Below are 56770 nucleotides of genomic sequence, written 5' to 3'. Positions count from 1 at the left end.
CGCTAGCCAGGGCTTCCACCCAAGCAGTAGCGCGACCAACGCACCCATGCACAGCGTCGCCAGCTCAAGGCTGTTGTCGTCGAAGTTGCCCAACAGTCGCCTGAGCGACCAGTCCGACTGCAGGGTGGCGATTGCCACCGCTGCCAGGACCGAGTTCACAACGAAGTACACCGCGATAGCCGCAGCGAGCCACAGCAGCTCTATCGCGGTGCCTGGCGGCCCCAACGGTGTGACAGCTTCGACGAACCATGCAGTGATCTGGCAGCACACGACAACGTTTGCCACGTTGAACAGCCATCGATAAGTCTGAACCTGGGAGAGATGACGCCAGATCCGTATCCACAGATGGCTGTACAGGATCAGGACCACAACCGCAGCGACACCGGGATGCAGAACGAGTGCGGCCGCCATAGTCCACACCGACGTCAGGTTGACGTGCGGGGTTCGCGGCGCGTCCGACAACCATCGACGCATTTGCTCGACCCGGATCGACACCTCGGCCGCGCCCAGACCGAGAACACACAGGCCTGCTGCGATCAACACATCTGTCCTGGTCGGCGGAGCGACGACGAAGGCGACGGCCGCAAGGCTTATTGCCACCGCGTCAACAAGTGTCAGAAATAGCGCTCCACCTGGAGGATTCGCCCAGAGTTCCCAGCCGCGCACGTTCAGTACTCCACCCCTATGTGGGGGCTGCTTCTCGGTCTTACCGGCGCTCATACTGGTCACGCTTCCGTTTTCAGGTGTTGGCGCTCCTGCGTTGTCGTCTCCGTCGGCGTCGGGACCGTCACGGCGAACCCCGGAGGGTGCGATGCGCAACAAGGAGATCTGATCCGCAGGTTTGTCGTCGTCGTTCGGCTGCTGCTCGTCCGCTGGGTGGTGCGGCGGACGAGCACGCCGCCAAACAAGCATCAGGAGGGCGACGATCGCGGTGGCGAGCGCGCCGGCGACGCTCACCGCGACGAAGGGGCCAGCGGTGTCTGCCAGAGCTCCGCCACCGAGTATCGCGACGCCCTGGGAGGTGTAAAGGCAGGCGCTGATTCGTCCCATGACCGTGCCACGGCGACTGTCCGCGACCATCTGGGTGACGTACTCCTGCATGCGCACGAGGAAGATGGTCGAAAACGCCCCAGAAATGGCCCATAGCGCTGCGGACACGAGCAGGCCGGGCCGGGCCGCGCACGCGATCAGCGGAATCCCAGCCGCAAACGCTGGCAGCATCACCGATCGCAGGCTAGGAGTGGGGTTCGGCCGAGCCGCCGCCAGCCAAGCACCCAGGACGCTTCCGAGCGGATCAGCGGCCATCAACACACCTACCGCGAAGGCCGCCGCTCCGAGCACACCTGCGTACGGTGCAGCCAGACCTTCGGGGACGACCCAAAGCCCTGTAAGGGCCACCGCGATAAAGATCGGAATCAGTCGTCCACTGCCAGGCAGTGTCGCACTCGGACTGTCCACGCTGGAGTGGGTGTCCTGCCGAGGCGCCGGACGTATGCGAACTCCTGCCGTCACCAGCACCGCGCTGGCGACGAATGTCGCCGCGTTCACCAGAAGTGCGCCATGCGGAGTGAGCGCCGTGACAAGTACCCCACCCAGCGCGAAGCCGGCGACCTGAGCGGTCTGGGACGAAATTTGGCGCAACGCAAGCGCCGCTGAGTAGCGCGAGTCCTGAAGGATCTGCGGAAGGATGGCCAACTGAGCAGCCTTGAACGGCGCATTCGCCAGCGTAAGCAATCCGATCAGTCCCCAAAGGACACCGAGCGGCAGGCCGGGTATCGCCATCGAAGCGGCAAGAGCCGCTCGGACCAGGTCAGCAGCGATGATCACCCGACGGCGTGGATAGCGATCTGCCAGACCAGACAGCAGAAGCCCACCGAGCACCGCAGGGACGAACGTCAACGCATAGGTCAAGCCAGTCAGCAGAGCTGAGGATGTTTGCGCGAACACGAGCAGCGAGAGCGCGACCCGGGCCAATTGGTCTCCAAAGACCGAACCCGTCTCCGCGATCCACAACGACCTGAACTCGCCGACGCGCCAAAGCTCGCCGAACTTCACCCGCTTCGCCCGCACCACAACACACTCCCCCGCCTTGTGGATTACGTCGCTTGAATCACCTCCGTTTGGATCTCCACAGTAGGTCGCAACACGGGTTTCAACGTCACGCGAGCCCGGATTCACCAGATCGTATTAATCTGGTTACGCAGCGTAGTACCCAGTGGTGAGTCGTCGCCAACACGTATGGCCAGCAGCCTGGTACGCCGTACCTGGACAACCCGCCGTCTGGCGATGTCGCCAACCCGATTGCTTTGTCCGAGCTGTTGTCACGCACGAGGCGATTAGTTACATCTCGCTCTGGATGCGTTCGAAGATGTCGGCGTCAGTTTCCCGTTGCCATTGAGGCATGTCAGCCCAGTCTGCAACGTAGGCCGGTTTCGGGTCGGGGATGTGCTTGTAGATCTGAGCGATCCAGCAGATGGCGACGAAACGGCCCTTCTGCTCCCGGGTGAGTTTGGCGGTGTTGCCATCGCTGACGTCGATGAAAGCGCGAACCTGGTCGTACACGGCGGCGGCGCTGGCGCGTTCCCAGTCCGGCGTTTCGTCCCACGGGGTGATGTAGCTGGCCTTGGGCTCACCGGGGTAGTACTTCTTGACGCCCGCGATCCATGCCTCTCGAAACACGCGTCCTTGTTCGACCTGCAACGGTTCTCCCTCGTGATCAGACAGCGGCAAGCTCGGTGATCTCGGCGTGCAGCCTATGCACTTGTTTGTCGGCGAGCAGCGGCGCCAGCTTCGGCTGCAAGGCCTGAAGTTTGCGAGTGATCACACCGGAGCCTGTCTTGCGAGCCAAGTTCAGCGCAGTGGTGGCATACGTGAGCACCTTGTCGGGATCCCGGCGGTGCACGCCGATCATCGCGAGATCGGTCAGGACGTTGGCGCGGCGGCGGGTGGTCAGCCTGTGTGCCAGGGCGTCGTTCAGGACGGTTTCCGCGAGGTCATGGCGGCCGAGGGTGACGTAGCAGGCGCCTCGCTCCTCGGCGAGGCGCGCGCCGTCGAAGCGCAGCCAGCCACCGTTGTGCACCGTTCCTTCGAGCTGCTGGACCTGCTCGGCGCTGTCGAGGGCCCGTTCGCACGCGGCCTGGTCACCTAGACCTGCGAAGGCTTGGGCCTGCACGACTGATACCCAATGCCGCGTCGAGAGGGTGCTGTCGCCGCGGTGTGCGACTGCGGCAGCGAGGTTGAGCATCGGGGCGGCGTCGCTGAACTGGCGCTCGTAGAGGGCGACGAAGGAGTGCCGGACCATGGCGCAGGCCCAGAGGTCGTAGGCGTTGGCGGCCTTGCTGGCGTCGGCGGCGAGGGTGTAGCTGTGGGCGGCTGCGGTGTAGTCGTTCGCGTCGAAGAAGATTTCGCCGGCGAGTTGGAGCAAGTCTCCGGTCAGGACGAACAGCCGCTCCCGGACGACGTCATCTTGCTGGTTCTTCAGCCCTGCGCATAGGACGTCAAGTTGATGCCGGACCAGTGGCATCACGTCAGTCTTTGAGGATGCGAGCTGGAAAGTTCGCCAGAGATGGCGGTTCAACTCGGTGTACTCGTCGAGGATTGCCAGGTCGAGTTGGCCAGGGTGGTCCGCGGCGTAGGCCACTCGGTCCGAGTCGATGGCGGGCATGGCCACGAGTGTGCCGACCATGCTGAACAGGCGAAGCAGCTCGCGGCGTCTCATCTCGTCGCTCTCCGGCTGGTCGTGGCCGCCCCAAGGGGCGGGTTCAAGGTCAACGTCGTCAGTCTCTCCGCCGGAGAGCAAGTAGTCGAGCCGCTGTGAGGAGATGTCCAGCACCTGCTGTAGCCGCGGGCGTATCCACGGCTGCGGCTCGGTTTGTCCAGCTTCCCACCGTTGTACCGTAGTACGTTCGACGTTCAACTTCTCGGCCAACGCCTCTTGTGTCAGTCCGCAGGCCCGTCGGCATTGAGCCAGGCCCGTGCGTCTGAGGGCCATCTCATGCCTCCCCAAGATTCGGCTGCCCGCGAATCCGCTGGCCGTACCCACCGATGCGGCATCGATGCGGCGAAACCGCGGCGTTCCTGCGGTGTTTCCGTGCCACTGCCTCCGGTTGTGTACGAGTATCAACACCGCAAGAACACAGTATCGGAGCTGTTGGGGAAAACCAGCGCTCGATCGGGGGTAACCGATGGACACGGTGCTGATCGCGGCCCTGCGGGACGCGATGTTCGACCGCTTGGACTTCCTGGACCGACTGGCGGTCCAACATGACGTGTCCTGCGCGCTGCTCGCCGAACCGACATTCGGGAATCTCACATCGGTAATCCGGAAGGAAGCAAGCACGTGGTGACCGACCGAGATACCTGCTTGCCCGTTCAGCAAGTTTCATTCGCAGACGCGCTGGTCGCGACGTTGACGGCGAAGTTCGTCCGCGCTGTCCACATGGACGGAATCGACCACCAGCATGTAGACGCGATTCTGCGTGCTGGCTTCCCCACGGTGACGCATCGCCGCCAGTCCCTGGTGTGGGACATCGATGAGCACGTGTTCGTGGACCATAGTGCCGGAGTCGGCGTTCGCGTGTTGGCCCGCTGGGACGATCGAACAGGCCGCACACAGGCTCACATCGCCGAGATCGGCGGGATAGGCTTGTGGGACAACATCGTCGCCTACTTCGCGGAGTGGGAGTTGGCTGGTCGCCCCCTACCCGCGGACAGTTCCGCCGTGACGTGGTCACCGCGCGCCCGTTCGAGGTGAGGCGAGCTCCATGGCCGGATACGCCGCGCTGCAGACCGTGCTCGCCATCTTCTCGGCTGCATGCCTTGTCGTCACAATCATCGCAGGGCAACGATCCATCAGCCGTGCTGAGGAAGCTGCAGCCAGGGCACGTTCCTTGCTGCGTAAGCAGCCAGAGTCCGCTGCGGGCACACCAAGACCTGAGACTCGCCCACGCGGCCGTCATCGTCTGAGCGAGCAGCAAAATTCGTGGCCGTAACGTGGTTGTCCAGTGTGACTGACGCTGACGAGTCAGTCGAGTTGCTTGATCATCACGTCGAAGATCGGGCTTCCTGGCAGCGGATTCCGTTTTTGGGCAACCTTGTGCCAGCCCCAGACACGATAGGCGTGCTGCGCTGGAGCGGCTGCGGGCAGAACGGTCAAGGTGGCTCGTTCCTCAGTCCGGCCAGCCAGCAACAGATCATGCAGGTGCCTCGCGATGCCCCGCCGACGCCAAGACGACAGGACGACGAGCTCGACAACGGCGAAGGTACGTCCCGGTCGTTCGTCGACCAGGTCGGGAGGTACCTCGGTGATCAGGTTATGCCACCATGGAGTGGTGGGCCGCAAGGTAACCCCGAAGATGAAACCGACGATCTGGTCCGATTCCGTCACACGGGCTGCGACGAGGTCGAAGCCCGGATCCTTCACCTGGCCGGCGAAGCGTTGCCTAAACAGTTCGACTTGCTCGTCGCCCCAGTTGTAAGGGGTCTCGCTGTAGACACTCAGGTACACGTCACTGAGTGCGTCAAGGTGCGCAAGCGCTTCGTCGGGACCGAGATGTACGTACTCGATGTCATCGGGCGCTGTCGGCAAGGAGTTCATCCTGTTTCTCCGGCGCCACCCGCGCCAGGTAGTCGGCGAGTTCATTGTGGAATTGCTGGACCTGTGACGCGCTCGCACACCGGGACATGAGTACCTGATGCAGGTCGACCAGCCACTTGGTGACCACTGCGGAGGTCATCGGCCCCATGCTCGCCAACGCGTTCGATGCTATCCGTACAGCTTCATCAGGCTCGTCCTGAGCAATCCGCACCTTGCTCAACCGAATGCTGTCCAACATCGCACTACGGCTGTAGCCTGACTCGCGAGTTTCAATGCTGGCAAGGGTGTACTGCTCGGCTTCGGACGCGTACCGGCTGGCGTGACCTCGGCTGGTCTCTTGCAGTGCAAGTTGAATGTACGTATTGGCGGCAAGACAGCGGACCTCTGCCGCAGTCATGTAGTGCAGCCAGTCCGGCCTGTGGTCCGGCGTTGCGGTGTGGAACACTTCGACGCACGCTTCAGCAGCTCGGCGAGCATGTGACGATTCGCCGCTGCCGAGATGCGCTAAGGCACGAGCCTCCAAACCGTACAGTTCCGACCGGACAAGAGGATTGGCCTGCCTCGGCAGTGCGGACAACGCGGTGCGCACAATGCAGAGACTGTCGTCGTAGTTGCCCAAGGCTGTCGACAGCTGCGTCATGTCACCGACGATCTTCGCGCCGAGTTCGGGCGCATCAGCGTGGTGAGCGGCGTGCAAGCCGAGCATCTGATACTTCTGGGCCTGCTGGTGAAGGCCGTCATCGTAAGACATCCACGCCGTCAACTGCAGCAACTCCGCGGCAACGTGGAACTGACGGCGACGCATGTCCTGGTCGACCACAGAGGCTCGGTCCATGAGGCTCTCCGCGGTCGCATTCAGCTGACCAATGACTGCTTTGCGATGTAGGCCACCGCTACCCGCGCTGTCCCAACGGCGGAAGTAGGACACAGCCTTCTCGATTTCGTCCAAGTTCTCCCGGCCCGTGCCCAGCTGCGATCGCGGGGTCATCGGCATGGCCGCAGCCCACCGTCGAACCGGGGACACCAGCGCGGCGCCTGACAAGGCGGCCAAGCCTACGAGGACCTCGCGTCGGGCGGCCATGTCGTCAGCGGTCGACTTGTGGATGATCTCGGCCGTATCCAGTGCCGACATGGGGAAATTCGATGGGTCAGTTTGCTCCGTCTTCGTCAACCTCGTGGCGAACTCGTCCCGCTGCTCTGACGATGCGGCTTCGAGCAAACGGTTGAGGACATCCTGGGTCACCGTCTGCAAGGTGATCCCAGGGCCGCGACGGGCCCACTCCGCGACAGTGCTGGCGCCGACCTTCAACGTGGCGGCGTACTTTCGTTGACTCATCCCAAGTACGTCCCTGAGGATCGAGGCCTCCCGGCCTGTCCAAGGGCGAACTGTTGTCATCGCTGTCCCGACCCCGCCATTCGAGCCTTGCTGCGTAAGCGACACCCACATCGAGCGACTGGTGCCACGAGTGCGCAGAACCGTATCTCAATTGTCGAGAATACCAGCTGATGGCTGGGTTCCGTCACCTGTCACAGAGGTTCAAAAAGTCGTTCTACAGCTGAGCATGGCTGGAGCAAAACCGGAGCGCTCAATCCCTTCCGCGAACGTGCCCGACCAGACAAAGTGATCACGAGCAACGAGATCCACGTATCCGAGCCTGGATCATCCGAGCGGAGAAGGTTCTTCACCGGTAGCGACATGAGTTCGAGGTAACGATGGCTATGTCCGAGTGCAACGAACGCCGGAAGGTCGACGCCGCCATCACCGAGGTGACGAAGGAGCACCCCGTCCTGCGGCTTGACGGAGAGTCCAACCTGTACGGTCAGGTGAACTCGGAGATCTTGAAGTTCGACGAATGGGTGAACACGACTCGCCGTGGACTGCTCGCGTTCGCGATCCGCGACCAGCCTCCCAACTTTGACGGTCTCAGCGCGTTCGACGCGCAGGCGCACGGACGCGTCTCAACCAGGTCGACATTCGACGCGCTTGCGGCAGTGTGGCGTCCGTCCGGATGCGACACTGACGAGTATCTGTCGCATGTGGTCAACCATGAACGTCCAGGTGATGTATCAGGACAAGATCACGAGGCGCGTGGGTTCGCAGCGCTTCGCTTCCGGGGATACTCGCTTCCTGCTTCGCCGATCGACGTACAGGTGTCCAGGGCCGGAGTTCGTGGACAGTTCCATGCGTTCGCGTCGGCAATAGGAACCCAGAACGATGACCACACCTCGCTACTCGCGCCGGTTGGGATCGAGAGCTCGTGGTGCACGATGGCCGATGCGCAAGCTGGATGCGTATGTCTCGTTGACGACCTCACCGCCACTACCCTCGCCCAGTGGCTCTCGCGTGACGGTGGTGATGGGCCACGTGCCGTCTACGTACCGCTGGTGAACTCTCTCACCGGGCAGGTCCTCACCCGGCGACGGGCGTACGGCCTTGCCCGGGTGGTACTGCGCCACAATCACAAGTACCCGCACCAACCGGTGTTCGTGTTCGCAGACGACTCAGCGATCGACACTTGTCACTCCGAAGTCGTCGAATCCGATATCCAACCGATCGGCGCGGTCACTGGCGCCGACATCGGCGAGCCGACCTGGGGCCGAATGTCGGACTGGACCCTCAGCGTCATCTCCCCACACCTCGCCCTTCCGACTTCCCCCATCGCGTTCGCCATCACCCACAACAAGTGGCTGCGTCAATCCATGGAATGTTGGAACAACAGCTTGGGTTACGCCAGCACATGCGCTCTCGACGAACTAATCGCCGCCGCAGCGTTCTGCCTCGTCCCCAAGCACTGGTTCGACGAGATCAACGACCACACCGCGGACAACCTCCACAAGCTCCGCGCCGCCGTCCTCGACTTCAACACAGCGGAGTTCGGGTTCGACGGCTTGGCCGTATCCGATCAGGCAGCCGGCGGGTGGCACACCGCGCTCTACTTCTCCCCGCGGCTGTTCCCGCATCCTGTCGAGCAGAGCTTCGACGCGTTCCGAACTCTCTTGAACTACCACTGCCCGGTATCCGGCTCCAAGCGAGTCGCTCTGTTGCCAGGCGAGGTACTGAGCTGGTCCCACGACCCACAGGCGATCGAGCCCTGGCTGACTATCCGGGTCAACTTGTCGGCTCCCACTGAGGACTTCGAGGACTTTGTATGGCAGCTCGGTGTAGCCACGGCATCGCTCTGGAGGAAATCCTGGACAGCAGCTCAGTCGCTCAAAGGTTCCGGCCAGGATCGTGACGCCACGTCCTGCCACACACCCGGGTAGACGCCTGCCCCGACGGGACAGGGCTCCGGATCTCGGCACCGCACCGATCCGTTGAGACCACCCCGAAGTGCGTCACCCACCGGTCCGCATGGCCGAGGCCGCTCCGCGACCGTGCGGACCGGACCACAGTTGCCGTCATTGCACATGACGGAATAGCAATACTCAATCATCGAAGGAGTTCGACATGACCAACCCGACGATCCAGTCCGCTGTGGACACGAAGACTGATGACTTGACGGAACTGCAGCCTCCAACCAGCGAGGCGGGCTTTGCCGACTTGGTGGCCGAGATGGTCGCAGACCAAGCACCTCGGTTGTTCGCAGTGGTGCTCGAGCTCGGCACCCAGGTCGATGCCCAGATCGTCGCATGGGGCATCGCATTCGAAGAGAGTGCCTACATGGTCACGGTCGACGGCCGGAACCAGTACGCCTTGGCCAACGCCGAAGCCGCACTGAAGTACGTACGCAGCGACGCGAACATCACTTCAAGCCTGGTATGGGCAACTCCGGCAGTGCACACGCAGGAATAGAGCCATCCATCACGAAGCGATGACGGGCCTCAGCAAGTCCCGTCATCGCCCAATCCGTCCACAGTAGCCATTCCGCCAAACAGGCCACTGCACAGAACTCGCGACACGCCATGAGCCCAACACCCTGTCGTCCGTCATTCAAACGCCGCAAGCTCGGCGCCAAGCTCCGTGAGATGAGAAAACGGTCAGGACTCAACCTCGACGATGCAGCACTCCGCCTCGACAAGACCAGGAGTGCTTTGCACCGCATCGAAACGGGCGAAGGGAAACCCGACGTTCACGTGGTCCGTTCGATGATGGATCTCTACGAGCACTACAGTCCTGCATTGCTCGACGAAGTCCGCGATGCGCTGAAACCGCCGTGGTATGAGAAATACGGCGTGAAAAACCGGTATCATGTCGACGTCGAGACCGAGGCCGCGACGGTATGGGACTTCTCAACACTGATCGTTCCGGAGCTCCTGCGAACCACACAATACACGCTGGCATTGCTCAATTGCCGGAACCATCCCGCACCTCAGAACGAAGCGACAGTCCAACAAGTTCGCCAAAACCGGCTCACCGATAGCAACCGTCCGTTGAAACTGATCGCCGTCATCGACGAGCTGGTATTGCACCGCACAGTCGGCGGACCCGAGACAATGCACAACCAGCTAAGGCATCTTGTGGAAGCCGCTGCGCTGCCAACCGTCGCTCTACACGTACTTCCGAGGAGCAAGCAGGTTCATTGGGCAGCCGCGGGAGCGTTGACTCTTCTGACGTTGCCAGACTCGGACGGCCCTGAGCTGCTTCACGTTGACCATCTGACCGGGCCGCTAGACATAGACGATCAAGGGAAGGTGCGGGAGGCTCACAACGTCCTTGAGCATCTGCGCAATAGGGCACTTAGCCAACGCGAATCGATCACACTGATCGAACGCATGGTCGTCGAACAGCGGTACACGGACGAGGGCGAGGAGTGCGAATCGCAGACTGCGATCAGCTTGTGCTGATCGCGTCGTCAACAGTGGAAGCAGTCGACAACACCTGTTCGAGACCGGTGAGTTGGATGATCCGGCGCACGCGGTCGCCGATGACGATCGTCAACGTCCCGGCTTGCGCCTGAACGCGGTTGTGAGCCGCGATCAACGCCGAGATGCCGAGGGACGACATAAACGTCACCCCTCGCAGGTCCAGCACGAACTGAGCCGCAGGCTCACGGAGCACGTTGTCGATCTCCTCGGTCAGATCTCGTGCCGTGGCCAAGTCGATTTCGCCGTGCACGCTGAGGACTCGGGCACCGCCGCGCTGGTCAAGCTCAAATCGCACGTCTTGAGGACCTTCTGCTTGCACGTCGACTCCGTCCAAATGCGAGCTGTGGTCAGCCACGACAAGGTAACAGCTACCAGTACGCACGCCCGCCGCTCACCCCGAACTCCCGCGGACGTCACCGATCGTGACCAGGCATGCCGCGAAGGCTTCCGCTGCATCCTGTCGTTCACCAGATCGTGCGGGATACCGAGGAGTAACACTGCGTCTTCTCTGCTCGATCTTCCGCGTACACATTCTGGGGACGTGTTTGGAGGCAGTAGCGTGAGGGGTACGCGGTTCAGGTACAGCATGGGGCGACTGATCAGTACGAGAGCCGAAAGTCCGCGCACACAGGAGACTCGCTGCTCGGCACGTTGCTGTGGCTCAAGCTCGTGATGTACCGGCCGCATCTCCTTCCGGTGTTCGCACCCCAGGACGTCACACGGCAAGTCGAAGCACTGGCCGGACAGGTAGCTGACCTGTTGTCGAGGCCAGAGCACCAGAACGCACCGAGTGAAGTCGTCGGAGCCGCCAATGAGGTACTCGACGCTTGCTGCCAGTTCGTCGAGCGATGGACCGAGCAGATTCGGGGAGCCGAAGCGTTCGAGGCCGACGTCACCCAACTACGGGCCTGCTTGAGTGAGATTGATCGTCGGTTTTCGCTGGATGTCGTTGCAGTCCGACGCGACGCGACCTTGCTGGTGGCTCTGGAGTGCAGTATCGATCTGTGACAGTCCACCGGCTCCGCGACCATCATGTTGATGTCCGGATCCTTGGGATAGGTGTCCTTGCGGGCGTTCGGCGTGCGTCGACAGACTACGCCTGTGACGACGAACGGGACCGGTGACGTGATCGTCGCCGTGTCCGACGGAGTATTGCTGCTCGATGTGGCCGGTCCGGTCCAGGTCCTTAACGACGCCGGTGGATACCGGGTGCGGCTGGCTTCGTTGGACGGGCGACCTGTCCGCGCTGATGTCGGTATCTCGCTGAGCGTCGACCTCTCATTGTCCAGTTTAGACGTCGCAGTGGATACGCTGATCGTGCCGGGATACCCACGGCATGAGCTCGGCACCGTGGCGCCCGCGTTGGCCGACAGCGTGCGGCGGATGGCCTCTCGTGCCCGGCGGGTGGTCTCTGTCTGCACTGGTGCGTTCGTGCTCGCCGAAGCAGGGCTGCTCGACGGTCGGCGGGTCACGACGCATTGGGAGGCCTGCGCCGAGTTCGCGGCACGGTTCCCACAGGTCACGGTGGATCCCGACGCCATCTACGTGCGGGACGGCCCGATCGTCACCTCGGCAGGCGGCAGTGCTGGGATCGACCTCGCACTGGCACTTGTCGGCGAAGACCTCGGTGAGGACAGGGCCCGCGCGGTCGCGAAGTACCTGGTCGTGTTCCTGCAGCGGCCCGGCGGTCAATCCCAGTTCAGCGCCTTCGGCGCCGTTGCCACGCCCAGTAACGCCACTTTGCGTCGGGCGATCGACCTGGTGGTGGCCAACCCGTCCGGTGATCATCGTCTGACCACGATGGCCGCCGAACTCGCGATCAGCGAGCGCCACCTGACCCGCCTGTTTCGCCGCGAGTTCGGAATGACGCCCGGCCGGTTCGTCGAACGGCTCCGAGTCGAAGCGGCACAGGCCCTCCTGGAATCCGGCGACGCTGCCATACCGACTGTCGCCAGCCTGTCCGGCTTCAGCTCGCCGGAGACGATGCGCCAAGCGTTTCTGCGAGTGCTCGGCGTCGCGCCATCGACCTACAGACATCGCTTTCGCCTGGCCAACGACAGGGCCGCGCCAGACCTTCAGATTCGAGGAATGTGACCATGACGTCCCCTACATCCCGCCGCACCGTGCTCGCTGCCGGTCTCGCCGGCACCGCCACCGCGCTGACCGGCTCGCCGGCCGCCGCTCAACCCGACGCACCCGCGCCCGCCCAGGCTAACCTGTCCTTCCCGTCGACTCGGCTCACCCGCGAGGCCCGGCACCTGGTCAGCCGCACGCAGGAGACCTACCTGCGCAACCACAGCCTGCGCAGCTTCCTGTTCGCCCGAGCGGCGGCCGAACAGGCGGGCCAACAGCCAGGCCAGGACTACGACGTCGAGCTGACCTTCCTGATCTGCGCGCTGCACGACATGGGACTCACCGCGTCGGCCAGCAGCAACCAGCGGTTCGAAGTCGCCGGCGCCGACTTCGCCGCGCAGTTCCTCGAACAGCGAGGTGTCACCGACAGCCGTGTCGACACCGTCTGGGACGCGATCGCTCTGCACACCTCCCCCACCTACCAAGCTTCCCCGGTGTTCCGGCGTCGCCGCGCGCCGGAGATCGGCATCGCCATCGACGGAATCGGTATCGACGTGGTCGGCATCAACGCGATCGGCGGCCCCGACACCCTTCCACCCGGCTACGTTGACCGCGTGCACGCCGTGTATCCCCGTCTCGGTGGCGCCCGCACGCTGACTGATGCGATCGTTCGGCACGCGATGTCCGACCCGCGTAAGGCCCCGCCGATGACCTTTCCCGGCGAAGTGCTCCACCAGCGGCGCCCAGACCTACCGTACCAGACCTGGGACATGATTTTGGACGCCGCCGGATGGGGTGACTGAGACGCGGCCTGGCGCGTTCCTCGTCTGCTACTTTCGCGGCACATCGTCGGCCGTGAGAAACGGAGTCAGCAGCGCCAAGGTCTGCTCGGGCAAGTCGTCGTGCAGCGAATGCCCGCCATGTGGCAGAACATGAGCGTCCACAGTGGGCAGTCGGGTGGTGAACCGCTCGATCAGGCGCACCGGGAAGTACCGGTCGTCGGTGCCCCACATCAAAAGAACAGGCGCTTCAACGAGGTCCAGGTGCTGTTCCGTTGTCCGCCACTGCACCGACCGCTCTACGCGCAGCATGTCGCTGAGCCGAGCGGCTCTGCGGTGCGGTGACCGTATCGTCCGGAGGAATTCGTCCACACGATCGATCGGCACGTGTTCCTGATGGGTGAAGGATTTGCGCAGCATGTGCCGCACCGCGGTCGCGGTCATGAATAGAACGGCGAGGTCGCCGACGAGCGGAAGCCGTGCGAAGCGAAACTCCCACGGGTCCTTGACGTCGATGCCGGCTGGCGCGATCAGCGCCAGCCGGACTACACGTTCGGGGTATAGCTCGGCGAAGCGCAGCGCGAATCCTCCACCCCACGAGTGTCCGACGATCGCCGTCCGAGTGACGCCCACGGCCTCAAGAAAGCCGCCGATGGATCGAGCTATGGCGTCGACCCCGAAGGGGAAGGTTCGATCGCGGATCTCGGTGCGGCCTTGCCCTGGTGGGTCCAACGCGTAGACGGTGTGGTGTTGCGCGAGCGCGCCGATCATCGCCTGGAAGGTGAGTTTCCACCCACCGGCGCCGGGCAGCAGCAGGACCGGCGGCCCGGTTCCGGCACGGGCGTAGTGGAAACGGGCTGCCGTGGTATCCACAAAGGTCTCCTGGATCGGCCCGCCTTGTGGCTGTCCGTCGCTTACGTGGCTCACGCGCTCTCCTCCGAGCCGAACATGTCGTCCAGTCCAGCCGGACCGAACCCTACCCTAAATCGAACACTCATGTTCGCTTTATTGTTGCGGGTCGGTCGACGGAAGACGTAGCGCGTGTACGAACGCCGCCCCGGCCAGTGCGGCGACAGCGGCCGCTATGAAGGCGTCCGCGCCGTTCTCGGCCGGTTCAGTGAAGTGTCCTGCGACGATCGTGCCCAGGCCGTAGCCCACCCACATGAAGGTGTTGAGCCAGGCGAAGACTTCGGTGGTGTGGTTGGCAGGTGCTTGTTGGGCCAGCAGAGTTGGTAGCACAGTCTCGCGAAGGCCGGTCAGGAACCCCGTTCCGATAATCAACAGCGTCAGTACAAGAAGGGTTGGCGCTGCGGCGTCGGCGAGCAGGACCAGGCAATCGGCGAGACAGGCGACGACCAGCAGACGTCGGTCGTTCAGTGGCCATGTTCGGGCTCCGTATACGAGTGCTCCGGCAATCGTGCCTGCGGACAGTAGTCCCATGAGTAGCCCCGCTGCGTTGACCGAGCCGAAGTTCGCCGCAGATGCAGCCGTGGCGATTCTCAAGCAGCCGAATGTGAAGGTGCCAGAGGCCGCGATCAGCAGCAGGATCAGCGTTGATCGGTGGCCAAGCGGGCCTGCGAGACGGCGGAGCCGACGCACGGCGTCCACACTGGAAGGTGATGACAGCGGAGATTGCCGGGCAGCGTGAGACCCGAGGAGAAGGGCAGCGCCGACGACAACGGCAGCGCCGCCAATGCCGACGATCATCTCGGTAGGCATGGCGAGGCGCAGCAGCGACACCAGGACAGGTCCGATGACGAACATCAACTCGTTGGTCACATTGTCCACCGCGTAGGCCGGGCCGAGTGACGTCGAGGGGACCAAGCGTGGCCACGTGCCTCGGATGATGGGTGATGCGGGCGGATTGGTGGCCCCGACCAGGGCGACACTTGTGAGCAGAACCCAGTTTGGCGTCGGCATCGCCAACACGAACACGAGCATGCCGTACGTGAGTGTGTGCGCGATGAGACAGCCAACGAGTACGCGCCGGGCGCCGATCCTGTCGACCAACCTCCCTCCGATTGGGACACACAGCGCGAGCGCGAGGGCGTGGCTGGCCAGCGCGAGCCCGGCCACACTGTAGGACCCGGTTTTGTCGAACACCGCGAGCAGCAGCGCGAGACTGAGCATGGGCGGGCCAAGCCTGGTGAGGATCGCTGCGCCGACTATCTGCGGGACGCCTCGGTGAGTCAGCAACTGACGGTAGGGCGTGAGCATGGACCTACTCCGTGTTGCGCTGTCTACCGGAGTCGCGTTCGGGTACCGAAGGTCGCGATCAGCAGCGCGGCCGTGAGCAGCGCTGCGGCTGCGAGAAATGCCGCCACGTAGCCGCTGTTCAACGCGGCATCACTGTCCGGATGTGGTTGGGCGGCGGTGACGACGACGGCGATCACGTTCAGCACGGAGACACCCGCGGCTCCGCCGACCTGCCCCATGGCATTGGTGAGCGCGCTCGCCACACCGGATTCGTTTGTTCCGATGCCGGACAGCGCGAGGCTGACGATGGTGGTGAGTGTCGCGCCGAAACCGACGCCGGCGACCACCTGCACGGGCAGGACCAGAGCCCAAAAGGGAGTGTCCACTTGAAGCAGTGCCATCGCGGCCACGCCGACCACAGCCACCAGCAGGCCCATGATGACAACCCGGCGTGGCTGCCAGCGTGAGACTGCGCGTCCGGCAGCGGCCGAGCCGAGGAGGATTCCGATCCCGATGGGCACGAACGCCAGACCCGTGGTGAAGGCCGAATAGTCCTTGACGACCTGCAGGTAGTAGGTGAGCAGGAGATAGAACGCGTAGGCCGCGGCGTTGACCATCAGGATGATGAGGAACGCACTGCCCCGGATGCGGTCAACCACGATCCGCAGCGGCATCATCGGTTCGGCAGACCGACGCTCAATGAGGACGAAGGCGACGAGCAACACCAGGCCTGCGCCGCTGCATCCCACGGTGACGGGAGCCAGCCACCCGTCGACCGCGACGTTCGAGATGCCGTAGATCAACGACCCCACGCCCAGGGTCGCGGTCAGGACACCAGCCAGATCGAAGCTCGCCGATCGCGTCGAGGTGCTTTCCTCCAGCCAACGCAGGGCCAGAATCAGCACGACCAGGCCCAGTGGCAGGTTGATCAGCAGGCACCAGCGCCAGGAACCGGCCGTCAGCACGCCGCCGAGAACCATGCCGACGACTCCTCCGCTGCCTGTTGCCGCTCCGAAGATCGCGAAGGCCTTTGCCCTGGCTCTGCCCTGCGGAAAGACCGTGGTGAGAATCGCGAGGCCGGCCGGCGCGAGGAATGCGGCCGCGATCCCCTGCGCGGCTCGCGCGGCGAGGAGCATCGACTGATCGGCTGCCATTCCGCCGAGGACGGATGCCACCGTGAACCCGGCCAAGCCCGCCAGAAAAGTCTTTTTCCGGCCGAACACGTCCGCCACCCGTCCGCCGAGGAGGAGGAAACTGCCGAAGGCGAGCGAGTAGCCGGTCACTACCCACTGCTTGATCGAGTCGGCCATATCCAGGTCGGCCTGAGCCGCTGGTAGCGCGATGTTCACTATCGATGCGTCGAGCACGACGAGTAACTGGGCTGCCACGACCACTGCGAGCGCAGCCCGGGCCTGCCGCGATTCGAATTGAGCCGCCGCACCCGAGGCTGCCGCGTTGACCTGCTCCTGCTCCATCCCAACCCCCATTCGCTACTTAGTGACATACTGTCACAAAGTCGTCGTAGCTGGCCAGCGGATGTTCCTGTGTGCTGGTGAGGGGTCGGTCAGTCGCCGTTCGCCAGGCTGCGCACGCCGTCGAGGAGGATCCCCAGCTTCTTCTCGAACTGGTGGACAGGCGGACGGAGGATGATCTCCGCGAAGGCATCGCGCAGCGGCGCCGCATATGCGTCCAACCAGGGACGCATCAGCTCCACACGTCGCTGGCGTACACCGTCCACCACGCTGACCGTGTGCGGTTGCCCATCGGCGGCAGAGGCACCGGAGACAGTGGGTTCGGGAGCCGAGGTGGCGCCCAGGAACGCCTGCGTGACCAGTTCGCCGAGCATGTCGATGACGAGGATCGCATCGTCCGCATCGAAGCCGGAATCGAGCAAGGCGAGCGCTGACCGGTTCGTGACCACAACCAGCGCCTCGGAGGTCGTGCGCAGCGTGGACACCTCCAGCGCCAGGCCACGGTGTACCTCATACAGCGTCCAGAAAGACCATGCCGTCGCCGTCAGAAACTCTCGCCAGTCCTTGCAGGGTTCAGGCCATTGCACCGAATCGACACAGTGGTCGATCGCGGCGGACGCCAGAGCGTCCCGGCTGCCGAAATAGCGGTAGAGCGTGGAGTGCGCGACGCCAAGGTGAGAGCCGACCGCCGACATGGTCAGCCGATCGAAGCCGATCTCGATCGCTGCCCGCACGATCGCCTCACGGTCGACCAGCGCGGGTCGCCCCATCCGCGGCCTGCCGGCATTGGATCTGCCCATTCCCACACCTCCACCTACATCGTCACACCGCTGAGTCGAATGATCCAGCAGAGAGCGTTGCGCCCGGCCACCGCCCGGCGTGTGACGGCGGCCACTGACGAAGGACTTGACCGATTACCCTAGGGGGGTATGGTATCCGGCACCGGCTCGAATCGGCCGGTCACCGGGAAGCGTTGCCAAGAGGAATGGCTATGACACAGGGAAACTACGGACGGGACGCGGGATGGACGGTCGCGCGGCGATGTCGCGGATGCCAGTACGGGTCCTGCCCATAGGTGCGGATCCGACCAGGAGCGCGAACGACACGTATACCCCCTACCCGTACTAAGGAAGTACAATGTCAACACCATCTCCAGTTCACCCGCGCCGCTGGCTGGCGCTTCTGGTGATCGCGGCCGCCCAGTTCATGGTGATCATGGACACCTCGATCATCGGCGTCGCACTTCCGGACATGCAGACCGAACTCGGTTTCTCCCAAGAGAACCTGTCCTGGGTCTTCAACGCCTACGTGATCGCCTTCGGCGGCCTGCTCCTGCTCGGCGGACGGCTGTCCGACCTGCTGGGCGCCCGCCGGGTGTTCGCCGCAGGATGGGCGGTCCTCGCTATCGGCTCACTGGTGGCCGGCTTGGCGGGCTCGGTACCCGTCGAGCTGATCGGCCGTGCTGTGCAAGGCGTCGGTGCGGCACTCATCGCGCCAGCAGCCCTGACGCTCCTGATGATGCTGTTCGGCAGTAACCCCAAGGAACTCCCCAAGGCGCTTGCCATCTACGGCGCGGCCGCACCGGCCGGCGGGACCGCCGGAGTTTTCCTGGGCGGGGTGATCACCGAGTACGTCAGCTGGCCGTGGGTGTTCTACATCAACATCCCGGTCGCACTGATCACGTTGTTCGCGGTGCCACGGCTGATGCCCGCCACCGGTAGGCAGCACGGATCGATCGATGTCCTGGGTGCCCTCACGGTGACCGCCGGCCTGGCCGGTGTGGTGTACGCCATCGTCCGGGCTCCCGAAGTGGGCTGGGGTTCGGCGGAAACTGTGCTGGTACTGGCGGCAGCCATCCTTCTGTTGGCGATTTTCGTTGGTATCCAGGCGAAACGACGGCAGCCGCTGATGCGACTGAGCATCTTCCGCACATCCAACCTCGCAGCCGCGAACATCGCACAACTACTGCTCGGTGGCGCATGGATCCCCATGTGGTTCTTCCTGAACCTCTACCTCCAGCAGGTTCTGCACCTGGGTGCGTTCGCGAGTGGCTCGGCACTGCTGCCGATGACGGTGACGATCATGATCGCGATGACGGTGGTGGCACCGCGCCTGCAGGGCAGGTTCGGCGCGAAGCCGTTGATCGTGACGGGTCTGCTTGCCTTGGCTGCGGGCTTGTTCTGGTTGTCGCTCGTGCGTCCTGACGGGTCATTCTGGGTCGACGTGCTGCCACCGTCTCTTGTGGCCGCGATCGGCATGGCGCTGGCGTTCATCCCCTCCTTGGGGACTGCGATCTCCAGCGCTCGCCCCGAGGAAGGCGGCCTGGCCTCGGGCATCGTGAACACCAGCTACCAGGTCGGCTCCGCTCTGGGGCTGGCTGCGATGACCGCGGTTGCCGCCTCGCTGGGTGCCAGCCAGTTGGGTAACCCGGGATCGTTGACGAACGGATTCTCGGCAGCGTTCATCGGTGCAGCGGCGATCGCGGTTGTTGGCGGATTGCTAGCGGCTCTTACCGTGCGTACACGGCAGCCGGAAATGGCGGACGCCGTCCGGAAGTAGCCCGCCGTGTGTGCCGCGGGCTTCCAGCGGTGCACACGTTGGTCGAGAAGTACCGACAAACCGAGATTGACACGTGGCGCCCACTACCTGGTGGGCGCCACGGTCATTGATCGAGATCAGTGGGAACGACCGGATGCTCCGCGTCGTTCACGGAGATGCCTTTGCCGGTTGGAATGTCGATCAGGTCGAGGACCTTGTGAAGGTGGTGCACGCCTGGCGGTAGTCCGACAGCTGCGCGGGCGGTGATCGCCGCGATCATCGCTGTGGCACGGGATTGGTTGCGGCCCGTGGCCCACCGGGTCGTGCCGTCGTGGCCGCGTGCGAGGACGAGCCACCGGTCAGTTCCTGGCAGGTTCACACCTCGCGGCGCTTTCGACGCTGCGGGAACCCATGTCAGCACGGCGAGCGCCGTTGTGGCCAGCCGGGAGTCCAGGCCGAAGTAGGTCCGTACTGGCACTTCGAGGTCGCGACTGAGCGAGTGCTGGTCGGAGAAGTTCGCTCTGTACAGCCGTCGACGGCCGTACATCGGTAGGTTGAACTGCCGTGGGCGCGTGTAGTTGCGAACGCTCTGACCGCGGTCGTCGAAACGACTGCCCAGCAGCCTATAAGACCATGCGGTGGCGGCGGCGCCATGCTGCTCACCTGCGCCAAGGACGACGGCCAGGTCGATCGGTCCGCCTGTGGTCTCGTGGACGGCGGCCGCGAGAAGGTTGGCCAGCCCGGGAGCGAGTCCCACATCCACGATCACCGGACGCGGCAGATCGAGCCTCCCCAGGCTGGCAATATACGAGCTTGTCGCCGTGACATCGACGAACGCGGCGCCGCTTTCGGCAGCCAGCAAGGCAATCTTCGGGTCTTCCAGCCCAGAAGCGTTGATTACAACATCCACATCGGACAGCGCGAGGCGGTATGAGCGGAGATCCGGCTCCCGTAGATCGACCACCGCCTGCGCGCGCGTAGCGTCGCGGCCAGCTTGCACCGCGACATCTCCGTACTCATGCAACTCGGTCACCAGGTGACGGCCGACGGCGCCGTAGCCGCCGAGTATCAGCGCCTTCATCACACGATCAAGACTAACTCATACATCACTGTTCGAGTTAGCGGCGCAGCTCTGCACGCCGGACGCGGCATATGTCCCGCCGGTATACGCGGAATGACAGTTTGGAGAGTTATGCCCCAACGAGATGACCACCGAGCGTGCCTGATCCACTCCGCACTGGTACCGTCAGATTACGATGAGGATACGGGGAGCTAACGTTCACCGCCGACGCTTGCGGGTGTCGGTGGTGTTCCTCGTTGTTGCCTCGCTTCTGTGGCTGCAGGCCGCGATGTGCGCTCCTGGTCTCCACCACGTCGGTCACACGACGCACGCCGCGATCGAGGGTTCTGCCGGCGAGGAGCATCCAGACGATGTACAAGGGTGTCACCACGACGACCGGCATTCCCACTCGATCGCCTATGTTCCAGCCGCACCCGCGCGGCCGTCCGGCGCCGTGGACATTCTGCTCGCCGTCGTGGCCATCGGGCTACCGCTTACGAACGCTCGTACCCGCTTGACGCGGGACCACAGCTTGTGGTCGACGAGTCGGCGTCGATGTCGGCCTGGGCGCGCACTCCTGATCGATCTCTGCGTCGCACGGCCCTAGAAAGGCCTCGCTGCGCCGAGCCGTCAGACGACCCACCCGGGGGACTGTCCTGGGTCGTACTCGCGCGGCTCCGATGCGGCACCACCGACGTCTTCCGTCCGCGCTGCGTACGTCGCAGCACGTCATCGAGAGATCTCACAGGACTGATGAACACACTGCTTACCGCGCCGTTCTCGGCGCCGGCTTCCCCGGCCCAGCTGCTGACCTCGGCGGTCAGCTGCCACTCCCCTGCCACCGCTGTCGGCAACACGCCGGTGTTGTGGATCGGGGAGCCGTTTGCTCCGGTCGGGCGCGGTTTCTGGGCCAAGCTTGAGGGTCTCAACCCGGGTGGCATGAAAGATCGTCCTGCCTTGCACATGGTGACTAAGGCCAAGGAGCGCGGTGACCTGGCTCCGGGAGCCAGGATCGTGGAATCGACCAGCGGCACGCTCGGTCTGGGACTGGCGTTGGCCGGTATCGCTCATCACCATCCGGTCACGCTGGTCACCGATCCCGGCATGGAGCCGATCGTGCGCCGCCTGCTGCGCGCGTACGGCGCCGAGGTGGAACTTGTCAGCGAACCGCACGCCACGGGCGGCTGGCAGCAGGCCCGGCGTGACCGAGTGCAGGAGGTACTCGACAAGTACCCGGGTGCGTGGTGCCCGGACCAGTACAACAACCCCGACAACGTCACCGCCTACTCCTCGCTCGCGCTGGAGTTGGTCGCGCAGCTCGGCCGCATTGACGTCTTGGTCTGCTCGGTGGGTACGGGTGGGCATTCGGCGGGGATCGCCCGCGTGCTGAGGGAGTTCTTCCCCCATCTGCGCCTGGTGGGCGTGGATACGGTCGGATCGACGATCTTCGGCCAGCCCGCGCGCACGCGGCTGATGCGTGGACTGGGATCGAGTATCTATCCCCGCAACGTGGACTACGACGCCTTCGACGAGGTCCACTGGGTCGCCCCTGGCGAGTCGGTGTGGGCGTGCCGGCGTCTCGCCGCGACCCATCACGCCAGTGGCGGCTGGAGTGTGGGCGCGGTGGCGCTGGTCGCGGGGTGGCTGGCCCGCGTGAACGAGCCGCACACCCGGATCGCGGCGGTCTTCCCAGATGGACCGCAACGGTACTTCGACACCGTCTACAACGACGAGTACTGCCAGAAACATGGGCTGCTGGACGTGGAGCCCGCGCCGGAGCCTGACACGATCGGTTCGCCGTCGGATCGTGTCGTCGAGCGGTGGACGCGGTGCGCACACGTGTCGGTTCCCGCTGGAGCGACGCGGTGAAGCGGTTGGTGACCGAGTTCCGGTCGTTCGACCGGCCGAGCAAGCTGTTGATGGTCAACCAGTTCACCATCAACGTCGGCTTCTACATGCTGATGCCCTACCTCGCGGGGTACCTCGCCGGTCCGCTCGGGCTGGCAGGCTGGGCCATCGGCCTGGTGCTCGGCGTCCGCAACTTCTCGCAACAAGGCATGTTCCTCGTCGGTGGCACGCTCGCGGACCGGTTCGGCTACAAGCCGCTCATCGTCGCCGGCTGCGTGCTGCGCACCGCTGGGTTCCTGTTGCTGGGCCTGGTCGATTCGTTGCCGACGCTGGTGATCGCTTCAGCCGCGACCGGTTTCGCTGGCGCGTTGTTCAACCCGGCGGTGCGGGCTTACCTGGCGGCGGATGCCGGTGAGCGCCGCGTCGAGGCGTTCGCGTTGTTCAACGTGTTCTACCAGGGCGGGATCCTGATCGGCCCGCTCGTCGGTCTCGCGTTGACCGCAGTGGATTTCCGGTTGACCTGTCTCGTCGCGGCCGCGGTTTTCGCGGTATTGACGATTCTCCAGGTCCGGGCCCTGCCGCGGCGGGCGAGCACCGAGGAACGCCGGTCGGTGCTGAGCGATTGGCGCACGGTGATGACCAACCGGCCGTTCCTGTTGTTCGCTCTGGTCATGATCGGGTCGAACGTGTTGTCGTTCCAGGTGTACCTGGCTTTCCCGTTACAAGCCAAGGCGATTGCCGGTTCGGAGACGGCCGCGACTGCGTTGGTCACCGCATTGTTCGTGGTGTCCGGGGTCCTCGCGATCGCAGGCCAGTTGCGGATCACTGCATGGGCTCGCCGCCGCTGGCAACCTGGTCGTTGTCTGGTGATCGGCATGGGACTGCTGACAGCGGCGTTCTTGCCACCGATGCTCGCCACGCACTCCGCCGCGGCGCTCGTGCTCGCAGTGGTGTTCCTGACACTGGGCACAGTGGTGGTCTACCCGTTCGAGATGGACACCATCGTGCGACTGTCCGGCAACCGCCTTGTCGCGACGCACTACGGCTTCTACAACACCGTGGTCGGCGTGGGCATCATGCTGGGCAACCTGTTCGCCGGCACGGTGTTCGACCTCGCGCGGGACGCCGGAATGCCCGAGGCGCCGTGGGCAGGCCTGGCAGTGATCGGACTCTGCTGCGCCTTCGGCCTCTACCTGCTGGATCGCAGACGAACATTGGTCACCGAGCCAGTAGCCGCGTAACGACCTGACGCGGGTGGGTGCTGGACACGGGATTCAGCACCCACCCGGGCCACCACACGGATCACGGCGGCCACGTCGGGTACACCTCCTCCGCAGTACTAAGTCCCTTAGGAGGACCTGCTGGCCACGCTGGATCGAGTTGACCGAGGACATAACCACCGATCACACCTAGTACTAGCTGCATTAGTAGACATCGGATCGTTACTTCTTTAGGGTGACGGCGTTCCCCGGGGCCGACTGCCGTCCGCTCCGGACAGCGCTCCGGGGAATACCGCCGTGGGAGTTCGCAGCGAGGCCGGCGGTCGACACCCGAAGGAGATACACGCGACGTGGCGTCGCATAGACTCAAACGCACCCTACGAAGGTCACTGGCGGTCAGTGCGGTCCTCGCGGCCGCCTTGTCGTCCACTCCGGTCAGTGCCCAACCGGCCACACCACCGCCGGACACCAGTTCCGATGCCATGAAGGAGTACAACGACCTCGGGGCCAAGGCGGCCTCGGCCGACGAGGACCTCGCCGACGCAGAGGAAAACCTGAAGACCAGGCAGGGCGACCTGGCCAAGGCGAACAGCGACCTGGCCGCCGCGCGCGGTGCCGAGGACCAGGCCAAAGCCGCCATGACACAGGTCGAAGGCAAGGTCGACGAGTTCACCTCGGCGTCCTTCCGCGGGGCACGCCTCAGCGGGATCTCCGCACTGCTGGTCAGTGGCTCTCAGCAGGACTTCCTGGACCGGATGTCCGCGCTGAACGTCCTCGCGGTCGACAACTCCAACGCCATGCAGCAGATGCGGTCCGCAGTTCAGGCAGCTGACAACGCGCGGGTCGAGGCGGCCAACGCCCAACGCAAGGCACAGGAAGCCACCGACAGCGCGGCGAAGCTCGTCGATGAGGTCAAGCAGCGCAAGGCCGAGCTGGACAAGCGCATCAAAGAGGTCAAGCAGGCGCTGAACAGGCTCAGCCCGACCGAGAAGAAGTCGCTGAGTACCGTCAAGGACAACGGTGCCTACTTCGGACCCCCCGGAGCCGCGAACACCGCTCTGCAGGCAGCACTGGCCAAGCGCGGCTCCGAATACGAATGGGGTGCGACCGGGCCGAAGGAGTTCGATTGCTCCGGCCTGACCAGTTGGGCCTACAACGCCGCAGGGATCAAGCTGCCACGTACCAGCCGGATGCAGTACAAGGTCGGCCGAGCCGTGGCAGCCAACGAACTACAGCCCGGTGATTTGCTGTTCTACGACGACGGCACCGGCAACCCCGACAAGATCCATCACGTGGCCATTTACGTCGGCAACGGCAAGATGGTCGACGCGCCCACCGAGGGCCAACTCGTCGACGTGCGCTCCATGAGAGGCGACGGCCACTTCATCGGCGCGCGCCGCATCGCTGGCTAGCCACACAACTTGGGTCCCGGCCGGGACTTCCACCCGGCCGGGCCCGGCGTCTCCCACCGGAACATCTACTAAGACTGTTAGTAGTATCGTGTGCGATGTCAGACCATGCACGTGCGAAAGGTGGGCGATGACAGCGAGCAGAGCAACACTCCCGGATGCCTTACCGGCCAACTTGCGCTGCCCGGAGTGCACAAGCGCCTTCCACTTCGTTCCTTCGCCGAGCCAGCCTTTGGCCGACGGCACGTTTGGCGTCCTGTCCTGCGGAGAGCACACGTTCCCCGTCATCGACAGCATTCCCGTCCTGCGGTCCGGCCGGATCGACGTTCAAGATCACCTGACCGGCCGAGCGGACGTCGCCGGGCCATCCGTGGAGGAGCTGCTCTACCGCGTACGCGTAGATCCTCTGGAAGCGTTGGTCACCCTGCTGGCATTCCCTCCGTCACTACCGTTCGACCTGGAACGACGCCCCGGATTAAGACTTCCGTTGACCAAGGGCCCAGTGGCCCGGCTGACCGCGCACAAACGCCGCCGACTGGTACGCGGAATGCTCAGGCGCCTCGGCGAGCAGTGCGCCCAGGACTGGCTCGACCTGAGCTACCTCCGTAGCCGCAACGTCGACCGAGAGCTGCACCCCTACTTCCTGAACCGATTCGGCCAGCCTCGATACCTGGCTTCGTTGTCGCTGACGAGCATCCTCGAGGAAGATCCTTTGCCGGTGTTGGATGTTGCGTGCGGATTCGGTCACGTGATGCACCACCTCGCCATCCGCTCCCGTCCACTCAGCACGATCGGCGTGGATCGGAACTTCTTCCAGCTGTGGGTAGCTCGACGTTTCATCGTCCCCGGCGGGCATTACGTCTGTGCCGACGTGTCACGGCCGCTCCCCTTCACAGACGACAGCTTCTCCGCCTCCCTGTGCACGGACGCCTTCCACCTGTTGGACGACAAACAAACGTGCTTCGACGAAATGCGCCGCTGCGCCCGCGACCGCACGGTCGTCGTCGACCGAGTCGGCAATCAGATGGTGGAACCACACGACGGTGAACGCGAACTCGATCCGACAGGCTACGTCGGCCTGGCTCGTGACACCCCATGGCGGATGGTCAGCCAGACCGAACTCGTCGAAGGTTACCTACGCTGCCACGGGCCGCAACTCGCCCGGCAGCGCGACGTCGACGAGTTCTCCGAACAGAAGTGGCTTTCACTGGTCATCACTGACAACACCGCACTGTTTCGAGACTACGGCCGGTTCGAGCGAATGCCCCACAGCGAGGGCCCACTGGGCATCAATCCCATCTACCGGACCATGTCCTCGCCCGATGGACTGAGGTTGGTCTTCGAGTTCCCTTCCACCTGGTACGCGTTCGAGAACGCGGAATCCTTGAGCTATCACGCCACGGCCATCCGGCTCACTGCCGACGAGTTCGAGACCGTCCACAGCGGAAAACGAACCGCGCGTACCGACGAGTTGGTCGAGAAGTACGTGCTTGTGGGCATGCCGCAGCGATACACCCGACCACCAGTGCCAGAGCAGGCATCCTGAGTCGCTTCGGCTGCCAGCACCACACCAGAGCGACTACTGTGCAACAATGTGTACCACGGTGAAGCCGGGATGATGACGGTTGTGTCTTATGTGGAATGACCAGAGCCGGCGGCTGGCGGGAGGGATCAGCGTGGCCGCCGCGACCGCCGCAATCGTCGGGATCCCCACTGATGTCCTGGACACCGACTACTTCACCCGGATGACATCCGTCCGCTGGTGGGAATATCCGGTCCTGACGCTGACCGCGGTGCTGACCGGACTGTGGGCGACGATTCCGCGTGCATCAGGCACGCGTGGCCAGGTGGGAGTCGCGGGAGCTGTCACCACCGTGGTGTTCGCCGTCGCATGCCCGGTTTGCAACAAGATTGTTGTCGGACTGCTGGGCTTGTCAGGCGCGCTGGGCATTTGGGCACCGATGCAACCGATTCTCGCAGCACTGTCATTGGCGGCACTCAGCGCGGCAGTGGTCATACGCTGGCGCCGTCGAACCTGTTCCGCGGGGACATGCCCGCCGTCAGAGCGAACTCCCACCGTTCCGGAGTCCCCGGCGGTGGCCAGTCCTCCGTGACCAGTCCCTTGCGATCGATCTACTAGGTCAGATAGTATGGATTGACTGGTCAGATCCTCCCCCTCGGCTGACGAGTTGTAGCAACCCGACGGACGCCTTCCGACATGGAGGCGTCCGTCGCAATATGAAGGCCTCGATGAGGGTGCGGGTGACAGATATGCTGCTGCGCCTGGCTTTCACTTCGGTGATCGTTGCACCCGCCGCGTTACTGGCCGTGTCAACCGTCAGGCACGCGACCCGCGAAGTCGCGAAGGCGATCTCACACCTTCAGCTCAGCGCTGATGGATGACCCAAGCGCGGCCGACCAGCCCATTCCGACCCTTCCGGTGGGCGGCCGTTTCAGGGGCACACATGGGCCGCCCACCTTCAAGGGAGCTCCGACAGCCGGGAAACCGTCGAGCACTGGAATACTATGCATGGTAGTAACAGAATTGGCAATGACGCTATAACGATCACAATGAGCCCGCATGGCGGCGACTGCCCGAGCGAGCAGGAACGGGTGATCACTCGATGGCGGAGGTCATCCCTGCCGAGAGCACCGACTCCCGGCCGAACGCCGTGTGCCAGACAAGCATCCACAGGTGCCACCAACACCGCAATGGCGCGAGCCACCAGGCCAGCCGCGCCGACGCCCAGGATCGAGATAGGGAGCAGCACGTGTGATGGGATGAACGCACTGTCACACCCCCGGGAAGGTGTGCCACGAGTCGTCCCAGTAGGTCGCGGCCAGTCCGGCCGCGGTTGCGGCGACCACACCCCATGCGGCCAGCGCAGGCAGCGGGCCGACATCGACCCGATCTCGTACTTCCATACGCGAGATGCGCGTATGCTCCTAACTCGAACACTTGCGTTCGAGTTATGGATCCGGAGGTAGCGATGGGACGGACAGCAATCGTCACAGGTGGAGGCATCGGCGGCCTGGCAGTGACCATCGGACTGCTTCGAAGCGGTTGGCAGGTCACTGTTTTCGAGCGGGCTGAGGAGTTTCGTCCGGTTGGTGCCGGCCTGGCACTGGCACCGAACGCTGTGCGAGCCCTTGACTGGCTTGGCCTCGGAGACCGGCTGCGCGCTGCTGGGACGGCTCAGGGCGGCGCTGGTTTGCGGACATCGTCGGGACACTGGCTCATGCGCGCGCATCTGGCGGAGTTCGAAGCGAGGTTCGGAGTGCCAGGGTTCGCGTTGCACCGGACTGACGTGCATCGGATGCTTCTTGAGGCCGCTGCAGGCGCGAAGCTGATGAGGGGGTATGAGGTGACGTCTGTCCATAGCCGACCGGACGCGGCGACCGTGACGTGCGAGAGCCCCAGCGGGCCGGTCACGGCGACCGCTGATCTCGTCGTCGTCGCCGACGGTCTGCACAGTCGCCTCCGGGGTTCCCTGTACCCCCGTCACCCGGGACCTCGGTACGCCGGTTATGTCACGTGGCGCAACGTCGTGCCTGCCGAGGCCGGTGTCCACGTCGAGACCGGCCTGACGGAGAGTTGGGGCCGGGGCAAGCGGTTCGGCATCGTTCCGCTCCCCGACGGGCGTGTCTACTGGTACGCCAGCGTGTCGCTACCGGAAGGCGCGCGGCGGGATGCCGAACTCGCCGACCTCGCGCGACTGTTCCGCGACTGGCACGCGCCCATACCGGAGCTGCTCGACGCGAGCCCGCCGAAGAACTTACTGCGTCATGACATCTACTCGTTGACGGAGCCACTTCCCCGTTACGTGGCCGGCCGCGTTGCACTACTTGGCGATGCCGCGCACGCCGTGACGCCTGATCTGGGGCAGGGCGCCTGTCAGGCACTGGAAGACGCGGTCACCCTGGCAGGTCTCGTTGTCCGCACGCCTGATATCGACGCCGCGCTGGCGGCTTATGACCACATCCGACGACCGCGCACGCAGCGATTGGTCCGTGTCTCCGCATTGGCTGGCCGAATCGGCCAATGGCGTAATCCGTTCCTGGCAGCCGCGCGCGACACCCTTGCTCAACTGGTTCCTGCACGCGGCTACCTTCGGGCGATCAGCCACACATTGTCGTGGCAGCCCTCGCCGCAGTGGCCTGCCCCGACGACCCTTCCGCAGGGGTGAGCCGCACGGCTCCCACCATGTCGACAGCACCCGATGCTTACCAAAGGTGACTGCACGGAAACGGAGTATGACGATGCACAACAACGGCAGTCGTTCGATTACCGAGGGTCACTTCGTTCGCGAGGGTCTGGGCCGACCTGGATATCACGTGCTGGCTGGAATACCGACGTGGTTGTGCCTTGCACGTAATGAAATGGAGCCGCTGCTGAGGCGCCCTCGCACCGACGGTCGAGGCTAGTACTACCCTGTCTAGGGGAAGCACTCGGTGCATCGATGGTCTGGCACACATCCGGAGTGGGACTACGTTGGTGGGCATGAAGCTGGGCACGCATGCGGCAGGGCCACGATGGCTCCTGTTGTGCCTGCTTCTTCTCGGCGTGGTCGGCATGCATCATTTCACCCCGGCTGAAGCACACGAACAGCCTCTCGCCGCGGTTTCTCACGCGATGACGGACGTACCTGCGCCAGACCCAATGCACGAGCCGGACGGACCGGTTCCGAGCCCGGCGCATGATCTGTTGCACCTCTGCATGGCTGTGCTGTGTGGCATCGTCGGAATGGTCCTCTTCGGACTGTTGCTCGCACGATGGCGGCCCGATCGTGCTCAATCACTCCACCCGGCACGGAACGTCCAGCGTGTGGAGCGCCCGCCCAGATTGTTCGGGCGAGACTTACTCAGTTCGGTCTGCATGTTGCGGCTATAGGAGGTCCAGCGGCGGCACTCCGATGTGTCGCCGCCCGAGATCTCATTGCCATTCGACGACGCAGAACAGGACAACCACACCATGAGGAAGCTCCTTATTGGCGCGAGCGCGGCTGCCGCGCTCGCCTTGATCGCCGGTTGCGGAAACAGCGGGAACGACTCCGGCATGGCCGGGCACGGCACCATGAACACCGGCACGCCGACCAGCACCAGCACCAGTGCCCCAGCCGCCGCGACCGGAAACAACGCCGACGACATCAGCTTCGCGCAGGGGATGATCCCGCACCACGGCCAGGCAGTGGAGATGGCGAAGCTGGTGCCGTCCCGCAGCACGGATCCGAAGGTGCTCGACCTCGCCAAGCGGATCCAGCAGGCGCAGGATCCGGAGATCCAGCAGCTCACGGACATGCTCAAGGAGTGGGGCTCGGCTCCTACCAGCACACCGAGCACGCCGGGCATGGATCATGGCGGACACGGGTCGGCGGGCAGCGGCGGCATGATGACCGCCGAGGAGATGAAGCAGCTCGAGGCCGCCAAGGGCGCCGAGTTCGATCGCATGTGGATGCAGATGATGATCAAGCATCACGAGGGTGCGATCGAGATGGCCCGTACCGAGCTGAGCAAGGGCGCTAGCGCTGAGGCCAAGGCGCTGGCACAGAAGATCATCGACGCTCAGCAGGCCGAGATCACCGAGATGCAGGGCCTGATGAAGTGACCGTGTGGGGCGGTCTCGGCAGGAGGCCGCCCCATCCGGGCTGGGTCGACTATCCTTCCTAGGAGGTCGCGGGCGGCGGCCCGGTGCGCGTTGGGGAAGGTGTCATGTTTGGGCTCGGTGACCTCGAATCCGCGGTGATGGCCGTCTTGTGGGAGTCGGACGAGCCGGTGAAGGTGCGTGATGTCCTGGACAACCTCGACACCGGCAAGAAGCTCGCGTACACAACCGTGATGACCGTGATGGACAACCTGTACCGCAAGGGCTGGGTCCAGCGTGAACTGGACGGCAAGGCATACCTCTACCAGCCGGCCATCAGCCGTGAGGAAGCTGCGACGCGCGCCCTGCGCGAGGTGATCGCCGCATCGGGGGATGCCGAAGCCGTGTTGATGCACTTCGCCACGTCCGTGTCCGACCGGGAACGCGAGATTCTGCGTAGCGGGCTGCGGAAGAAGGCGCGCGGCCGATGACGGTAGCAGTCGCACTGCTGGTCAGTGCCGCCATGGCCGGGTGGCTGGCGCCGCGATGGCTCGACCGCGCTGATCTTCACCGGCGCGACCCGCGCATGCTGATCGTGGCGTGGCTGATGTCCATGGCCGGTGTGGCGTTCGCGGCCGTGGCCGGTGTCGTGCTGCTGCTCATCCCGAACCACGGGAACGTCGGATACTTCGTCGCGGCACTGCACCACTGTTGGGACGCTGTGCGGCACGGTTCGCCACCCAGCGTCGAGGCACTCGGCGGGGTGGTGGGTAGTGCGGTCGTGGCCGCCATGGCCGTGCGGTTGACCGTCATCGCGGTACGCGGGGCCCGCAAGCGGGCGAGCCGGCGCAGGGAGCATCTCAGTGTTCTCCGCCTGGCGGGCAGGAAGGACAATGGTTCGCCGTCGACGTTGTGGCTTGCCCACGATGAGCCACTGGCGTTCAGCATGATCGGTCGGCCAGGCGTGATTGTCGCTACCGAAGGGCTGCGTCGGCATCTCTCAGCCGAGAGCGTGGCGGCTGTGCTGGCCCACGAACGTGCTCATCTGCGGGGGCGTCATCACCTGCTTGTCGCCACCACTGACGCGCTGCGCACGGCCTTGCCGTTCGTGCCACTGTTCCGGCAGGCACCCGCAGCGATGCGGGAACTGGCTGAACTGGCCGCCGATGTCGCCGCGGTCCGGGTACACGGAGCCGCCGCGGTGCACGCCGCCCTTACCACGTGTGTGTCCGGCCAGGCACCCGGAGTAGCGCTTGCCATGGCGCGCGACGCGATCGAACTGCGACTGGCCCGCCTGCGTTCTGCGCCACCAGCCGCCAGCGACCTGCGGCGGGCAATGAGCTGTGGCCTGGCCGGAATAGCCGCCGCAGCAGTACCTCTCCTGACCGCAGCCACCCTGCTGATCGTGATGGGCGTGGCGACCTGTCCGATCGCTGGAAGCTGACTCTCAAGCGCCGCGGCCGACCAGCCATAGCCCGCGCAGCACCACATCCGACAGCGGTCCGAGCACGAGTGCCGACACGGCGGCGATGTAGGCGCCGACAGCAGCCCAACGGACCTGAGTAGCCGCAGGCGCCGGGGACGGACGGACGGCCGGGACGATCCAGCGCAAGTAGTAGAACAGGCTGGTGACGGTGTTGACCGCGGCAAGCACGACCAACCAGGTGAATCCTCCATCGAGTGCGGCTGTGAACACGGTCAGCTTTCCGACGAACACGGCGGTCGGTGGAGTTCCCACGAGGCCCAACAGGCAGATGACAAGGCTGGCTGCCAGCCACGGTCGTGTCTTGATCAATCCCTGGTAGTCCGTGACATTCCCGGCCGACGGCAACGCGCACACGACGGCGAATGCGCCGAGGTTGGTCAGGGCGTATGCGCCGAGGTAGAACACCAGGCCGGGTAGTGCCAGATCACTGCGGGTGGCGACAGCGACGGCCATCAGCAGGTAACCGACCTGGCTGATGGTCGAGTAGGCCAGCAGTCGCCGGACATTGTCCTGGAAGAACGCGGCGAGGTTGCCAACCGTCATGCTCGCGGCGGCGATCACAGCGATCACCAGTGGCCAATCGATCCCAGTTTCGGGCAGGCCTTGGGACACCAGGCGATAGATGGCGATCAGAGCACCGATTTTCGGAATCGTGGTGAGGAACGCCGCGGCTGGTGGACGGGATCCTTCGGTGACGTCGGGAACCCAGAAATGAACAGGAACCGCGCCGGACTTGAACAACAACCCGGCCAGTACGGCGACGAGCCCGATCGCGACAACCGCCGGGGAGGCGGAGGACAGTGCCGAACGCAAGTCTGGATAGGCAGTCGCACCACCGGCTCCGAACAGGACAGTGACGCCGCCGAGCATGATGACCCCGAGCAGCGCACCCAGCAGGTAATACTTCAACGCCGACTCAGTGCCGGGATCATCCTTGGCGAAACCGGCCACGGCATAGAGTGGAATGCTCGCCAGCAGATAACCGGCCATCAGCAACATGAGGTCGTTGGCGCCGGTGAGGATGACCGTTCCCAGCGCGCCGAGCAGTGTCAGGACGTAGTACTCGCTCTCCCGGGGGTGGCCACGGAACTCATCGATGCTCAGAAACAGCGCCACCACAAGCGATATCAGTACGATGAGACGGCCGGCGTTGGTGGCGACGTCGATGATGTAACTGCCGCCGAACACTGTCCTGGTCGGACCCGCCAGCATGGTGGCCGCGATGCCTCCCGCACAGGCGACTGCGGCCAACAGCGCAACCAGCCACTGGCGATGCCGAGGCAGGTAGGAGCCGAGCAGAAGTCCCAGGACCGCGGCCACCGCGAGAAATATCTCCGGCAGCAGTGCGGTGGGGTCTTCGTCCATCATCTCCATGGGCATCACCGGCCGACCAGCGTGACGACGATCCGGGACGCGGGTTCGATGACCTCGAGCAGGAACCGCGGGAAGATCCCGATGACCACCGCGGCGGCGATCAACGGCACGATGGCCACTCCCTCCACCACCGTGATGTCCCCGACTCGATCGGTCGGCGCACGGTATGGACCCAAAAAGATCTTCTGGAACGCCCGCAGGAACAGCGCCGCTGTGACGAGAATGCCCAGGAACGCCACCACTGTGGAAACTGGTGCGCTGCCGAGCGATCCGGTGAAGATCTGGAATTCGGCGATGAAACCGGAGAATCCGGGCAGTCCGAGCGACGCGAACGCGGCAAGCGCCGTCAGGCCGGCGAACCGCGGCGCTGTGCCAGCCAAGCCGCCGTAGCTGTCCATCTCGTAGGTTTGCCCGCGTTGATAGAGCACACCGGACAACAGAAACAAGGCGCCGGTGATCAGACCATGGCTGACCATCTGGGTCACCGCTCCGGTCACGGCGATCTCGCGTGCCTGTGCCGTAGACGAAGCGACAATCCCGGCAGCTCCGACCGCGAGCAGGATGTAGCCCATGTGGTTCACCGAGGTGTACGCGATCATGCGTTTGAAATCACGCTGAGCCAAGGAAACCAGTGCGCCATAGATGACGCTGACGACTCCGACGAAGACGAAGACGATCGCGTAGCGGCGCCAGGTGTCCGGCAGGACCGGCATCATGATGCGTACAAACCCATACGTTCCCATCTTGAGCAGGACGCCCGCCAGGATCGCCGACCCGGCGGCGGGAGCTTCGGTGTGCGCGGGTGGGAGCCAGGTGTGGAACGGAACTGTGGGTGTCTTGATGGCGAAACCGATTCCCAACGCGATCAGCACCGCGGCACCTGCGAAACCTGTGCCCGTCAGCGGCGCTTGGCGGGCGAGTTCGACGATGTCGAACGTGTGCGGCGTGGCAGCCAGATACAGGCCGATGAAACCCAGCAGCAATGCCAGCGAACCCAGGAACGTGTACAGGAAGAACTTCAGAGCCGCCTTCGCGGCGTTCCGGTGCCCCCAGCCGGCGATCACGAAGTACATGCCCACAATGGACAAGTCGAAGAAGACGAAGAACAGGATCAGGTCGAGCGCCACGAACAACCCGAGGCACACAGTCTGGAGGAAGAGGAACAGTGCGGCATAGGACCGCAACCGGTCGCTGTCCCGGAACGAATACACCGCACACGCCAAGAACAGTACTGCGGTCAACGCCACCAGCGGCAGGCTCAGGCCGTCGACGCCGAGGTGATAGCCCGAGCTGATGCTGGGGATCCACTTGACGTTCACCTCGTAGGCGAAGCCTCCGGGGCCTGGGGAATAGCCGATCCACAGTCCGACGACCAGCGCCAGGTCGATCGCGGTCGCAGCGATCCACAGCCACCGCACGAGACGGTCGGACGTGCGTGGCACGGCGAGCAGCACCACGGCGACGGCCACGGGCAGGAAAACGACGGCACTGAGCACGCCTCACCTCACGATCATCAGCAGTACGGCGAGCACGACCAACCCGACCACGGCCTGGGCGTAGTACTGGTGCAGTTGTCCGGTTTGCGGACGGCGCGCCCACCGTCCCAACGCCCTGGATCCCCTCGCGACCCAGCCGACAACTGCGTCCAGCGATATCTCCAGCCGGGCGTTGGTAAGCCGCGCGACCGCGGCTCCCGTTGCCGCGGCGGCCCGCACTCCGCCGTCCACGACCTTGTCGTCGAAGCGGGCGAGCGCGGTGGCCAGCGACAGCGTGGGCCCTACGATCACGCTGCGCGTCATGGATTCGATGCCAAGCCAGTTTCCGAGTAGTCCACGAGTTCCGGCACGCATCCTGAGCGCCACCAGCACACCAGTCACGGCAAGCAGCCCGGACAGCCCTAGTTCCCACCACGACAGGGACAGCTGTGGCGCGATCACGACACCCAGCAACGCTGACGCGGCGGCCAAGAACGGCAAAGGGACTTGGGAAAGCACGCTGGCCCGGTTCTCGGCCCGGTCCGGCGTGCGCGCCCATACGAATCCGAGTGCCCGGCCGACGTAGGCGCCGCTGAGGACTACCGCAGCCAGCCCCATGACGTAGAGTGCCGGAGAGGTGTGCAATGCGGCCGAGAGCACCGCGTCCTTGGTCAACCAGATGGACAAGGGCGGCACTCCAGCCAGGCTCAGCGCACCTATGGTGAACGTGATCCCCAGCAACGGATAGCGGCGAGCCGCGCCGCGCAACTCACCGAGTTGTTTGGTGCCCAGTACGGTGAGCCATGCTCCCGCGCCAAGGAACAGCAAACTCTTGGTCGCCGCATGTGCGACCAGCTGCCCGGCGCCGGCGGTCACCGCACCTGTTCCGGCAGCCAGCACCATGAATCCGATCTGGGAACACGTCGACGCGGCCAGCACCTGCTTCAGATCGCTCTGCGCCACGGCAACCGCCGCCAGCGCCAGCGCGGTCAACACGCCGACCCAGGCCACCAGCGGACCTGCCCATGGCGTCGCGGCGAGCAGGGGTTGCAACCGGAGCAACAAGTAGGCTCCCGCAGCGACCATGGTCGCGGAGTGCAGTAGCGCGGAGACCGGACTCGGGCCTGCCATCGCTCGCGACAGCCAAAAACTGAACGGCAGCTGCGCTGACTTTCCCAGCGCCGCCAGCACCACGCCTGCGACCACCGCATCCCGCCAGACACCAGGCACACCCGCCAACCCAGCCAGGTCCAGCCCCAGCGCTCCCCCTGCCAGCGCGGCGCCCGCGGCGAGGTAGAGCCCGACGTCACCCCCTCTGGTCGTCAGAAACGCGATCATGCCCGACGTTGCCCGGTCGGTCTCCCGCCACCAGAACGCGATCAACGCGTAGGACATGGCGCCCATGACTTCCCAGGCCATCAGCAACGTCACCAGGTTGGTCGCGGTGACGGTGATCAGCATCGCTCCGGCGAACAGAAGCATCAGCCCGTAGAAGCGAGAATGGGCCTCATCGCGCCCGAACTCACCCGCGGCGTACACCAGCACCGCGAGTAGGACCGTCGAGATGGTCACCACCATCACCGCGGACAACCCGTCAACGGCCAGCCCGACCGGCAGCCCCTCGATGAGCGGCGCCGACACAGCCGGTCGGCCTACGGCCGCCAGCACTGCGAGCGTTACCGCCAGGACCGCCGTGGCAATGCCGATCACTGGTGCGACGCGATGGGTTGCTCGCCGCACGAGGAGCAACGCCGCGCCTGCAGCAAGCGGCAGGCCGGTGAGCAGCCACAGGACCATTGGCTCTCAGCCCTTCAGGTCCGCGGCCATGTCGGTCATGTCCACATCCCGTTTCCGGAAGATCGCCGTGGTCACCGCGAAGCCCATGGCCATCTCCACCGCCATCGCGGTCACCGCGACCAATACCAGGACCTGACCGTCAGCCGTGGCCGGTGCGACGAAGTACCAGAACGCGGCGGCGGCCACGATGATCGCGTTCACCATGAGCTCGAGGCCCATCATGATCATGACGATCGACTGCTGGGACAGGGCACCGTACAGCCCGATGCTGAACAATGCAGCGGCGAAGATCAGGAACATCTGCAATGTCATCGGCGCAGCCCTCCTCGCACCGGGTCGTTGGGTCGCTTGGCGTCCAGCCGGTCGCCATAACGGTCGTAGCGGCCTCGATGTGTTGCCAGTACGACAGAAGCGACCATGGTGGCGAACAGGACCAGCCCGAGCACCATCATCACCAGCATCTTCGATCCCATCAGCGCTTCGCCGAGTGCGCGCGTCGGATCGGGCGGTGGTTCTCCATTACGGGACGGCCACGGCACAAGCAAGATGACCGCGGTGAGCAAGGCGAAGGTCCCGGCCGCGATCACCACGGAACCTATCTTGTTGTGCACCATGGACATCGGCATCAGCCCGGCCGGATTCATCATGTACATGATCATGAAGACGGCCATGATGACCATTTCCATGATCATCATCAGCACCACGAGCACACCGAGGTACGTCAACCGCAGCAGCAGGATGGTTCCTGCGGCGAAGATGAACGAGGCCAGCAGCGCGAACGTGGCTCGTGCCATCGAGTCCACCCGGAACACCGCGATCCCGGTGCCGACCGCTCCGGCCGCGCAGAGCCAGAACGCCATTTGGTGCCACACGTCTCACCACCTCCTACCGAACCAGCAGAACGACGGCCACCATGAGCGCCTGGACCAACATCACGGGGATCAGCACCATCCAGGCGATCTCCTCGTATCGCTCCAGCCGCACAGTCGGCAGCCGTCGCCGCACCCACACCAGAAACGCGAGCACCGCGGCAGTCTTCAGCACCGACCACAGCCACTCCGGCAGCACTGGACCGGCACCGCCACCGAGAAACAGCGGCACCGCGAACGCGGCCCCCGACACCAGCAGGATCCATCGACCGGCCGAGAACAACAAACGGTCCACACCAGACAACTCAGCCAGCACACCACCGGTGATGTCCCGGCCTGCAGGCTGGTCGAACGGCCCCCAGAACGCCATGCTCAGTATCGAGATGAGATACACCGCGAACGCCGCGGGCATCCACACGACGAACCACAACGACTCCTGCGCGGCCACGATGTCGGATACCCGCAACGATTCCGCCCCCAGCGCTGCCGTGATCAGCGCGAACATGTGCGGCAATTCGTACGCCAAACCCTGAGCCACGAACCGAAACCCACCAACGAGCCCGTACGCCGAATTCGCGCCCCACCCGACAAGCCACACGGCAGCCCACGCCACGACTTCGGCGGCGTTGAACCACACCACGCCGATTGACAGGTCGGCCACCGACCACCTACCGAACGGCGTCACCAGCGAGGCGAGTACACCTCCGGCCAGCAACGCCCAGATTCCCCCTCGCCACAACAGAACATCGGCCGCAAGGGTACGGCGACGTTGCTGCACCAGCAGCCCGCCAACCGATCGCAGCGGTTCCCACCACCCCGCTCGCCCACCGGCATCTCGTGCAGCCAGCGACGAATCCATCATCGCCGCGGCCAACGCGAACGCGACCAGAATCAACGGCAGCAGTACACCGCTCCACCACGGGCCCGCCTCAACCACGACCGATCACCTGGTCAGTGTCCGGGTCAAGGCTGGCGAGCAGCAGTCGCGCTCCGGCGAGTTCGCAGCCCCTCATCAAGCCGGGCAACGCATCGAGAATCGCTCTCGCATCGTCCACCTCGCCTGCGGCGCCTTCGAGCGTCGTGTCCGCCTGATCGATCCACCGGACGAGCCGAGCCGCCGCATCCGCCTGCTCCCACTCTCCGAGCCCGGTGAGCGACCAATGAAGTACCCGGGAACGCCGGACCCTTCGAGCCCACCGGTCGAACGCCGGACGCACGTCTGTCCGTCCGGAGAGGACTTCATCGCGGAGCCGACGGGCCTGCATGGCCGCGGACTCCCATCCCGCCACCGCCAACAAGCGGCCGCAACTGTCCAGCCGCCGTGCACACGCTCGATCTGCAGTCCAGTAGCCGCCTGGCTTTCCGAACATCTCCACGGAAGCGTTTTGGACGACATCTCCCTGCAACGTCGTGTGCACGACGAGCCCGGCGGGCCAGTCCGCGAGGATCGGGCCCAGTGGCACGTGCAGAACATCGAGTTTCAGCCCGTCTCGGTCCTGTGCCCGATCCGCCATGACGATGCCGCCAGGCATCTGCATGCCGCCCATGTGATGGCCATGCATGCCGTGACCGCCCATGTCGTGTTCACCCATGTCATGGTCGTGCGTGTCATGACTGTGGTCATGACTGTTGTGGCCGTTCCCGTGCTGCGATTCAGCAACTGGGCTGCGTTCCGGCTGCTGCCGAAACGGATCTTGCAACTGCGCAAGTGCCCCTGCGAGCACAGGCCGAGTGTCGGCAACGGTGTCGATCTCGGCCCTCGCCCGCGGAACAGGAATCTGCCGCCACACCACGTCCACATAGGTCTCGCCAGGCGAGCCCGCCAGCACGAGCATGTTCGCCTCAGCAGGACTCACCGCTGGACGCCATCCCCACTCACGCGCGGCCTGCTCGACGGCCAGACGGGTACCTGTGTTGCCCGGTGCCGCGACGATGAGCGGCCGCACAGGCATGTGCCGCAGCAGCCATCTGGTCAGCTCCACCGCAGGGCACCTTCACGCCGCGCGTACCAGACTCCGACGAACAACACCGCGAGGAACAAAAACATCTCCACCACAGCCGGAGTACCGACTTCGGACACGACCAGCGTCCACGGATACATGAAGACCATTTCCATGTCGAACGCCAGGAAGATCATGGTCAGCGTGTACCAGCGGACGTGGTACCGGGACACAGCATGCTCGGCCGGCGCATGCCCTGACAGGAACGGCATCCGATCGGTAACCGCAGGCGCGAGCCGGACCAGCCAGGCCACGGCGTATGCCGTTGCGGCGAGCACGACGACCGCGCCGAGCACGACCAGCACTGCCACGACGTTCATCAGCCGCCCCCAGGTTCGGAGATCGCTCTACGAGGCAGCTTAGGAGGACCGGCTGGTGGCCGCCATCCGAAACCGTAGGAGGTCAGGGCGGTGAGAGCGCGGGCAGCAAGGTGGCCGTGAGTACCTCGGCAACGTCCGACTTGCGCAGGCGGCGGGCGTTCACCTCCTCACCAGCGGAGTGCAGCAGGCTGTAGAACGTGGTCACCAACCAGTGCAACGGGAGGTCTGTCCGGAACGCCCCTTCTTTCCTGCCTCGTCCGATGAGCCGCTCAACATGGGCCAGTGCTTTGTCGTGATAGGCCCGCAGCCGCTGTGGACCCAGCTCACGCTGGGCGAGCTCGAAGAGCCTGCGGTGCCGGTCGAGTTCACGCCACGAGGATTTGACCAATCGGCGGAGCGCTTCGTCCGCGGCCCCCTGGTCTGGCGCCTCAGCTTCGATGATCCCCGCTGAGTGGACGATCACATGCTCAAGGACGGCTTCGAGCAGCGCCTCGCGGGAGGAGAAATGGGCGTACAGGGTTACCCGGCCGACACCGGCTGCCTTGGCGACGTCAGCCATGCTCACCTGCGGACGCTCGATGAAACAGGTGGTCGCGGCGTCGATGATGGCGGCGATGTTGCGCTCGGCGTCGGCGCGGCGTCGAGGTTCTCCGGCGCCGCGCCTGGTGTCAGTCGCACTCACAGGCATCAGCCTACGGACGTCAGTGCGCGAACACCGGACCGTCCGTCGCCGGCGGCCGGCCCGGCGGGACGAGCCACAGCACGATCAGGGCAGCGAGGGCAGCGACCACCGCGGCGGCGACGAAGGCAGAGCTGTACCCAGCGGTCCCTTCACCGGTCAAGCTGGTCGCGGCAATGGTGGACACGAACGCGATTCCGAGCGTCGCGCCAAGTTCATGGCCGGTGTTGATCAGCCCTGACGCCATTCCCGCATCCACGTGGTCGACGTGGGCCATCGCGGTTGTCGTCGCCGTCACGAACGCAGCGCCAAGCCCAAGCCCGGAAACCGCGAACCCAGGCAGGACGTGGATAAGCGGATTGTCCTCTACCTGCACCTGCACCAGCAACACCGCTCCCGCCGCGGCCAACGCGAAGCCCGCCGTTCCGGCGACGCGACCACCGAAGCGCCCGATGACCCGCACCCCGAGATGAGTGCCGAGCCCGATCACCAGGGCGACCGGCAGGAAGATCAGCCCCGTTCGCAGCGCATCCAGCCGTAGCACGTGTTGCAGGTACTGCGAGTTGAGAAAGAAGTTGGCCAGCAACAGACCTGACGCCGCGAGCATGACCAGGTTGCCCGCCACGACCGGGCGCCGCGCCAGCACAGCCAGCCTCACCAGCGGCGCTTTCGTGTTGCGCTCGACCAGCACAAACAGAGCCAACAGGGCGAGCCCTGCCCCGAGCGTGAGCAGGGTGACCGCCGCATCCCAGCCGGTATCGCCTGCCTGTACCAGTCCGTAGATCAGCAACCCGGCTGCCGCCGTGACCAGTACCGCCCCTGGCACGTCGACCCGCCCCGGCCGTTCGTCGGGCCAGCCTGCGCCGACCGTCAACGGCACCAGCGCCGCGACCAGCACGCCGATCGGGACATTGATGAAGAACACCCATTCCCAGCCGGGCCCGGCCGCGAACACGCCGCCCAGCAGCACACCGACGGCCGCACCCGCACCACCGATCGCCGCCCATACACCCAGTGCACGGTTGCGTTCTGGTCCGTGGAATGTCGTGGTGACGATCGACAGCGCCGCCGGAGACAACATGGCGGCACCGATTCCCTGGGCTGCCCGCGCCGCGATCAGCAGAGTTCCGCTCTCCGCCAGGCCGGAGCCGAGCGACGCGATCGTGAAGACCACCAAGCCGATCAGGAAGGTTCGCCGCCGCCCGATCGTGTCCGCGAGACGCCCGCCGAGCATCATCAGTCCACCGAAGCAGAGCGTGTACGCCGTCACGACCCAGGTCAGCGCCACCCGGCTGAGCGAGAGCTGTTCCTCGATCACGGGCAAGGCCACGTTCACAACGGTCACATCCAAGATCACCATGAACTGCGCGAAACAGAGCAGTACAAGCCCCCACCACCGCCGTGTGACGTGCGGAGATGCCACGTCCTGAGCCACTAGACCCCCTTAAGTTGAACATCATTGTTCGACTTAGAATACATGTACAACCCGAACATGCGAGTACGACTTAGGTGGCATCTGTCACCACGTCAGATTCGGGACAGACCCATCTGCACTGCCTTGGGCTCCCATCGGGAAGCGACTGTGAGGGTCTAAGCCCGATCACGACCGAGATGCCGGCCCAGAGCACTCTGGATCCGAAGTGGACGTTTCAGGCGGAAGCATCGTTCACGAGACAGACCGGGTGAAGTGACGTGCCCAGTACCGGACTACTGGTGAAACGTGCCTTCGATGCCGTTGATCGCGAGATCGAGTTTCCGGGTGAACCACTCGAATGGTGCGAGCGTGATGGCGTTAGTCATCGCGGCTCGTACGGCTCGCCTGTTGGGTGGATCGGCGTCGTTGGGGGCCCAGAGTTGCGCCATGGCTTCCAGCGTCGCCGGAGTGTCGGCCAGTCCGTGAATGTTCTCGACGCCACGGCGGTGGTCGATCGTCAGATCGATGACGAGGTCGACGGCCAGGACGGCGTCCTCGGCGGTGAAACCTTGGTCGACGAGGGCGACGGCGAGGTCGTCGATGCGGTTCATCATCTCGGTCGGCATGAGCGCTTGGGACAGTTCGGTGACCACGCCCGGGTATCCGGCCAGGAGGTGCCAGAACGCTCTTGCGTGTGCATGAAGGATCTGCCGCCAGTGTCCGGTGAGGGGTGGCCAGTCGCTGGTGGTGATGACGTGGTTCCAGGCGAGGGCGAGCAAATCGGCTCTCGTGGGCACGTATCGGTAGAGCGTCATGGTCGAGACACCGAGCCGGCGCGCGACCGCGGGGACGGTGATGCCGGCGAACCCTTCCTCAAGGACGGCGTCGATGATGTCGCGATCGGTGAGCTTTCGCGGACGCCCGCCGACTCGCCGGGGAGCGGTCATTGTTTGAGAAGTCGCCAAGTGCGCGCGGCGTTGAGCGCTCGCCAGTGTGCCGCGTAGCGCTGGTTCATGGTGAGAAGTTCCTGGTGTGTGCCGTGTTCGACGATGTGCCCGTTCTCGAGGAACAGTATCTCGTCCGCTGTGGTGATGGTCGAGAGCTGGTGCGCGACGACGATCACCGTCTTGTCACGCCGGAGAGTGTCGATGGCGGTCGCGACTGCTTGCTGGTTCTCGGCGTCGAGCGATCCGGTGGCTTCGTCGAGCAGCAGGATGGGTGCGTCTTTGAGCAAGGCGCGGGCGATGGCGACGCGTTGCCGTTCCCCGCCTGACAGGCGCGTGCCGCCTTCGCCGACCTGACTGTTCCATCCTTCTGACAGCGCGGTGATGACGTCCGTCAGGCCCGACAACTCAGCGATCTGGTCGAGCTCCGCGTCGGTGGCATCGGGACGGGCTATGCGGACATTGTCGGCAAGGGTGCCGGAGAAGAGATAGTTGTCCTGGAAGACCGGCGCCACCATGCGCTGGAGGTTCTCAGCGCCGATCAGCGGAAGCGGGGTTCTCCCGATGCGGATTCCCCGTCCTGTGGGTCGAAGAACCGGGCGGCGAGCCGGATGAGTGTGCTCTTGCCGGAGCCCGAGGGTCCGACGATCGCGGTCGTGGTGCCTTGCGGAACGGTGAAGGTGACGTCGTCGAGTACCGGGGTGCCGGTGCCGTAGGCGAAGGAGACGTTGTCGAACTCGACCGTCGCATCGACCGGGCGGCGCGGCTCGGCCGGTTCTGGAAGAGGCCGGGCGTGCAGGATGCTGTCAACCGCGTCCATGTGCGCGGTGGCGGTACGGATGACGGTGGCGTGGCTGGCGACCTCGCCGAGTGGGGTGACGAGGCGGTTGATGACCGGCAAGGTCGCGAGCAAGGTCGCCAGAGCGAGGAGGTCGGTGACTCCGGCAGCGAACGCGATCACCGTGGACAGCAGCGTGAGCAGGGTGATCCGGGCGACCATGCCGTTGAGGATGACCGGCGGTAGGACGAGCCAGAGTTGGCGGCGCTCGGTGCGGGCTTGTTCGTGCAGTGCCTGGTCGAATCGGTCGGTGGCTGATCCTGCGTGTCCCAAGGTGCGCAGCACGGGTTGTGCCTGAGCGAATTCGACCATGCGGTCGCTCGCGTCGGCGGTGGCCCGGTTGACGGCGGCGTCGGCCCGGCGGCCGAGTCTGCTGGCCCACCAGTACAGGGCGGCGACTGCGGGTACCGCGGCCAGGGCGATCAGCCCGATCCGGTAGTCGACGACAACAAGGGCGGCGATGAGGACCAACGGGATCACGATCGACTTGATCAGGGCGGTCAACTGGCGCACGGGCAGCGCGAGGATGTCCATGACGCCCCTGCTCAGGGTCAGTCCCAGGGTGCTGGTGTTGCTCGGTGTGAACCATCCCAGCGGCAATGTCGCGACGTGATCGCCGATGCGGTATCGCAGCGTGGTGAGCAACTCGCCCGCCGCGTCGAAGCCCTTCCGGGTTGCCGAGTACTCGATTCCCCACGAGATGACGGCGGTGATGCAGAAACCCACCAGCCAGCCCGCAGCGGCCTTGGTGTCCCCCGTCAGCAGCGTCCGCAGGATCGGGATGGTGAACGCCAGCGTGAGGCCTTGGATGAGGCTGGAGCAGATGGCCCATCGCAGATAGCGGTAGATGAGGACAGCGTGTTCGGGGCCGAGGTAGCGGGCGAGGCGGCGAATCACCGGGACAGTCCTTCCGTGTGGTGCTGCGCCTGCCAGAGACGCTGGTAGGCGCCGCCGAGGTCGAGCAGGTCGTCGTGGCGTCCCCGCTCGACGATGCGGCCCTGGTCCAGGACGAGGATCTGGTCCGCGTCGCGGATGGTGTCGAGCCGGTGGGCGATCACGATGACGGTGCGGGAACGTTCGGTCACCAGGGCCGACAGTGCCGTCTGGATGGCGTGCTCGGATTCGGCGTCGGCGGCGGAGGTGGCCTCGTCGAGGATGAGCACGTCAGGGTCGAGCAGGAACGCGCGGGCGATGCTGACGCGTTGTGCTTCGCCGCCAGAGAGAATGGCGTCCTCCCCGTAGACGGAGTCGTAACCGCGAGGGAGACGGAGGATGCGTTCGTGGATATTCGCCGCCGCAGCGGCTCTCTCGACGTCCGTACGCGTCGCGTCCGGACGGGCCAGGGCGATGTTGTCGGCGATGCTGGCCCGCAGCAGGCGGACGTCCTGGAAGACCGACCCGACCGTGCGGAACAACTCGGCGGAGGCGATCTGGCCGAGGCTGACGCCGCCGAGCCGGATCTGCCCGGCCGTGGGGTCGGCGTAGCGCAGCAGCAGCCGCGCGAGGGTCGACTTGCCCGACCCGGAGGCGCCCACGATCGCGGTGACGCTGCCGGGTTCGAACGTGGCGGTGATGTCGCGCAGGACCTCCCGGTCCGGCTCGTAACCAAAGTGGACGTGGTCGAGCTCGATCCGTGTACCGGACGGGCGCACCGGCGCGACTGGCTCTGGGATCGGGTCGATCCGCAGCAGCGCGCTCAGCCGGGCAGCTGCGGCCTGTCCCATCTGCAGCGCCTGCAGGTTCGAGGTCAACGCCCCGACCGGACCGGCCAGGCCAAGCCCCACCAACGCGAACGGCAAGACATCGATCCCATCCATCCACTCCGCCGCGACGAACCCCGTGCCGAACAGAAGTGTCAGGACCAACAGGGCGATCGGCGCGATCAACTGGTTCGAAATGGTCTCCGGGACGATCAACGGCCGGGTCCAGCCGACGAAGAAGGCGGTGAAACGCTCGACCGCGGCGCGATAGGCGGCGTGGGCGCGGCCAGTCTGACCGAAGGTCTTGACGACCGGGATGCCGTCGACGAACTCCACCACGCCGCTGTTGATACCGGCCAGGACGCGACCGTACTCGCCCATCTGCTTCCCGCTGTCGGCCATCATGCGCCGGTAGATCAGCACGAAGACCGGGACCGGCACCGCAAGGATCAACGCCAGACGCCAGTCGATGAGGAACAGGTACGCGTAGGCGGCGATCGGCGTCGCGACGGCACCCGCGATCTCGGTGTAGGAGTGCGCGACCAGATGGTGCAGCGCACCGACGTCGTCCTGCATGCCCTGCTTCACCTGCCCTGCGGTGGTGTCGGTGAACCAGCCGAGCGGGGCGGTACGCAGCCGCGCCGCGACACGCCGCCGCAGAATCAGCGTCAACGTGTTGTCAGCAAGGTGCGCGATCAGATCCGCCCCGCCTCTCAGGGCGAGGCCCAGCCCGAGCAGGAATGACCCGATCAGCAGGGTCCGCCAGATATCCGGGTCGGCCGGATCGGCGAGCAGCTGCCGGGCGATGGCGCTGCAGGTGATGAGCGGAGAGAGCACGAGTGCCGCAGACACGACCTGCAAACCCGCCGCCAGCATCAGACGGCCACGCACGGGACGCAGCAGCGACGCGATCGGGTTCGACGGTGCGGAGTCGGTCATCCGAGTGTGTTCCTCCCATACGTAGCTCGATATTGATAATCGCTGCCAAGACGGAGGTTATGGGATGCGCCTAACAAAACACAAGGGGCGCATACTCCGTGCTCGCCCTCGTCCCGCCCGACGGCTCACGTTCGTCACCGCCGGTCGGATGCGCTGAGCTGGTCTTGTCGCGCGAGCCGCACCAGCACACCCGATACGGCACACCGCCCTACACCGCTGGCGGACGCGACGCGGGAAGTGGATCGCCGCGACTACACCGTCACGCCACAGCGCACACAGTGCGGCCGCTTTCCGCAGCACTCCCTCGACGGGACACGCCAGGAGATGATCAACATGCCGATGACCACACCGAGCACACCACCAGTGGCGTTCGCCAAATAGTCCGAAAAGCTGCACAGCCGACCCGGTATCGATCTTTGCGCGGCTTCGACGATCGCGGGAAGCGTGAGAACCACGACCACAGCGATCCGGGCTCGCCCCGCCGCCAGCACCAGTGCCGCTCCGAGTGGAAGCAGCAGCAGGACGTTCAGCAGGCCACCGCCGACGCCTCCACTGGTGTGCAACGGCTCTATCCAAACCTGGGCCGGATAGTCCGGCAAGCAGTGATCCGGATCGGCAGGCTCCGCCCAGACCGGAGGAATGGTGAGCGCCAACACCGCACTGAACGCTACCCACGCGACAACCGAGGCTCGGTGGCGCCATCCCAGCGATGCGGCCAGCCAGTGGCTGACGGGATGACCGAGCATCACGCCGCATAGCAGGACAAGTAATGTCCACCAAGAAACCGGGACGTGCGTCCCCAGCATGGTCATCGGGCGGGTCCACCTTCTACAAGGTTGGATCGTCCGCAGAACGGCAGGCGTCGCATGCCGCGATTCAACTACGGTCGTTCTTAGTTGGACTGGATTTCTGGCGGCGCGTCTAATGTGGAGTACCAGCTCGGATCGAGCACGTCAACTCCTGCCGGTTCAGTCCGGGCCGCGTTCCCGTAAAGCCTTCCGCAGCAGTTCCGATTCATGATCGGATGCGGAGCTGACGAAATCAAGCAACACCGCTTCAGGATCGCCGGACTCGTCGAGTACCGCGCGAAGCGAACGCGTGGCCGTCTCGACCATGCTGTGCACTGGCCGGTACCAGTAGGCCTTGCCAACCAGAGTCCGCTGCACCCAGCCCTTGCGATGCAGGTTGTCCAGCACTGTCAAGACAGTCGTGTAGGCGAGCGGCTTACCGGTGTCCAATTTCCCGAGGACGTCGCGGACCGTGACCGGCTCGGAGGCGTGCCACAACACCTGCATTACCGCAGCCTCCAGCTCACCGAGTCCATACACGACAGCCTCCACTCATCTACTAGAAATGGTAGTAGACTTCCGCGGTGCGAGCCATGTCCACTGACACTCAGCAATGCCTGGCGACGGCGCTGCCGTTTGTCCCGTTGTTCCGGTTGGCTCCCAAGATGATGCGTCAACTGGTTGAACTGGCAACGGATGTCACTGCAGTCCGGGAGTACGGCGCCCCGGCTGTGCGGGCAGCACTCTCCACCAAGCCGATCAGGACATGATGTCGGCCACGCAGATGTGCTCGCTCGTGAGCCACACGGGCCCCAACCACAGCAGGGTCGAGATGCTCGGTAAGCCCGTCTGTCGCCACGATCACGCCAGGTCGGCCGGCGAGGCTGAAGGCCAGCGGACGGTCATGGGCCAGCCACCATGTACTCGGGGATCCAGTCTCGACCCGCGCGGCCCAGCCGAAGAGTCACCAGGTGCTTCCGGCGAGTCCGCGCCCGGCGCCAGCCCGCTCGAGCTCCGACGATCATCACTCGCAGAGCGACGCCGATCAGGACAACAGCTCCCAGCAGACCACCCAGTTCTTCGATCCGCGGAGGTGGACCGTGCCGCAAGGCAGACCAGCAATGGTGCAATACCGCGAGCAGCGGTGGCACTGCACCATGGTCAGAGGCCAGGAGCAGCACCACACCGCCGACCGCCGCCACGAGCACGCTGGCCATCGAGACCAGCAGGCCCACCATGATGGGCAAGGGGTCGTAGCGCCACAGATCTAAACCGGCTCAGCAGTCGTGGTAGTCCCCAAGCCACAACCGCAACCCCCGAGTAGGACTGCAAGTGAACCGGTCATCGGCAGCACGCCTTCGCACACTGTGCGGGCATGCCACCCGTGACCAATCCCCAATCGCGTGCCGTCGGGAGCCGGTCACCGTCTGACATATGGATCCCTTCACGGCCCCGAGTGTTCTTACTATTGCCCATCGTAGTGTTCGGGCGTCCTCAGTGGTGGTATGCGTGGACCACCGCGTGACCACGGCCCCGGCCGATCATCCACTTGTTCACAGGCACCGTCAGCACGAACGCGACCGCGAGGGCGAACGCCAGAGCGCCCCAGAACAACCAACTGCCCAGCCCGGCGTCCATGGCTCCGGGAACGCCGACCATGATGGCGTTGTCGACGACCTCCATGACAACGATCGACACCGTGTCGGCGGCGAGCGCGACCTTCAGCGCCTGCTTCATCTTCAGCCCGGCCTTCAGCACACCGCGTATCGTCAAGGCGTATCCGAATATGAAGGCCAGGGTCACCGCCAGCGCGATGGTCGCGATGTTACTCAGGCCCAGCCAGGTTCCGATGACCATTCCGAGGACCTCGCCGATGGCGCAGCCGGTGAGGCAGTGCAGCGTCGCCGACGCGGCGGTGGACCAACTCGCCTTGCCTTGGTGCTGGTGGTGGTGTTCATGGTGTTCGCCTGCCCGCATCTCGGTCATGGTCGACCTTTCCTCACTTGACTATACCCCCTAGGGGTATCTAGGCCGAGAGCAGTTATATACCCCTTCCCTGTATCCACGCAAGGGTCAGTTAAGGGCTCGTCGAACCGGTCCCATACGTCGCGGGCGCACATCCAGCGCAGCAGTCCAGCTAGCTCCGAGAGCTCCCGCCACTCGCGCTCACACTCCACAGGCATCCAACTGTAACTGATAACGCAGACGTTCCAGCACATTGATAGGCCCCCGCCAGCAGGTCACCGAGGCATTCCTCGGCTTGCAGACGCAGCCAGTCGTCAATCCCCATCCACAACCCCGACACGACCAAAAGTACTATTTGACATAGTATTGCATGACATCCGACCGGGTAGTAACCGGAACGCGGACGTGTCACGGCCCACATGCCAGATCGTTTGCATTACCCCTACCCCCTGGGGGTATAAATGGCCTAGGTGTTCACCGTTCCCCCAGCCACCTTGGCCGGCCGCGCGGTGGACCGGATCGACAGGAGTACGAGCATGGCGGGCTACACGCACAACAAGGACGACCACCAGCGCAGGCTGCGGCGGATCGAAGGACAGATCCGCGGCCTGCAGCGGATGGTCGACAGCGACGAGTACTGCATCGACATCCTGACGCAGATCTCCGCGGCCACCCGGGCCTTGCAGGCAGTGTCCATGTCCCTGCTCGACGAGCACCTGCGGCACTGCGTGAGCGAGGCGATCACCGAAGGCGGCGAGACCGCCGAGAAGAAGATCACCGAAGCCAGCGACGCGATCGCCCGCCTGGTCCGCTCCTGACCACGAACCATCTCGAAGGGAAGAAACACCATGTCGCAGTCCACCTACACCGTCACCGGGATGACCTGCGGCCACTGTGTCAGTTCGGTCACCGAAGAGGTCAGCCAGATCGACGGCGTCCAAGACGTCCAAGTCGACCTCGCCACCGGGAAGGTCACCGTGACCAGTGACCGCAACCTGACTGAGGACGAGGTCCGCGCCGCGGTCACCGAGGCCGGATACCAGCTTGCCGGCTGACCCCGAGGAGTAATCCCATGAGAACCGCCACCAAGGTGTCCGCCTACGGGCTGGCCCTGGCCATCGTGTTCGGCGGCGCCTGGGTGGCCGGCGCGGCAGTCGGCCCGGTCAGCGACAGCGCTCCCCCCAGCGAGGCCAGCCACTCGGGCGGACATGACGCCGCAGCGGCCCAACCAGTGGATACACGACTGCCCGGTCTGGCGTTGGCCGACAATGGCTACCGGCTGGAGCTGAGCCAGACGACCGTGCCCACCGGCAGTGCCGAGCAGTTCCGCTTCCGCATTCTCGGGCCCGAGGACGCCGCGATCACCGGCTTCGATGTCGAGCACGAGAAGCGCCTGCACCTCGTCCTGGTCCGCCGCGACGGTACGGGCTACCAGCATCTGCACCCCGAAATGGTCCCGGACGGCACATGGAGTGTGCCGTTGACGTTGCCCGCGGCGGGGTCCTACCGCGTGTTCGCGGATTTCAAACCCACCGGCGGTGTGAAGACCACGCTCGGCGCCGACATCCAGGTACCCGGGCAATTTGAACCGACTCAGCACGACAGTCCCATCCAAACATCCACCGTGGACGGGTACCAGGTCACCCTGGATGGCAACCTCACGCCCGGCAAGTCTTCGACCGTGACGGCTACCGTGACCCGAAACGGACAGCAGGTCACCGATCTGCAGCCCTACCTGGGCGCCTACGGGCATCTCGTCGCCCTGCGCGCGACCGATCTCGGCTATCTGCACGTCCACCCGCTGGGCGAGCCGGGCGACGGCACGACCACCGCGGGACCAAAGGTTCAGTTCGCTGTCGAAGTGCCGACCACCGGCCGCTACCGACTGTTCCTGGACTTCCAGCACGAAGGAAGGGTCCGCACTGCGGAATTCACTGTGGACACTCATGAGGAGGGCCACCGATGACCTCGACCACACACGACGCACCAGCGAATCAGGTGGAGCTGTCCATCGGCGGCATGACGTGTGCCTCGTGCGCCGCACGGATCGAGCGCAAGCTCAACAAGGTCGATGGTGTGACAGCGACCGTCAACTACGCCACCGAGAAGGCGAAGGTCAGCTTCCCGGAGCGCGTATCTGCCGAGGAACTGATCAAGGTGGTGGAAGCCACCGGTTACACCGCGGAGCTTCCCGCCCCGCCGCGGGGCGACGAGCCGCACGCTGAGGCTGACGATCCAACACGAGCGCTACGGCAGCGGCTGATCACCTCCGTCGTGCTGTCGGTCCCGGTGATCCTGCTGTCGATGATCCCGGCACTGCAGTTCACCTACTGGCAGTGGCTGGCGCTCGCGCTGGCCGGACCAGTGGTGGTCTGGGCCGCCTGGCCGTTCCACAAAGCAGCGTGGATCAACCTGCGGCATGGCGCCGCCACCATGGACACGTTGATCTCGCTCGGGGTCAGTGCGGCGTTCCTGTGGTCGCTGTACGCCTTGTTCTTCGGCACCGCCGGGATCCCGGGGATGCAGCACGCGTTCGAGCTGACCATCGAGCGGATGGCCGGTGACGGCAACATCTACCTCGAAGTCGCCGCCGGGGTGACCACGTTCATCCTCGCCGGGCGCTACTTCGAAGCCCGCGCCAAGCGCCGCGCAGGCTCAGCGTTGCGCGCATTGCTGGAACTCGGAGCCAAGGACGTCGCCGTGCTCCGAGACGGACGTGAGCAGCGCATCCCGATCGACCAGCTGGCCGTAGGAGACCAGTTCGTCGTCCGTCCCGGCGAGAAGATCGCCACCGACGGCGTCGTGGTCGAGGGCAGTTCCGCGGTCGACGCCAGCATGCTCACCGGCGAATCCGTGCCCGTCGAGGTCGGCGCCGGCGATCAGGTCATCGGCGCGACCGTCAACGCAGGCGGCCGGTTGGTCGTGCGGGCGACCCGGGTGGGCTCGGACACGCAACTCGCCCAGATGGCCAAGCTGGTGGAGGACGCCCAGAACGGCAAGGCCGCCGTGCAGCGGCTGGCCGACCGGATCTCTGCGGTCTTCGTGCCCATTGTGATCGCATTGGCTGTCGGGACTTTGGCGTTTTGGGCTGGAGCAGGTGCTGGGGCCACGGCGGCCTTCACCGCCGCGGTCGCGGTATTGATCATCGCCTGCCCGTGCGCCCTCGGTTTGGCCACGCCGACCGCGCTGCTGGTCGGCACGGGCCGCGGTGCGCAGCTCGGCATTCTGATCAAGGGTCCGGAGGTCCTGGAGTCCACGCGTCGGGTGGACACCGTGGTGCTCGACAAGACCGGAACCGTCACCACCGGCAAGATGAGCCTGGTCGACATCCATGTCGCCGAGGGCGTCAACGAGGACGAAGCTCTGCGGCTGGCCGGCGCATTGGAACACGCCTCGGAACACCCGATCGCCAAGGCCATCAGCGCCGCCGCGGCCGAACGCGGGGACCTTCCCGCGGTCGAGGACTTCCACAACACCGAAGGACTCGGTGTGCAAGGTGTCGTCGAGGGCAAGGCCATCGTCGTCGGCCGGGCGAAGCTGCTCGCGGACTGGAGCGTCCACCTCGACGAGGACCTCCAGCACGCCAAGCAGACCGCAGAACAGAAAGGCCACACCGCGGTACTCGTGGCGTGGGACGGCCAGGCTCGCGCGGTGCTCTCGGTCGCCGACACAGTGAAACCCACCTCGGCGCAAGCCATTCGCGGATTGCGCGAGCTCGGTCTGCGGCCGGTGTTGCTCACCGGTGACAACGAAGCCGCGGCCCGCACCGTCGCCGCCGAAGTCGGAATCGACGAAGTGATCGCCGAAGTCCTCCCCCAGGACAAAGTGGACGTCGTGAAACGGCTGCAGAGTGAAGGCCGGGTCGTGGCGATGATCGGCGACGGCGTGAACGATGCCGCGGCGCTCGCCCAAGCCGATCTGGGTCTCGCCATGGGCACCGGCACCGATGTCGCCATCGAGGCCAGCGACCTGACCCTGGTCCGGGGTGACCTGCGTGCCGCGGTGGACGCCATCCGCCTGGCCCGCCGGACGCTGGGCACGATCAAGGGCAACTTGTTCTGGGCCTTCGCCTACAACGTCGCCGCCCTGCCCTTGGCCGCCCTCGGCCTGCTCAACCCCATGATCGCCGCCGCCGCGATGGCGTTCTCGTCGGTGTTCGTGGTGAGCAACAGCTTGCGGCTGCGTGGATTCCGCAGCGCGACATGACCAAGCCGTATCGAACACAGTGAGAACGAAGGGAATCCATTGAACAGCAGCGTGTTTACCGTCAAGGGAATGACGTGCACCGGTTGCATGACCAAGGTGACGAACGCGGTCACCGGTCTTGACGGTGTCAACGATGTGGATGTGGACATCAGCAACGGCGAACTCACCGTCCTCAGCGAAACTCCTGTCGATGCCGACCGCATCCGGCAGGCGATCAAGGAAGTGGGCTACGAGGTAGTCAGCTAGCCGAGACGACCATGACGAGCGAGTCGCCAACGCCACCCACGGTCGTGATCAAGACAGTCGACAACGGCCCATATCAAGTGAAAGGGCCCATACGACTGGTCGACCACGACAACAACGTGTATGACCTCGAAGGACGGCGGACACACCTGCTCTGCCGGTGCGGAAAGTCGGCCACCAAACCGTTCTGCGACGGCGCCCACAAACGCGAGGGCTTCCAAGCCGCCGAACGTACGCGGCCAACCTCTGATCGCTAGGGAGGTGCGCTTGGGACAGACGGCGAGTCCCGTCCCAAGCGCACTTGCCCATTCGTCCAGCTCAAGCGCAGGCCCAACCTTCAACCCTGCCGCAACTCCCCCAACAACACCTACTAGGATGTCTAGTAGTTATAAGGGAGGCGGTCATGGCGCACCGGATGCCTGCGATGCGCAAGCTCGCGCTACTGGCCACGAGCGGCATGCTCCTTGCCGCGTGCAGCGAGACGCCCATCACGCCACCAAGCAAGCAGCCTACGGCCGATCCTGGTCTCGTACATGTGCACGGACTCGGAATCGACCCCGCTGACGGGACCCTGTACGCGGCCAGCCACTACGGCTTGTTCCGCATTCCGGCAACCGACCGACCCGCGCGCGTGACCGAATCGCGCCAAGACACGATGGGCTTCACCGTCGTCGGACCACGGCATTTCCTCGGCAGCGGGCATCCGGATCCAGCTCAGGACGGACCCAACCACCTGGGACTGATCGAAAGCACAGATGCCGGCCAGAACTGGCGATCACTCTCACTGAGCGGCGCTGCCGACTTCCACGCCCTGGAAGCAAAACACAACCAGGTGTACGGCTACGACGGCCAAACTCGCCGGCTCCTCGTGTCCACTGATCGACAGAACTGGGATCCCCGTGTCAGCGTCGCCCTTGCCGACTTCGCTGTCTCACCGATCGACCCGAACACTCTGCTCGCCACAACCGAACGGGGACTCGCCCGCAGTACCGACGGCGGTCGCACGTTCACACCAGTCTCCAACGCTCCGGATCTTCTCCTGGTGGACTGGCCATCCGCGACGGTGGTGCTCGGAATCACTCCGGACGGCAGCGTCCACACGAGTCAAGATGCCGGTGCGACCTGGTCGCAACAGGGCAAGGTGCCAGGTGAGTCAAGAGCTGTCACCGCGAACGGATCAGGTGAGGTTCACATCGCCACCGAGTCTGCGATCCACACTTCCCTCGACGGCGGCCGTACGTTTTCCGTACGTGCTCAACTGCGTTAACCGTTAAGGGCTACGCCAGATTTCGCATTTCGTCGATCTCCGCCTGGCGCGTGTCGACGATCTTCTGGGCGAATTGCCTGACGGCCGGGTTTCCGCCGTTCTCAAGCTGGGTCTTGGCCACGGCGATCGCGCGTTCGTGCCGCTCGATCGTCATCTGTGTCCACACACGATCGAACTGCGCATCATCAACCTGTTGCAGTTGCCGGACCGCTTCTTTATTGGTGTCGGGCACGTACTCCACGCCCCACATGAGCAACCATCTCATGAGCTGCTGGATGTCGGGGGTCTGAGATCTCCCAATCCTCGCTGCCAGGTCGAGGACCGCCGCGTTGGTGCTGCGCGAGGGAACCAGCTTGGCGAGGTCCCGCACCTCACCGAGGTGCGGGATCAACTGCCGCGCGAACGCCACAGCCTGTTCGTCGTGGTCCGCTTGTGGGGCAGCCGTACCGCTCGGAAGCCTCTGCGTTTCCGGCGACGGCACGTCACTGCCACACGCGGTGCTCAGAACCGCCACCACCAGCGCGGTCGTGGCTGTCACCAAAGACTTCCGCATGATGTCGGGCACGCTCCAGACAGAACAGACTCGGCGGCTGGGCCCCGTCCCTGGACAGCACGACGGACGGAGAGCGAAACGCTACATTACTAGACAGCATAGTAGACTATTCGCAAACGCCACCGTTCACGGCCCCGAGCCGCTGGTCGCGCAGTCGGCACGACACCGGCCGCACTACCGCACAGACACAGCGCGCCGTTGGGCCTGTTCAGCTCGCTGCTTGCGCTGCCCGTATCGGGTGACGCCCTTCGGCTTGTATACCGCCAGCAGCGTGGCCACCAGCAACAGCATCAGGGCCAGTGCGGCATGCTGACTAGGCGAGGCGCCCAGTGCTCGGATGCTCGACGGGGACGTTGCCGGATCGGACGCCGTGCGGGCCATGATGCCGAACGTTCTCATGTACATCAGCAAGACCACGGTGGCCACGACGTTGATCAGCAATTTGAACAGGACCCAGTAGTGCCGGAACAACCCCCATGTGGTGCCCAGTGCTTGGACGATACCGGTGAGCAGCGAAGCGACAGCCAATGGGACGAGAACCCACCACGCGGCCGGCTGCATCACGAGATAGGCGCCGCGCATGGTTTGAGCATCTTGACTGGTCAGGCCGATGACAGCGAGCGCCAGGAACACGACGACCGCACCGAGCCAGCCCATCGAGGCAACAAGATGTGCCGTGAGGGCGAGTTTGCGCAGCCGGGGTTTCATCACCATCAGTGCCCCCACCAGCCCGAGTCATGGCCACTACCTGGCGCTACGGTGTTTGAGGCAGGTATGTCGCCACCACCGGTCATATCCGGTCGGTGAGGACCGCGGGCGAGCAGCGTGATGACGACCACCAGCATCACAACGAGAGCGATGACCCCGGACACTTTCACCCACCTCGGCATGGGGGTGTAACGGCCGGGATTCTCCCTGGTGTCGACTTCCGGAAGGCTAGCCACGGGATTCTCCTCCTCTGTCAGTCTGCTTGTGCCGCCACAGCCGGATTCCTCTTGCTTGTCCAATAAGGACAGCGATGACCGCGAGGATCAGCACGAGACTGAATGGGGATGTCATTCGCAACAGCGCCCCATAGAAGTACTCATGCACGACGACCAGTGCGAACAAGGCGTAGTTCATGCGTTGGAGGTTCGTCCACCGCCGGGCTTTGAGTGCCCGGATGGTCCTAGTGTCCTGAGTCATTAATTCGCGCGCAGTGTGTAGGGTGTGGCATGCCTAACCCGAAGCTGCCTGAGTTGGTGTTGTCGGGCGTTGAGACACGGACGTTGCAGGGGTGGACGCGGCGCCGCAAGACGGCGCAGGCGTTGGCGTTGCGGTCTCGGATCGTGTTGC

57 protein-coding genes and 1 pseudogene (1 of these 58 cut by a window edge) are annotated in these 56770 nt (G+C 64.8%); 26 read left to right on the top strand and 32 right to left on the bottom strand.

The genetic code is table 11. The features are described 5' to 3' along the window. From GC106_RS48255 to GC106_RS34010, 3 genes are all read right to left on the bottom strand, one after another. Positions 1-2073 carry the 5' portion of an MFS transporter gene (locus tag GC106_RS48255; RefSeq protein WP_173139078.1) on the bottom strand. It extends 564 nt beyond the left edge of the window, so only the first 2073 of its 2637 coding nucleotides appear in the window; the start codon lies at positions 2071-2073; its stop codon lies beyond the left edge, outside the window. A gap of 267 nt (positions 2074-2340) precedes the next feature. Then, positions 2341-2700 carry a hypothetical protein gene (locus GC106_RS34015; protein ID WP_173139076.1) on the bottom strand — a complete coding sequence of 120 codons (360 nt, stop codon included), beginning with the start codon at positions 2698-2700 and terminating at the stop codon, positions 2341-2343. 16 nt (positions 2701-2716) lie between these two features. Then, on the bottom strand, positions 2717-3991 hold the full coding sequence (locus tag GC106_RS34010) for a helix-turn-helix domain-containing protein (RefSeq protein ID WP_173139074.1): 1275 nt from the start codon (positions 3989-3991) through the stop codon (positions 2717-2719). A gap of 193 nt (positions 3992-4184) precedes the next feature. Here GC106_RS34010 and GC106_RS34005 point away from each other — a divergent pair, with 193 nt between their 5' ends. Together GC106_RS34005 and GC106_RS34000 are read left to right on the top strand one after the other, a co-directional pair. Beyond that, positions 4185-4346, top strand: coding sequence for a hypothetical protein (locus GC106_RS34005; RefSeq protein WP_173139072.1), 162 nt, complete (start codon positions 4185-4187; stop codon positions 4344-4346). Between the two features lie 92 nt (positions 4347-4438). Next, positions 4439-4753 carry a hypothetical protein gene (locus tag GC106_RS34000; RefSeq protein ID WP_173139070.1) on the top strand — a complete coding sequence of 105 codons (315 nt, stop codon included), beginning with the start codon at positions 4439-4441 and terminating at the stop codon, positions 4751-4753. Positions 4754-5023: 270 nt separating this feature from the next. Here the strand turns inward: GC106_RS34000 and GC106_RS33995 are convergent, their stop codons facing one another. Together GC106_RS33995 and GC106_RS33990 are read right to left on the bottom strand one after the other, a co-directional pair. Beyond that, a complete protein-coding gene (locus GC106_RS33995) occupies positions 5024-5596 on the bottom strand; it encodes a GNAT family N-acetyltransferase (protein ID WP_173139068.1) in 573 nt (190 codons plus the stop codon). Beyond that, complete coding sequence (locus GC106_RS33990) at positions 5568-6932, bottom strand: NsdA family TPR-like regulatory protein (protein ID WP_173139066.1); 1365 nt, start codon at positions 6930-6932, stop codon at positions 5568-5570. The genes GC106_RS33995 and GC106_RS33990 overlap by 29 nt, the downstream gene beginning before the upstream one ends. 383 nt (positions 6933-7315) lie before the next feature. Between GC106_RS33990 and GC106_RS33985 the strand changes: the two genes are divergently transcribed. From GC106_RS33985 to GC106_RS33975, 3 genes are all read left to right on the top strand, one after another. Further along, the gene (locus GC106_RS33985) at positions 7316-8860 is read left to right on the top strand and encodes a PLP-dependent aminotransferase family protein (protein WP_173139064.1); all 1545 of its coding nucleotides are present in this window, start codon (positions 7316-7318) and stop codon (positions 8858-8860) included. A 184-nt stretch (positions 8861-9044) separates the two neighbouring features. After that, positions 9045-9389, top strand: a complete 345-nt coding sequence (locus GC106_RS33980; RefSeq protein WP_173139062.1) for a hypothetical protein — start codon at positions 9045-9047, stop codon at positions 9387-9389. Positions 9390-9499: 110 nt separating this feature from the next. Next, complete coding sequence (locus tag GC106_RS33975) at positions 9500-10381, top strand: helix-turn-helix domain-containing protein (protein ID WP_281368698.1); 882 nt, start codon at positions 9500-9502, stop codon at positions 10379-10381. On the opposite strand, the gene GC106_RS33970 is transcribed toward GC106_RS33975, so the two are convergent. Next, the gene (locus GC106_RS33970) at positions 10368-10697 is read right to left on the bottom strand and encodes an STAS domain-containing protein (protein WP_173139058.1); all 330 of its coding nucleotides are present in this window, start codon (positions 10695-10697) and stop codon (positions 10368-10370) included. The genes GC106_RS33975 and GC106_RS33970 overlap by 14 nt on opposite strands. Positions 10698-11053: 356 nt before the next feature. Between GC106_RS33970 and GC106_RS33965 the strand changes: the two genes are divergently transcribed. The 3 genes from GC106_RS33965 to GC106_RS33955 all read left to right on the top strand — a co-directional run bounded on the left by GC106_RS33965 (position 11054) and on the right by GC106_RS33955 (position 13278). Further along, entirely contained in the window at positions 11054-11410 is a 357-nt protein-coding gene (locus tag GC106_RS33965) for a hypothetical protein (protein ID WP_173139056.1), read from the top strand. A gap of 93 nt (positions 11411-11503) precedes the next feature. Further along, a complete protein-coding gene (locus GC106_RS33960; protein WP_312873090.1) occupies positions 11504-12496 on the top strand; it encodes a GlxA family transcriptional regulator in 993 nt (330 codons plus the stop codon). A 2-nt stretch (positions 12497-12498) separates the two neighbouring features. Further along, positions 12499-13278 (top strand): HD domain-containing protein, encoded by a 780-nt coding sequence (locus tag GC106_RS33955; RefSeq protein ID WP_173139054.1) that lies wholly within the window; start codon positions 12499-12501, stop codon positions 13276-13278. 27 nt (positions 13279-13305) lie between these two features. Here the strand turns inward: GC106_RS33955 and GC106_RS33950 are convergent, their stop codons facing one another. The 4 genes from GC106_RS33950 to GC106_RS33935 form a co-directional block, all read right to left on the bottom strand. Next, a complete protein-coding gene (locus GC106_RS33950) occupies positions 13306-14127 on the bottom strand; it encodes an alpha/beta fold hydrolase (protein ID WP_312873113.1) in 822 nt (273 codons plus the stop codon). A 132-nt stretch (positions 14128-14259) separates the two neighbouring features. Next, positions 14260-15471, bottom strand: coding sequence for an MFS transporter (locus GC106_RS33945; RefSeq protein ID WP_173139050.1), 1212 nt, complete (start codon positions 15469-15471; stop codon positions 14260-14262). A 23-nt stretch (positions 15472-15494) separates the two neighbouring features. Further along, positions 15495-16925 carry a DHA2 family efflux MFS transporter permease subunit gene (locus GC106_RS33940; RefSeq protein WP_173139048.1) on the bottom strand — a complete coding sequence of 477 codons (1431 nt, stop codon included), beginning with the start codon at positions 16923-16925 and terminating at the stop codon, positions 15495-15497. Between the two features lie 89 nt (positions 16926-17014). Further along, positions 17015-17692 carry a TetR/AcrR family transcriptional regulator gene (locus GC106_RS33935; protein ID WP_173139046.1) on the bottom strand — a complete coding sequence of 226 codons (678 nt, stop codon included), beginning with the start codon at positions 17690-17692 and terminating at the stop codon, positions 17015-17017. 367 nt (positions 17693-18059) lie between these two features. Between GC106_RS33935 and GC106_RS33930 the strand changes: the two genes are divergently transcribed. After that, positions 18060-19481, top strand: a complete 1422-nt coding sequence (locus GC106_RS33930) for an MFS transporter (RefSeq protein WP_173139044.1) — start codon at positions 18060-18062, stop codon at positions 19479-19481. Between the two features lie 103 nt (positions 19482-19584). Here the strand turns inward: GC106_RS33930 and GC106_RS33925 are convergent, their stop codons facing one another. Next, on the bottom strand, positions 19585-20544 hold the full coding sequence (locus tag GC106_RS33925; RefSeq protein WP_217281321.1) for a saccharopine dehydrogenase family protein: 960 nt from the start codon (positions 20542-20544) through the stop codon (positions 19585-19587). A gap of 726 nt (positions 20545-21270) precedes the next feature. Here GC106_RS33925 and GC106_RS33920 point away from each other — a divergent pair. The 5 genes from GC106_RS33920 (at position 21271) to GC106_RS33900 (ending at position 27111) form a co-directional block, all read left to right on the top strand. After that, a complete protein-coding gene (locus GC106_RS33920; RefSeq protein WP_246367487.1) occupies positions 21271-22389 on the top strand; it encodes a PLP-dependent cysteine synthase family protein in 1119 nt (372 codons plus the stop codon). Between the two features lie 50 nt (positions 22390-22439). Continuing rightward, positions 22440-23609: an MDR family MFS transporter gene (locus GC106_RS33915; RefSeq protein ID WP_217281330.1), complete on the top strand. Its 1170-nt coding sequence runs from the start codon at positions 22440-22442 to the stop codon at positions 23607-23609. Between the two features lie 329 nt (positions 23610-23938). Then, a complete protein-coding gene (locus GC106_RS33910; protein WP_173139041.1) occupies positions 23939-25000 on the top strand; it encodes a C40 family peptidase in 1062 nt (353 codons plus the stop codon). A gap of 127 nt (positions 25001-25127) precedes the next feature. Next, complete coding sequence (locus GC106_RS33905) at positions 25128-26543, top strand: class I SAM-dependent methyltransferase (RefSeq protein WP_173139040.1); 1416 nt, start codon at positions 25128-25130, stop codon at positions 26541-26543. Between the two features lie 130 nt (positions 26544-26673). Then, entirely contained in the window at positions 26674-27111 is a 438-nt protein-coding gene (locus GC106_RS33900) for a hypothetical protein (RefSeq protein WP_173139039.1), read from the top strand. 679 nt (positions 27112-27790) lie between these two features. On the opposite strand, the gene GC106_RS49005 is transcribed toward GC106_RS33900, so the two are convergent. Continuing rightward, positions 27791-27922 (bottom strand): hypothetical protein, encoded by a 132-nt coding sequence (locus GC106_RS49005; RefSeq protein ID WP_281368697.1) that lies wholly within the window; start codon positions 27920-27922, stop codon positions 27791-27793. Between GC106_RS49005 and GC106_RS33895 the strand changes: the two genes are divergently transcribed. The 4 genes from GC106_RS33895 (at position 27871) to GC106_RS33880 (ending at position 32022) form a co-directional block, all read left to right on the top strand. Then, positions 27871-29184 (top strand): FAD-dependent monooxygenase, encoded by a 1314-nt coding sequence (locus tag GC106_RS33895; protein ID WP_312873088.1) that lies wholly within the window; start codon positions 27871-27873, stop codon positions 29182-29184. The genes GC106_RS49005 and GC106_RS33895 overlap by 52 nt on opposite strands. A 785-nt stretch (positions 29185-29969) precedes the next feature. Next, positions 29970-30602 carry a DUF305 domain-containing protein gene (locus tag GC106_RS33890; RefSeq protein ID WP_173139264.1) on the top strand — a complete coding sequence of 211 codons (633 nt, stop codon included), beginning with the start codon at positions 29970-29972 and terminating at the stop codon, positions 30600-30602. A gap of 104 nt (positions 30603-30706) precedes the next feature. Further along, positions 30707-31069: a BlaI/MecI/CopY family transcriptional regulator gene (locus GC106_RS33885; RefSeq protein ID WP_173139038.1), complete on the top strand. Its 363-nt coding sequence runs from the start codon at positions 30707-30709 to the stop codon at positions 31067-31069. After that, complete coding sequence (locus GC106_RS33880; RefSeq protein ID WP_173139037.1) at positions 31066-32022, top strand: M56 family metallopeptidase; 957 nt, start codon at positions 31066-31068, stop codon at positions 32020-32022. Before GC106_RS33885 ends, GC106_RS33880 begins: the two co-directional genes overlap by 4 nt. A gap of 3 nt (positions 32023-32025) precedes the next feature. Here GC106_RS33880 and GC106_RS33875 read toward each other — a convergent pair whose 3' ends face one another. From GC106_RS33875 to GC106_RS33800, 16 genes are all read right to left on the bottom strand, one after another. Beyond that, positions 32026-33438 carry an NADH-quinone oxidoreductase subunit N gene (locus tag GC106_RS33875; protein WP_312873087.1) on the bottom strand — a complete coding sequence of 471 codons (1413 nt, stop codon included), beginning with the start codon at positions 33436-33438 and terminating at the stop codon, positions 32026-32028. 5 nt (positions 33439-33443) lie between these two features. Beyond that, positions 33444-34934, bottom strand: a complete 1491-nt coding sequence (locus tag GC106_RS33870) for a complex I subunit 4 family protein (RefSeq protein ID WP_173139036.1) — start codon at positions 34932-34934, stop codon at positions 33444-33446. A 3-nt stretch (positions 34935-34937) separates the two neighbouring features. Next, complete coding sequence (locus GC106_RS33865; protein ID WP_173139035.1) at positions 34938-36710, bottom strand: NADH-quinone oxidoreductase subunit 5 family protein; 1773 nt, start codon at positions 36708-36710, stop codon at positions 34938-34940. A 6-nt stretch (positions 36711-36716) separates the two neighbouring features. After that, positions 36717-37022, bottom strand: a complete 306-nt coding sequence (gene nuoK, locus GC106_RS33860) for an NADH-quinone oxidoreductase subunit NuoK (protein WP_173139033.1) — start codon at positions 37020-37022, stop codon at positions 36717-36719. Beyond that, positions 37019-37582 (bottom strand): NADH-quinone oxidoreductase subunit J family protein, encoded by a 564-nt coding sequence (locus GC106_RS33855; RefSeq protein ID WP_173139031.1) that lies wholly within the window; start codon positions 37580-37582, stop codon positions 37019-37021. The genes nuoK and GC106_RS33855 overlap by 4 nt, the downstream gene beginning before the upstream one ends. A gap of 13 nt (positions 37583-37595) precedes the next feature. Beyond that, positions 37596-38516: a complex I subunit 1 family protein gene (locus GC106_RS33850; protein ID WP_312873086.1), complete on the bottom strand. Its 921-nt coding sequence runs from the start codon at positions 38514-38516 to the stop codon at positions 37596-37598. Beyond that, positions 38509-39531: a hypothetical protein gene (locus GC106_RS33845; RefSeq protein WP_217281326.1), complete on the bottom strand. Its 1023-nt coding sequence runs from the start codon at positions 39529-39531 to the stop codon at positions 38509-38511. The genes GC106_RS33850 and GC106_RS33845 overlap by 8 nt, the downstream gene beginning before the upstream one ends. Positions 39532-39551: 20 nt before the next feature. After that, complete coding sequence (locus tag GC106_RS33840; RefSeq protein ID WP_173139027.1) at positions 39552-39899, bottom strand: NADH-quinone oxidoreductase subunit A; 348 nt, start codon at positions 39897-39899, stop codon at positions 39552-39554. An 82-nt stretch (positions 39900-39981) separates the two neighbouring features. Continuing rightward, a complete protein-coding gene (locus tag GC106_RS33835; RefSeq protein WP_217281319.1) occupies positions 39982-40581 on the bottom strand; it encodes a TetR/AcrR family transcriptional regulator in 600 nt (199 codons plus the stop codon). 19 nt (positions 40582-40600) lie between these two features. Further along, positions 40601-42001 (bottom strand): MFS transporter, encoded by a 1401-nt coding sequence (locus tag GC106_RS33830; protein ID WP_312873112.1) that lies wholly within the window; start codon positions 41999-42001, stop codon positions 40601-40603. A gap of 284 nt (positions 42002-42285) precedes the next feature. Further along, the gene (locus GC106_RS33825; protein ID WP_173139021.1) at positions 42286-42939 is read right to left on the bottom strand and encodes a TetR/AcrR family transcriptional regulator; all 654 of its coding nucleotides are present in this window, start codon (positions 42937-42939) and stop codon (positions 42286-42288) included. Continuing rightward, positions 42936-43454 carry an ATP-binding cassette domain-containing protein gene (locus GC106_RS49780; RefSeq protein WP_376777785.1) on the bottom strand — a complete coding sequence of 173 codons (519 nt, stop codon included), beginning with the start codon at positions 43452-43454 and terminating at the stop codon, positions 42936-42938. Before GC106_RS49780 ends, GC106_RS33825 begins: the two co-directional genes overlap by 4 nt. Positions 43455-43477: 23 nt before the next feature. Then, entirely contained in the window at positions 43478-44671 is a 1194-nt protein-coding gene (locus tag GC106_RS48250) for an ABC transporter transmembrane domain-containing protein (RefSeq protein ID WP_173139019.1), read from the bottom strand. After that, on the bottom strand, positions 44668-46413 hold the full coding sequence (locus tag GC106_RS33810; protein WP_173139017.1) for an ABC transporter ATP-binding protein: 1746 nt from the start codon (positions 46411-46413) through the stop codon (positions 44668-44670). The genes GC106_RS48250 and GC106_RS33810 overlap by 4 nt, the downstream gene beginning before the upstream one ends. A gap of 251 nt (positions 46414-46664) precedes the next feature. Then, the gene (locus tag GC106_RS33805) at positions 46665-47225 is read right to left on the bottom strand and encodes a VanZ family protein (RefSeq protein ID WP_173139015.1); all 561 of its coding nucleotides are present in this window, start codon (positions 47223-47225) and stop codon (positions 46665-46667) included. A gap of 156 nt (positions 47226-47381) precedes the next feature. After that, a complete protein-coding gene (locus tag GC106_RS33800) occupies positions 47382-47741 on the bottom strand; it encodes a BlaI/MecI/CopY family transcriptional regulator (protein WP_173139256.1) in 360 nt (119 codons plus the stop codon). Between the two features lie 53 nt (positions 47742-47794). On the opposite strand from GC106_RS33800, the gene GC106_RS33795 reads away from it, so the two are divergent. Beyond that, the gene (locus tag GC106_RS33795) at positions 47795-47971 is read left to right on the top strand and encodes a M48 family metalloprotease (protein WP_173138997.1); all 177 of its coding nucleotides are present in this window, start codon (positions 47795-47797) and stop codon (positions 47969-47971) included. A gap of 29 nt (positions 47972-48000) precedes the next feature. On the opposite strand, the pseudogene GC106_RS49775 reads toward GC106_RS33795, so the two are convergent. Further along, positions 48001-48060 (bottom strand): annotated as a pseudogene (locus tag GC106_RS49775) (hypothetical protein); the annotation flags it as partial. A gap of 635 nt (positions 48061-48695) precedes the next feature. Further along, positions 48696-49178, bottom strand: a complete 483-nt coding sequence (locus GC106_RS33790; protein WP_173139254.1) for a DUF4396 domain-containing protein — start codon at positions 49176-49178, stop codon at positions 48696-48698. Between the two features lie 524 nt (positions 49179-49702). Between GC106_RS33790 and GC106_RS33785 the strand changes: the two genes are divergently transcribed. From GC106_RS33785 to GC106_RS33755, 7 genes are all read left to right on the top strand, one after another. Beyond that, positions 49703-49984, top strand: a complete 282-nt coding sequence (locus tag GC106_RS33785) for a metal-sensitive transcriptional regulator (RefSeq protein WP_173139252.1) — start codon at positions 49703-49705, stop codon at positions 49982-49984. A 30-nt stretch (positions 49985-50014) separates the two neighbouring features. Further along, a complete protein-coding gene (locus GC106_RS33780; protein ID WP_173139013.1) occupies positions 50015-50221 on the top strand; it encodes a heavy-metal-associated domain-containing protein in 207 nt (68 codons plus the stop codon). A gap of 17 nt (positions 50222-50238) precedes the next feature. Then, complete coding sequence (locus tag GC106_RS33775) at positions 50239-51132, top strand: DUF8832 domain-containing protein (protein ID WP_173139011.1); 894 nt, start codon at positions 50239-50241, stop codon at positions 51130-51132. After that, positions 51129-53372 carry a heavy metal translocating P-type ATPase gene (locus GC106_RS33770; RefSeq protein WP_173139009.1) on the top strand — a complete coding sequence of 748 codons (2244 nt, stop codon included), beginning with the start codon at positions 51129-51131 and terminating at the stop codon, positions 53370-53372. The genes GC106_RS33775 and GC106_RS33770 overlap by 4 nt, the downstream gene beginning before the upstream one ends. Positions 53373-53423: 51 nt before the next feature. Beyond that, positions 53424-53618 carry a heavy-metal-associated domain-containing protein gene (locus GC106_RS33765; protein WP_312873111.1) on the top strand — a complete coding sequence of 65 codons (195 nt, stop codon included), beginning with the start codon at positions 53424-53426 and terminating at the stop codon, positions 53616-53618. A gap of 11 nt (positions 53619-53629) precedes the next feature. After that, a complete protein-coding gene (locus GC106_RS33760) occupies positions 53630-53872 on the top strand; it encodes a CDGSH iron-sulfur domain-containing protein (protein WP_173139005.1) in 243 nt (80 codons plus the stop codon). A gap of 146 nt (positions 53873-54018) precedes the next feature. Next, positions 54019-54882, top strand: coding sequence for a F510_1955 family glycosylhydrolase (locus tag GC106_RS33755; protein ID WP_173139003.1), 864 nt, complete (start codon positions 54019-54021; stop codon positions 54880-54882). 10 nt (positions 54883-54892) lie between these two features. Here the strand turns inward: GC106_RS33755 and GC106_RS33750 are convergent, their stop codons facing one another. Together GC106_RS33750 and GC106_RS33745 are read right to left on the bottom strand one after the other, a co-directional pair. Continuing rightward, complete coding sequence (locus GC106_RS33750) at positions 54893-55447, bottom strand: DUF305 domain-containing protein (RefSeq protein WP_173139001.1); 555 nt, start codon at positions 55445-55447, stop codon at positions 54893-54895. Positions 55448-55609: 162 nt separating this feature from the next. Further along, entirely contained in the window at positions 55610-56149 is a 540-nt protein-coding gene (locus tag GC106_RS33745) for a DUF2269 domain-containing protein (RefSeq protein WP_246367468.1), read from the bottom strand. Positions 56150-56770 lie beyond the last annotated feature (621 nt).

It is taken from the genome of Kibdelosporangium persicum (assembly GCF_013280595.1).
GTDB lineage: Bacteria > Actinomycetota > Actinomycetes > Mycobacteriales > Pseudonocardiaceae > Kibdelosporangium > Kibdelosporangium persicum.
Note: the sequence above shows the minus strand (reverse complement) of the source record. Positions and strands in the feature narration are given on the sequence as shown.

Bases quoted from the DNA above. Each gene is read 5' to 3' on its own strand.
- GC106_RS34010 (WP_173139074.1), bottom strand. From the start codon at position 3,991: ATGGCCCTCAGACGCACGGGCCTGGCTCAATGCCGACGGGCCTGCGGA.
- GC106_RS34005 (WP_173139072.1), top strand. From the start codon at position 4,185: ATGGACACGGTGCTGATCGCGGCCCTGCGGGACGCGATGTTCGACCGC.
- GC106_RS34000 (WP_173139070.1), top strand. From the start codon at position 4,439: ATGGACGGAATCGACCACCAGCATGTAGACGCGATTCTGCGTGCTGGC.
- GC106_RS33995 (WP_173139068.1), bottom strand. From the start codon at position 5,596: ATGAACTCCTTGCCGACAGCGCCCGATGACATCGAGTACGTACATCTC.
- GC106_RS33990 (WP_173139066.1), bottom strand. From the start codon at position 6,932: ATGAGTCAACGAAAGTACGCCGCCACGTTGAAGGTCGGCGCCAGCACT.
- GC106_RS33985 (WP_173139064.1), top strand. From the start codon at position 7,316: ATGTCCGAGTGCAACGAACGCCGGAAGGTCGACGCCGCCATCACCGAG.
- GC106_RS33980 (WP_173139062.1), top strand. From the start codon at position 9,045: ATGACCAACCCGACGATCCAGTCCGCTGTGGACACGAAGACTGATGAC.
- GC106_RS33975 (WP_281368698.1), top strand. From the start codon at position 9,500: ATGAGCCCAACACCCTGTCGTCCGTCATTCAAACGCCGCAAGCTCGGC.
- GC106_RS33955 (WP_173139054.1), top strand. From the start codon at position 12,499: ATGACGTCCCCTACATCCCGCCGCACCGTGCTCGCTGCCGGTCTCGCC.
- GC106_RS33945 (WP_173139050.1), bottom strand. From the start codon at position 15,471: ATGCTCACGCCCTACCGTCAGTTGCTGACTCACCGAGGCGTCCCGCAG.
- GC106_RS33940 (WP_173139048.1), bottom strand. From the start codon at position 16,925: ATGGAGCAGGAGCAGGTCAACGCGGCAGCCTCGGGTGCGGCGGCTCAA.
- GC106_RS33935 (WP_173139046.1), bottom strand. From the start codon at position 17,692: ATGGGGCGACCCGCGCTGGTCGACCGTGAGGCGATCGTGCGGGCAGCG.
- GC106_RS33930 (WP_173139044.1), top strand. From the start codon at position 18,060: ATGTCAACACCATCTCCAGTTCACCCGCGCCGCTGGCTGGCGCTTCTG.
- GC106_RS33915 (WP_217281330.1), top strand. From the start codon at position 22,440: ATGGTCAACCAGTTCACCATCAACGTCGGCTTCTACATGCTGATGCCC.
- GC106_RS33905 (WP_173139040.1), top strand. From the start codon at position 25,128: ATGACAGCGAGCAGAGCAACACTCCCGGATGCCTTACCGGCCAACTTG.
- GC106_RS33895 (WP_312873088.1), top strand. From the start codon at position 27,871: ATGCGGCCAGCGCAGGCAGCGGGCCGACATCGACCCGATCTCGTACTT.
- GC106_RS49005 (WP_281368697.1), bottom strand. From the start codon at position 27,922: ATGGAAGTACGAGATCGGGTCGATGTCGGCCCGCTGCCTGCGCTGGCC.
- GC106_RS33890 (WP_173139264.1), top strand. From the start codon at position 29,970: ATGAGGAAGCTCCTTATTGGCGCGAGCGCGGCTGCCGCGCTCGCCTTG.
- GC106_RS33885 (WP_173139038.1), top strand. From the start codon at position 30,707: ATGTTTGGGCTCGGTGACCTCGAATCCGCGGTGATGGCCGTCTTGTGG.
- GC106_RS33880 (WP_173139037.1), top strand. From the start codon at position 31,066: ATGACGGTAGCAGTCGCACTGCTGGTCAGTGCCGCCATGGCCGGGTGG.
- GC106_RS33875 (WP_312873087.1), bottom strand. From the start codon at position 33,438: ATGGAGATGATGGACGAAGACCCCACCGCACTGCTGCCGGAGATATTT.
- GC106_RS33865 (WP_173139035.1), bottom strand. From the start codon at position 36,710: ATGGTCCTGTGGCTGCTCACCGGCCTGCCGCTTGCTGCAGGCGCGGCG.
- nuoK (WP_173139033.1), bottom strand. From the start codon at position 37,022: ATGACATTGCAGATGTTCCTGATCTTCGCCGCTGCATTGTTCAGCATC.
- GC106_RS33845 (WP_217281326.1), bottom strand. From the start codon at position 39,531: ATGCCTGTGCGGCCGCTCATCGTCGCGGCACCGGGCAACACAGGTACC.
- GC106_RS33840 (WP_173139027.1), bottom strand. From the start codon at position 39,899: ATGAACGTCGTGGCAGTGCTGGTCGTGCTCGGCGCGGTCGTCGTGCTC.
- GC106_RS33825 (WP_173139021.1), bottom strand. From the start codon at position 42,939: ATGACCGCTCCCCGGCGAGTCGGCGGGCGTCCGCGAAAGCTCACCGAT.
- GC106_RS49780 (WP_376777785.1), bottom strand. From the start codon at position 43,454: ATGGTGGCGCCGGTCTTCCAGGACAACTATCTCTTCTCCGGCACCCTT.
- GC106_RS33810 (WP_173139017.1), bottom strand. From the start codon at position 46,413: ATGACCGACTCCGCACCGTCGAACCCGATCGCGTCGCTGCTGCGTCCC.
- GC106_RS33805 (WP_173139015.1), bottom strand. From the start codon at position 47,225: ATGACCATGCTGGGGACGCACGTCCCGGTTTCTTGGTGGACATTACTT.
- GC106_RS33795 (WP_173138997.1), top strand. From the start codon at position 47,795: ATGTCCACTGACACTCAGCAATGCCTGGCGACGGCGCTGCCGTTTGTC.
- GC106_RS33790 (WP_173139254.1), bottom strand. From the start codon at position 49,178: ATGCGGGCAGGCGAACACCATGAACACCACCACCAGCACCAAGGCAAG.
- GC106_RS33785 (WP_173139252.1), top strand. From the start codon at position 49,703: ATGGCGGGCTACACGCACAACAAGGACGACCACCAGCGCAGGCTGCGG.
- GC106_RS33780 (WP_173139013.1), top strand. From the start codon at position 50,015: ATGTCGCAGTCCACCTACACCGTCACCGGGATGACCTGCGGCCACTGT.
- GC106_RS33775 (WP_173139011.1), top strand. From the start codon at position 50,239: ATGAGAACCGCCACCAAGGTGTCCGCCTACGGGCTGGCCCTGGCCATC.
- GC106_RS33770 (WP_173139009.1), top strand. From the start codon at position 51,129: ATGACCTCGACCACACACGACGCACCAGCGAATCAGGTGGAGCTGTCC.
- GC106_RS33760 (WP_173139005.1), top strand. From the start codon at position 53,630: ATGACGAGCGAGTCGCCAACGCCACCCACGGTCGTGATCAAGACAGTC.
- GC106_RS33755 (WP_173139003.1), top strand. From the start codon at position 54,019: ATGGCGCACCGGATGCCTGCGATGCGCAAGCTCGCGCTACTGGCCACG.
- GC106_RS33745 (WP_246367468.1), bottom strand. From the start codon at position 56,149: ATGGTGATGAAACCCCGGCTGCGCAAACTCGCCCTCACGGCACATCTT.